The sequence below is a fragment of the Parapusillimonas sp. JC17 genome (genome assembly GCF_052180245.1).
GTDB lineage: Bacteria > Pseudomonadota > Gammaproteobacteria > Burkholderiales > Burkholderiaceae_B > Parapusillimonas.
In genome coordinates, this window is the sequence record NZ_CP197474.1 from 1015656 (window position 1) to 1070948 (window position 55293).

Below are 55293 nucleotides of genomic sequence, written 5' to 3' on the forward strand. Positions count from 1 at the left end.
CTGGAGGGGTCGGTCACGCGACCCCAGTCGCTCGCCGCCCTGGACGTGCGGCTCACTCTTGCGGGCGACACCATGGCGGATCTGCTTCCATTGCTGGGCATCGCCTTGCCGGAGACCCCTCCCTACGAGACCGAGGGGCGGCTGATCGCCAAGCTCGATGGCGATGCAGACGTCTGGCGCTACGAGGAATTCAAGGGCCTGATGGGTAAAAGCGACTTGCGCGGCACGCTCGAGTACCATCGGCGCAAGCCCCGGCCGCTTCTTACCGGCCAGGTCGAATCCCGCTTGCTGCGCCTGCGTGACTTGGGTCCGCTCATCGGGCTTGAAACCAGCGGCGTGGAAAAGAAAGAGAAGAAAGCGTCCGATTTCAAGCAGCCCGCGGATAAGGCGCTGCCCGCCAAGCCTTTGAATACCGAATCATGGAAGGTCATGGATGCCGATGTGCAGTTCGCAGGCGAGAAGATTCTTCGCGATGAAGACTTGCCGCTGGACAACATCAAGGCCCACGTGGTGCTGAGCGACAGCGTTCTGTCGTTGAAACCTCTCAATTTCGGCTTCGCGGGCGGGACGCTGGCGAATAATCTCGTGCTCGACGGCCGCGACAAGCGCATCAAGGCCGACCTGTCCATACAGGCCCGTCATCTCAAGCTGAAACAATTGTTTCCCGGTGCGGAGCGGATGGACGCCAGTTTCGGCGAGCTGTTCGGCGATGCCAAGCTAAAGGGGCAGGGTGTATCCCTTGCAGAATTGCTCGGCAACTCGAATGGAGAGCTGCAGGCGGTTGCCAGCCGCGGCACCATCAGCCGTTTTCTGCTGGAAGCGGCCGGCCTGAACGTCGCCAATATGGTGATGGTTCAGATCTTCGGTGACGAGCAAGTGGTCATGGACTGCCTGGCCAGCGATTTCGCCGTCGAGGACGGCGTGATGCGCACCAGGGTGTTCCGATTGGAGACCGATGACGCGGTGGTCGACGTAGAGGGCCGGATCAACCTTGCCGAGGAGCGTCTGGACTTGCAGATCCGTCCGCAGAACAAGACGGTGCGCATTTTTACGCTGCGGTCGCCGCTGTACGCGAGGGGCACGTTCAAGAATCCCGATGTCGGAGTGGAGAAAGGCCCGCTTGCCGCACGCGTGGGCGCAGCGGTCGCCTTGGGCGTCATCGCCACGCCGTTCGCCGCCATCCTGCCTTTATTGAACGTGGGTACGGACCAAAGCACAGGATGTTCTTCCTTCGCAAGCGCCAAAGGGGATACAGGCAAAGCGGCGCCCGCCAAGCAGGAGGCGGGCAAGGAAGAGCAACAGAGCAACAGAGAGCAGCAGATCGAACGCACCGACGATGCAGGAGAAAAGGACGAAGCGGGCTTCCCGAAGAACATCACGCCGTAATCGGCGAAGGGCTCAGGGTCAGACCCACGTGCGAGGGTCAGACCCCGTACGGGGTCTGACCCTGAGCCCTTAAGCACGCTTTTCGGGGTCGGATTCCGAATGGGATCCGGCCCTTTGACTTGACTGGGGGTCGGACCCCGTGCGGGGTCCGACCCCTTGATTCGACCCGGGGTCAGACCCCGAATGGGGTCTGGCCCCGGGCTGTTCCGGCGTTACGTGATTTTCCAGCCGGTGCACGATGGCAAGGATGAAAAGCGCGGCCAGTGTGCTGACTACGGCCGTGGTTTCCTTGCCCATGCCGGCGGCGATGCCGATGGCGGCGGCGACCCAGATGCTGGCGGCGGTGGTCAGGCCTTTGACCTGCTCGTCTTCGCCCAGCTTGATGATCGCCCCGGCACCCAGAAAGCCGATCCCCGCGATCACGCCTTGCAGCACGCGGCTTGCGTCCGCCAGCGGCATGCCGCTTTGCAACGGCACGAAGACGAAAATGGCGGCGCCAAGCGAGACCAGCATGTGGGTGCGCAGCCCGGCGGCCTTGCCGCGCAGTTCGCGCTCGAAACCTATGGCGGCACCCAGCAGGATGGCCATGGAGAGCCGCAACACCATGCGCGTTGCCTCGGCGGCATCGGGTATGTCGGAGAATTCCTGGACGATCGTTGCCCAGATGCTATCGGTGATTTCCACCATCGTAACGGTATCCTAGTGGAGTAACGGTTAGAATAGCAGCCCCGGTAAATGAATATCAACTGGTTCGAATCATGAGACTGCTCATTGCATTGCTGCTTCCCTGGCTGACGTTTTTCACGATAGGCCGGCCTGTTGCGGGCATTGTGTGCCTGATCCTGCAAATCACCCTTATCGGTTGGCTGCCGGCAACCATCTGGGCCGTGTATGCGCTGTCCCAGTACAAGACCGACAAAAAGATCGAGAAAGCCCTCCAGCAGCGCGGATAATTCGGCGGCGCCGGCAGCGCCGTCCATCGTGCTCATTACGTGTCAACGACCATGACCAGTCGCCTCGCGCTGAAACAAATCACCAAGCGATACCCGGCCGTCGTCGCCAACGATCAGGTCGACCTGACGGTGCTGCCGGGTGAAATCCATGCCTTGCTCGGCGAGAACGGGGCGGGCAAGTCCACGCTCATGAAGATCGTGTACGGCGTGACCAGACCGGACGCCGGTCAGATTTTCTGGAACGGCCAAGAAACCAATATCGCGAGTCCGGCAGTAGCCCGTAAGTTGGGCATCGGAATGGTGTTCCAGCACTTTTCGCTGTTCGACACCCTGACGGTCGCTGAAAACATCGCCCTGGGGCTGCCCAGCGGTACGCCGCTCGATGAGCTGGAGCAGCGCATTGCCGATACGGCGCGTCAATACGGACTTGATCTCGAGCCGCAGCGGCATGTTCATACGCTTTCCGTGGGAGAGTGCCAGCGGGTCGAGATCGTGCGCGCGCTGCTTGGCAATCCCAGGCTGCTGATTCTGGATGAACCCACTTCCGTGCTGACCCCGCAGGCGGTGGCGAAGCTGTTCGAGACGCTGCGCCAGCTGGCGGAAGAGGGATGCAGCATTCTGTACATCAGCCATAAGCTGGACGAGATACGCGCGCTGTGCCACGCCTGCACGGTCATGCGCGGCGGCCGGGTCACGGGGCAGTGCGATCCGCGGCGTGAAAGCCATGCCAGCCTTTCCCGCATGATGATAGGGTCCGAGCCGCCGGTCATGAAGCATGAACAGGCGAGGCCGGGCAGGGCGGTGCTGGCCGTGCGCGGCCTGTCGCTGCCGAAGGCGCATCCCTTCGCCACCGAACTGCGCGACATTCATTTCGACGTGCGCGAGGGCGAGATCCTTGGAATCGCCGGCATTTCGGGCAATGGCCAGCAAGAGCTCATGGGTGTGCTCTCCGGTGAAGACACGCGCGCCTCCGCCGGCGCGGTGTGCCTGGACGGCGCGCCGGTGGGCAAGCGGCCCGTTGCCTGGCGCCGCGCGCGCGGCATGGCTTTTGTGCCCGAAGAGCGCCTGGGCCGTGGCGCCGTGCCCGAGCTGAGCCTGGCGCAGAATATCCTTTTGTCGCATCAGGATGCCGGGGCATTGAGCCATGGCTTCATCAAGACGCGCGCCATACGCGAGCTGGCGGCCGGCATCATCGACCGGTTCCAGGTCAAGGCGGCAGGTCCTCAGGCGGCGGCGGCAAGCCTGTCGGGCGGCAATCTGCAAAAGTACATCATCGGCCGCGAAGTGGCGCGACGCCCCAGGCTGCTGCTGGTGGCTCAGCCGACGTGGGGCGTGGATGTCGGCGCCGCCGCCCAGATACGCGCCGAACTGCTCGCCCTGAGGGACGCCGGCTGTGCGGTGCTCGTGATTTCGGAAGAGCTCGATGAGCTCTTTGAAATCTCGGATCGGCTCATCGTCATGGCCAAAGGGAAGGTCTCCCCGTCCATCGGCGTGTCGGATGCAAGCGTCGATCTCATCGGGCAATGGATGAGCGGGCTCTGGGAAGATCATGCGGCCAGGACCGCCGAGGTGTCGCATGCTTAAGCTCGAGCCGCGTGCGCAGCCATCGGCGTGGATGTCCTGGCTCTCGCCCATATTGGCTGTGCTGCTGACCATGCTTTGCGGCATCGTGCTGTTCTTGGCCGTTGGAAAGGACCCCGTCGCCAGCCTGGCGGTCTTCTTCGTCGAACCCATCAAGGATTTGCGCGGCTGGTCGGAAGTGGGCGTGAAGCTTGCGCCGCTGCTCATGATTTCGGTCGGTCTGGCCATGTGCTTTCGGGCCAATGTATTCAATATCGGGGCGGAAGGGCAACTGGTGGCGGGCGCCATCACGGCGGGCGCGGCCATTCTGTATTTCGACGACGAAACCAATGGCGGCTTCTGGCTGATCACGCTTGCATTGATGGCGGGCGTCCTGGGCGGCATGGCCTGGGCTGCCATCACCGCATGGCTGCGCGACCGCTACAACGCGAACGAGATTCTCGTCTCGCTGATGCTGGTGTATGTCGCCCAGCTGCTGCTGAGCTATCTGGTACATGGTGTCATGATGGACCCCGATGGTTTTGGGTTTCCGCAGTCACGCCTGTTCTCGGACGGTTTCCTGTTGCCTGTCGTCCTGCCGGGTACGCGCCTGCATCTGGGCATGCTGCTGGCAGTTGCGGCGGCGCTGGCGGCATGGCTGTATCTATCGCGCAGCTTCTCGGGATTCAAGCTGCAGGTCGGGGGAATGGCGCCGCTGGCCGCGCGCTATGCCGGCTTTTCCTCGCGACGTTCGCTCTGGACCTGCATGCTGGTGTCGGGCGGCCTTGCCGGGTTGGCCGGCGCCAGCGAGATCATGGGGCCCATCGGGCAACTGACGCCTTCTGTTTCCCCGGGTTACGGATTTGCAGCCATCATCGTGGCGTTCGTCGGGCGGCTGCATCCCATCGGGGTGGTGTTTTCCAGTTTCATCATGGCCTTGCTGTATATCGGCGGCGAATTATCGCAAAGCCGCCTGGGCATGCCCAGCGCCATCACCGGCATCTTCCAGGGCATATTGCTGTTTGCGCTGCTTGCCTGCGACGTGCTGATTCACAACCGCTTGCGCTGGAGATAACCATGGACGCGCTTGCTCCGCTCATCGCTTCGGCCGTCAACGCCGGTACCCCGCTCATGCTGGCGGCGCTGGGCCTGCTCATCAATGAAAAAGCCGGCGTCATCAACCTGGGTTCCGAGGGCATGATGCTGGTCGCCGCGGTCATGGGTTTTGCGGTCACGGTCCACACGGACAGTGCGGTCCTTGGTTTTGGGGCGGGGGCGCTGGCCGGCATGGCAATGGCCGGTTTTTTCGCATGGCTGACGGTGTGGCTGGGCGCGAACCAGGTGGCCACGGGGCTCGCCCTGTCTCTTTTCGGCGTCGGCGCATCCGCGTACATCGGCATCGATTATGTCGGCAGCAGCCTGAACGCCATGAAATTCAGCATACCTTATCTGGAGCATATCCCGGTACTGGGTCCGGCCATCTTCCAGCAGCATCCCATGGTGTATCTGTCATTGTTGCTCTGCGCAGGCATCGTCTGGTTCCTGAACAGGACGCGGGCGGGCCTGATACTCAGGTCGGTGGGAGAATCGCCTTCTTCCGCGCATTCTCTGGGCTACGACGTACGGCGCATCCGCCTCGGTGCTTTGCTGTTCGGAGGCGCATGCTGCGGGCTGGCGGGGGCTTTCATGTCGCTGGTATACACGCCGATGTGGGTGGAAGGCATGGTCGCGGGCCGCGGCTGGATCGCCCTGGCGCTCACCACTTTCGCGACGTGGCGTCCGATCCGCGTCCTGATCGGCGCCTACCTGTTTGGCGGCATCACCATTCTTACCTATCATATGCAGGCGCTCGGCGTGCCCATCGCTTCCCAGCTGTTGTCGATGCTGCCCTATCTGGCAACGATACTGGTGCTGGTTCTGATTTCTCGTAATGCAAACTGGATCAGGCTGAACATGCCTGCGTCCCTTGGAAAAAATTTCAATCCAAATACCTGAGGATAATCATGTCTGCAAAATTTCTGCATAAAGCGTTGTGCGTCGTGGCACTGGCGCCGGCCCTGGCGCTCACATCCGCCGTCGCGGCGGAAGAGCCATTGAAGGTGGGCTTCGTATACGTCAGTCCCATTGGCGAAGCCGGCTGGACCTGGCAGCAGGATACGGGCCGCCGCGAGATGGAGCAAGCGCTGGGCGGCAAGATCAAGACGCAATACGTGGAAGACGTGCCCGAAGGCGCCGATGCCGAGCGTGTGATCCGCGATCTGGCGCAGCAGGGCAACAAGCTCATCTTCACGACCTCCTTCGGCTACATGAACCCCACGCTCAAAGTCGCCAAGCAGTTTCCCGACGTGAAGTTCGTGCACTCCACCGGCTACAAGACGGCGCCCAACGTATCCACCACGAACGCACGCTTCTACGAAGCGCGCTATCTGGCCGGCATCGTGGCGGGCAAGATGACGAAGTCCAATATCGCAGGCTATGTGGGTGCTTTCCCAATCCCCGAGGTCCTGCAGGGCATCAATGCGTTTACCCGCGGCATGCGCAGCGTCAATCCGAACGCGGAAGTGCGTGTGATCTGGGTTAACAGCTGGTTCGATCCGGGCAAAGAGCGCGATGCCGCGCTGGCGCTGATCGGCCAGGGCGCCGATATCGTCACGCATCACACCGACTCCACCGCAACGGTGCAGGCGGCCGAAGAAAAAGGCAAGTACGCCGTGGCCTACCACTCCGACATGAAGAAATTCGGACCCAATGCGCAGATCGCGGCGGTCACTCATCACTGGGGCGATTACTTCACCAAGAAGGCGCAGGAAGTATTGGACGGCGCCTGGAAATCGGACGGCACCTGGGGCGGCATCAAAGAAGGCATGGCCGTCATCGAAGGCTTCGGCCCCGCCGTGCCGGAAGACGTGAAGGCGCTGGTCACGGAAAAGCAGGCCGATATCGTGGCGGGCAAGCTTGCCCCGTTCGCAGGCCCCATCACAGACAACGAAGGCAAGGTCCGGCTGGAATCGGGCGTGTTGGACGATAACGGCCTGAACAAGATGAATTACTATGTTCAGGGCGTGGCTGGCAAGCTGCCAACCAAGTAAGTGCCAGAAACTGCAGATACAAAACCGGCATCGCGTCCGCGCGATGCCGGTTTTCGTTGGTGTATCCGTTTCCTGTCAGCGGCCGTAGAAGGGGTAGCTCGGATCGTTGTATCCATGCGAGGATGCATGGCCGGGGGGTACGAGCTGGTCGACCAGCGCTTCGTCCTCTTCGCTGATGGTTACGTCTAGCGCGGGATAATAATCTTCGAGCTGGGCCAGCGTGCGCGGGCCCGCGATCACCGCGCTGATATGGCGGTTGGCCAGCACCCAGGCTGTGGCGAAATGGTTGAGCTTGATCCCTTTTTCCTGGCAGTGCGCCTGCAGCTTCTGAGCGATCAGCAGCGACTCCTCGCGGAACTCGGTCTGCAAAATGCGCCGGTCGCCACGGCCCGCGCGCGTTTCGGGGGCCGGTGTTTGCCCGGGTTGATATTTTCCGGTCAGCACGCCGCGGGCGATGGGGCTGTAAGACACCACACCCAATCCATAGTGGGAGCAGGCGGGCAGTATCTCGACCTCGGGGCCGCGATTCAACAGGTTGTAATAGGGCTGGCAGGCGATCGGGCCCGGGATGTTGGCTCTTTCGCATAGGCGCGCCACTTCCGCGATGCGCCAGCCCCGGAAGTTGGACAGCGCGAACGCGCGTATCTTGCCGGCCCGTATCAGATCGCCCAGGGCGCGCACTGCCTCGTCCAGGTTCTCTTCGTGATAGTCCCTGTGAAGGTAAAGGATATCGATATGCCCGGTATTCAGGCGACTCAGGCTGTTGTCGACTTCGCGGGTGATCCAGTGCCGCGAGTAATGCGATTCGTTCGGCCGCGCGCTCATGGCGTTGCCCAGCTTGGTCGCCAGAACCCAGTCGTCACGCTGGCCTTGCAGCAGCTTGCCGACCATTTCCTCCGACTTGCCCTTGGTATAGATGTCGGCGGTGTCGATGAAGTTGATCCCATGTTCCCGGGCGGACGCCACGATGTTCTGCGCTTCGGAAAACTCGGTCTGATCGCCGAACATCATGGAGCCCAGGCATAGGGCGGATACTTTCAGGTTGCTGGCGCCAAGGCGTCGGTATTGCATGCGGGTCTCCTTAGAGGCGGCATCGGGCCGCCGGGTGTTTGACGGGAATTATGCCACTATTGAAGAAAGGGTCTGACCCCGTACGGGGTCAGACCCCATGGCGCAGCACCTCAGGCGGGGTCAGACCCCGCATGGGGTCTGACCCCATGCCCCACACCGTATCGCCGCGCATCGAACCGCTTGAGTCCCGCCGCTGCTTTCGAGGGCCAGCCCGGGTTTCCCGACTTGGCAAAGCTGAGCCAAGCGTGATGCATTTCCGTGGCCAGCTCTTGCCAAGACGGATGAGGCTGGCCAATCAAGCCTTTTGCACTATCGTTGTCGAGGTTGCGGAAGACAAAGGGCAGTTCCACGCCGTGCGCGGCTCCAAGCTCTCCGCCAAAGAGTGGAGACCTCCACGCGAAGCGGTATTCGTGAACCTGGACGCCTTTGGATGCCAACACGATCGCAAGCTCGCGTGCCGGAGCATGGTAAAAGTATTCGGATTGCAACGCGCACAGGATTTCCCCTGGCGTGCGATTGTCGACGTCGAGACGTCGTGCGCATTGATCCACGATGTCCGCATCCACGCCGGCATCGCTCGCGAATCGGTGCAGCTCTTCCTTCGTGGTGTTCAGGATTTCGCCATTGGGTACCATGTAGAAGCGGGCTTCTTCTTCATTGGAGCCAAGCAGGACGGACAAGGGCAGTCGCTCGCTTCGGGATGCGGCTCGGATTGGCTGCTCTGGCAGGTAAAGGCCGTCTACGACGGGCCTCATGGGGAAGCGTTGATGGGCGCCGAAGCCGAAAGCCTGTCGGAGCCGTTTGTCCGCTGACAGTCGGGCTAGGGCCATGGCGTGAGCTTCGGCGGTAGCATGCCGGAAGGCCTCTGGCTCGGCCGGATGTCCCGTCAGCTTTGCAATGGCGCTCAATGCAATGCTTGCCTCTCTTTCATCGTGCGTCGTGGTGCTGGGGCTTTGCAAAATCGCGCGATGAAAGAGGCCGCTTGCGGATGGCATGCCGAGCAGGCATGCAATCGCTCCTGCCCCCGCGGACTGCCCAAACACTGTGATCTGCTTAGGATCCCCGCCGAAGCTGGCGATGTTGCTGCGTATCCATTGCAAGGCGGATACGATGTCCAGCAAGCCTCTGTTTGCTGGCGCGTCCGGCAGGTGAAGAAAGCCGTCGATACCGACCCGATAATTGATGGAAACGAGGACGATGCTGCCATTGGCAAAATTGGCGCCGTCGTACAAAGCGTCATTGGCATTGCACCGTATGAAACCGCCGCCCGGAATCCACACCATTACGGGAAGAGGTATGGCGGAGGAAACGTCCGCAGGAGCCCAGACATTTAGATTCAGGCAATTGGGACCACCTAGCAAGGCAAGGCGGTCGCGCGCGGGCTGAAGAGGCAATTGGCCAAGCTCCTGTGCGCAGAACACTTCGTCATTGCTGTCCAGCGCCTGTGGGAGAGCGAAGCGTGACGCGTTCGTTATCGGCTTCGCGTACGGAATGCCCAGGAATATACGCAGCGCTCGGTTGAACCTTCCCTGTATGCGTTTGCCATTTTGCAATGTCACGACAGGGCCAGCAAGCGTCGGCATGCTCCGGTTCCTCAAGTCAGTTTTCAGTTGCCAATCCGAGCGTGTCGATCAGTGGACGCCAAACCTGTACATCGGCTTGCGCCCGGGCCTCGAGGTCCTCGCCGGCCGTCGCCAAGGGCTCTACGTTCATTGCCCGCAAACGCTGCACATAGTCTTTATCGTCCAAACACTGCTGCGTGGCTTCATTCAGGCGCTGTGTCGCGGTATCGGATACCCCTTTCTTGGCCACCACTCCTATCCAGGCTGGACGAGCCAGGTCCTGCGCATCGAGCAGTTCGGTGATGGCCGGCACATCGGGGAAGGCGGGTGAGCGCTTGTCGGCGAAAATGGCGATCGGTACGAGCTTGCTGGCCTTAACTTGCGGAAGCGCCGTGCCCGACACCAGTGTCATGACCTGAATCTGATTGCCGATCAGCGCAGTGACGCCCGCGCCTTCGCCGATAAACGGAATATGGGTGCCGGGCACGTTCATTTTACTGATGAGGGCCGACGTCAGAAGATGCGCTGGGCTCCCTTTGCCAGGCGAGCCGAAGTTGACGCCGCCAGGAACCGACTTGGCATGAGCGGCCAAGTCATCGAGGCTCTTTATGTTGGAATCCAAGCCCGCCACCAAGATCAGCGGGGTGGCGCCAAATACCGTGACGCCTGCGAAGTCCTTTGCAGGGTCGTATGGCATGTCTTTGTAAACATAGGGCGTGATCGTCATTTGCGACATGCCGATGGACATGACGGTATAGCCGTCATGTGGTTGGCCCTTCAATTGGTTGATGGCGAGTATGCCATTGGCCCCTGGCTTGTTTTGCACCACCAGCGGCTGCGCGACCTTCAGGGAAACGCAGTCGGCCCAGATTCGGGTCATTGCATCGGATCCGCTGCCGGGAGGTTGCTGGGCAATGACTGTAATGGGCCTGTCAGGATACGCATGCGCATCCGGCACGAGAAAAGCGATGCTGGAGAAGAGGGTGGCGGCCAGGGTCGCCAAGCGCAGCTGTTTCATGATTTGTCTCGTTTAAAAGGTGATTTTATGGAACTCGTCCTAACTGGGCCGGATAGCGCAGCGGGCCGTAATCAGTTCCGCCAGGCTCTTGAGCTGTTGTTTGGTGGCCATGCTGTCGGCTTCAAACAGCTCGAGCAAGCCCATGCCCCTGAGTGCGGAAAAAATTAGGCCAACAAAACCGTCAGTGTCCGGCGCATTCGCCAGTTCGGGAAAACACGCCAGGAATTGCGGCCTGAGCTTGTGCATCAGATCCGCGCGCTGCTTGGCAATATGCTCAAGCAGTTCGGGTTTGCCTCTGCAGCCGAGGTAGGTGCTCCATGCGGCGACGAAACGCGGCTCTCGATAGATCAGTTGCCATGCGTTGTTGATGAAGAGATGGGCGCGTTCATTCAGCGGTATATCGCAGGAGGGCCATAGCTTGCCAGCCTCATGCCCTTCATTGATGAGATGGTCGAGCACCTCCATCATGAGTTCAGCCTTGGACTTGAAGTGATGCTGTATCGCACCTGGCGTAACGCCCGCGCATTTCGCCACCTCGAAAAAAGTGGCCGCTTCGAAACCCTGCTTCTGAATGGTGTGTATCGTCGATTCGATGAGCAGCTGCCGTGTCAATTGACTACGCTCGGCGTGACTACGACGGGTATGCGAAGGAGAGTTGGCCATAGCAATACATTTTAGATTACAGGCATATTGTAAATAACCGCAGTGTATGTCGATATCAGGGTTTACACGCGAGCATGGGGAGGGTCAGACCCCGTACGGGGTCTGACCCCATGGCGCAGCACCTCAGGCGGGGTCAGACCCCGCATGGGGTCTGACCCCATGGCCTTCCGTGCGAGGCAGGGCCCAGGTGCTGATGGCTTGCGCAACCGGATCGCCGCCAGCCGCGGGAACGAGCAGGACTTCGCCCGCCGCGAGCCGGCCGGTCTTCAGGATGGTGGCCTGTGCCAGGATGCCGCCCGGCGGCGCCTTGCGCAGGAAGTTCATGCTAAGGCTTGCCGTGACGGCTTCGCTATTGCCGGTTGCTCCGACAATGGCCGCATACAGGGCGACGTCGGCCAGTCCCATCAGCATGGGCCCCGCCACGATGCCGCCCAGGCGCTGGTGCGAGCTTCGATCGGGCAGGCGCAGCAGCGCGCTGCCCAGCCCGATTTCCAGTGTCTCGATTTCCAGCACCGAAGCGAAGGGATGGTGGCTCGCAAGCAGCCGGTTGAACTCGGCGACGGTGATCTTGGCCTTTTGGGGGGTAAGCGTAGCGGATGGGTTCATGTCCTGGGCTGTCTCTTTCTATCGCGTGCACCCATAGTACACTTGTGCGGTCATGATCAGATACTGGTACGCATGGATGTCGAATGAGCGGCAAGTCGGCCTGAAGGCTTTGCTGCTGGTTTTCCTATTGCGCGCCCTGGTCCCCGCGGGCTACATGCCGGTGTTCCTGTTTGCGGACCATAGCCCGGCCCTGACCATAACGCTCTGCGTAAAAGGCCTGCCGGACCGGGTCATCGAAACGCTATCGCTCGATACCCATCACGGTCATGCCGAGCCACAGGATCTGGATTGCGCTTTCGGCTCGGCGATAAGCCACACATACACGCCACCCCCGGCGGGCTTCCCGCCCTTGCCGCCGGCATCCGCGTCCGCGCTGTTTGCCCTGGACCTTACAGCCAGCGCCGAACCGCGGCGCATGCCTGGTCCGCCGCTGGGTTCGCGGGCACCTCCGTTCACGGCCTGAGCCTTCCCACTGCTTGCGCTGCTCATTGACGCCGGACAAAGAGGTCGGGGCGTCCATCGCGTAGCCTGTCAAAAACAAACTCGAACGGAATACATCATGAATAAATCAATCCTGAATGGACTGCTGGCCACGGCCGGCCTGGCGCTGGCCCTGTCTGCCGCTGCGGGCACCACCCATACGATGCAGCCCTTGCTGCTCGCCCATGCGGGCCATGCACACGCGGGGCATGGGCAAGCCGCGAAACACGATGCGGCGGCTTTTGCCAACGCGAAGGTGTCGGAGACGCTCTCGGTAAGCCAATGCTGGATACGCGCCATCCCGCTACCTGCGCCGTCCGCGGGATATTTCCTCGTCAAGAACGGTGGCGGCAAAGAGGCCAAGCTCGTCGCCGCGGCGTCCTCGACATACGGCATGATCATGCTGCACCAGACGACGCACGAAGGCGGCATGAGCCGCATGTCCGAAACCCACGATATCGCGGTCCCCGCCGGAGGCGAGCTGCTATTCAAGCCGGGCGGCTATCACGCCATGCTGGAAAAGCCGTCGGAAGCGCCGGCGGTCGGCAGCAAGGTCGGTATCGATTTCCTGTTCGACAACGGCGAAAAAGCGCATGCCGAGTGCGACGTCAAGCCGGCGAACACCAAAGGGCACTAAGCTGCCGTGATGGCGCCCTCAAATGGGGGCGCCGTACTCCAGCGTGTGCAGGAATCCGGCGACGGCTTTGTTGAAGGCTTTCGGATTGGCCAGATTCATGCCATGCGCCGCAAGCGGTATCGTCACGCGTTCGGCTCTGGGCAAGATGCCCTGCAGGCCGTCCAGCCGGCTGACGTAGCGCTCGGGACTGTCCGCGCCACCGATCAGCAGCACTGGTTTGTCCAATGCGGGTAAATCGCTGCGGCGAACCGTGCGATCGCTTTCCTGCAGTTGCGCAAGCAGGGTGTAGGCGTTGTCGTGCACCATGGTCTTGAACCAGCTCACCATGCGCCGCCAGGTATCGGGACCATTCACCGCATCGACAAAACTGGCCAGCGCCGACTCCGTATCCCCTTTGCGCAGAAGCTCGGCGACATCGGAACGGAACGACTGGACCGGCGGCTCGCCGTCGAACGGGAAGCCCGGGTCGGCGAGTATCAGCCCGTTGATCGACTGCGGCGCCCGCAGCGCCATTTCGAGCGCGACCTGGGCGCCGCGGGAGTGGCCCAGGACATGCACTGGCCGGCCGTTCCTGACGCGTTCCATGAAACGCAACATGTCTTCGACATGCTGCTGGATGCCGAAGCCGGGATCTTCCCGCTGAAGCGCCCGCGGCCAATATCCTCGCAGGCTCGGTGCGATCACGGCATGTGATTGGCTGAACGCGGGAATCTGCCAACGCCAGTAGCGATAATCGCAAAGAGATCCATGGATCAGCAGCAGCACGCTGCCCTGGCCGGCCTCGGTGAAATGGATATCCGTATCAGGCAGGGAAATCGTTTGTTCGATAAGCCCAAGAGTATGCGGCATGGTATCAGCTCAAAGTTGAATGAGATCGTCGACAAAAACAGTGGCATGTCCCCCGCGGACGACTTGTATGCGGGCTTGCACCTTGAACGCATGGGCCAGGTGCTCGGGAGTGATGACGGTCTTGGGCGGCCCCGCCGCCAGCAGCCCGCCCTGATGCAGAAGAAGGGCGGTGTCGGCGTAGCGCAAGGCCATGTCCAGATCGTGCACTACGATGATGATCAACATGTTTCTTTCGCGCGCGAGCCGGCCGAGCAGGCCCATGACATGATGCTGGTAGTTCAAGTCCAGCGATGCCAGCGGCTCATCGAGCAGCAAGACATCGGGCTGGTCGACCAGCGTCTGGGCAAGCCCCACCAGCTGCTTCTGGCCGCCCGACAGTGCATCCAGGTATTTGGGCGCCAGTGCGGCAATGCCCAGGCTTTCCAATACCGCTATGCTGCGCTCCATGGCTTGCGCCTTGCCCGGACGGCGGCGAACGTTCAGCGCCACGAGCAACGATTCGGTGACCGTAAGATGCAGGGCTTCGGGCAGCGACTGGGGAAGGTAGCGCAGAATGTCGGCGCGGGCGCGCTCCGGCTGGGCGAGCATGTCCCGATGACCGACGGAAAGCGCATGGAATCGGGCAGGCACCAGTCCCGCGAGCGATTTGAGCAGCGTCGACTTGCCGCTGCCGTTGGGGCCCAGCAGAGCCACGACTTGTCCTGGCGGAAGAGGAGGCAGATCGAGATCGTCCAGGACCTGTAGGGAGCCGAAACGGCAGGATACACCCTTGGCGATAAGCGTTTGCGCGCTGGCAAGAGCATCCATATTCAATAAACCCGGCGACGCGTCAGGACGATGATGAAGAACGGGATTCCCACCAGCGTGGTGACGATGCCCACGGGGACGACGACCTGGTCGCTGATGAGCTTCGAAGCGATGGACGCGCCAAGCAGTATCAGGCTGCCCGTGGCGGCGCTGGCAGGCAGGTACCAGCGATGATCCTCGCCCCACAGCCGGCGCGCGATATGAGGGGCGATGAGGCCGATGAAGCCGATCACGCCCACCAGCGCCACGGCGACCGATGCCAGCATGCTGACACGCAGCAGCGACCAGCGCCTGGTCCGTACGGGATCGACGCCGAAGCCCGCCGCCCGGGCATCGCCGAAACGCAAGGCGGTCAAGCGCCAGGCATTGCGCAATGCGAAGGGAAACACGACGGCCAGTGCGCCGGCCATGATGGCCAGCTTGCCCCAGTCGCTGCGGGCCAGGCTGCCCATCATCCAGAAAATCAGGTCCTGCAGTGCCGCCGCATTGGCCAGCAACTGGATCAGCGACAGCAAGGCGTTGAAGGCGAACACCAGCGCGATGCCGAACAGCACGATGCCGGTCGAGCCGATGCGGGCCCGTTTGGCGATGGCATCGAGCGCCAGCGCACACAGCAGGGCCAGCAAAAATGCGCTGAGAATGAGGGTGTGGTCCGCAGACAGCAACGGCAGCCGCCATTGGAAGACGAGTGTCAGCGCGGCGCCCAGCGCAGCCGCCGAGGACACGCCGAGTGTAAAGGGACTGGCGAGCGGATTATCGAGCACGGTCTGCATTTCGGCGCCTGAAAGCCCCAGCGCCGCACCTACCAGTACCGCCATCAGCGCCTGAGGAAGGCGGATGTGCCAGAAAATGACATGCGGCGCGCCGGCGTCCGGGTCGGCAATGCTGCGCCAGAGGCCGGCAACGCCGATGCCGGAAGGGCCGAGCAGGACGTCGAGCACCACCAGGGCCAGTATGGCCGCCATCATTGCGGCCAGCATTCGTGCGCGCTGGCGCCATGCCGCCTGGTAAGCGGCAAGCGCCGGACTCGCCATTGCCATTACTGCAGCAGCTTCAGACGGCTCTTGGCGGTTTCAGCGGCAGAAGTTTGCGGATAATCCTTGACGATGCGCTGAAGGCTTGCTTTCGCGCCTTTCAAATCGTTCAGTTCGATCTGGCTGGCGGCAATGACGAGCAGCGCGTCGGGTGCGCGCGGATCTTGAGGGGCGGCCTGTATCATTTGCTGCAGGCCACTGATCGAAGCTTTGAAGTCCTTGCTGGCATACCGGCTGCTGCCCTGGTAGAAGCGGGCCTCGGGTACGAGCTGGCTTTCCGGATAGGCTTCCAGGAAGGTCTGGAATGCCGCGGCGGCTTCTTTGTACTTCCCGCTGCGGAAGAGACCCATGGGGCCTTCATAAGCGGCTTGTTCCTGGGGATCGGCCACTTTGTCCGCATGGCCGCCGCTCTGGTCTTCGCTGGAGCGCTTCTGCAGGTCAGCCTGCCAGTTCAGCTGCTCGATCTGCCCCCGCATGCCGGCCAGTTCATGCTGCAGGCGTTCCAGCTGATCAGCCAGTTGCAAGCGAGCCTGCCGGTTCTGTTCCGTGACCTGCTTGAGCTGTTCGCGTAATTCCAGGATGGCGCGGCGCGCTTCGTCGTCGGAAAAAGCATGGGCCGGCGCCGACATCAGGCCGGACAGCGCCGCAGCCAGTGCAAGAGTGCCCAGGGACTTGGAATAAAGGCTCATAGTTGTTCCGTTATTGAAAATAGCAAAAAAAACGCCGCAGCGGTCCACCGCCACGGCGTCACATTGCGGCGAATCGCGCAATTATCGCTGATAGACGATATCTGCGCGACGGTTCTCGGCGTAATCCGCTTCGGTGTTGCCCAGGGCGCGTGGGCGCTCTTTACCGAAGCTTACCGCTTCGATCTGGTTGCTGTTGACGCCCAGCAGCGTCATCATGCGGGAAACCGCGTCGGAACGGCGTTGACCCAAAGCCAGATTGTATTCCGAACCTCCGCGTGCATCAGCATTGCCTTCGATGCGGATCTTCTGCTGACCGTGGCTGGTCAAGTACGAAGAATGCATTTCGACCAGGCTGCGGTATTGCTCGGGCACGGTGTAGCTGTCGAAATCAAAGTAGACCGAACGCTGTTGGGCGAGAGGACTTTGAGGATTGAACGGGTCCATGATCTGACCCGTGCTGGTCGAGTCCGTTCCACTGCCGGCACTGGTACCGGACTGGTCGAGAGGTACCGAGCTGCATGCTGCCAGCGTGGCGGCAAATGCGGCTATTGAGAGGCTTCTTGCAATGCGCGAGCTCATTTAAGTTCCTTTGAAAAAGAGTCACACTAAAATCAATTTGTAAATGGTCCCCACGTCGGTTCTCGTACTTTGCCGTTGAGAGTCGAGAGTGTCTGGCGGACACGGCCATCGACTGAAATAACGGCCAAAACACTACGGCCACCTTGTACGGAACTGTAGAGAATCTGCATTCCGTTTGGCGCAAAACTGGGTGACTCGTCATCAGGCCCGGCTGTCAACAATTGTTCAGATCCGGTACTCATGCTTTGCATTGCGATACGGAAAGCACCATTTCTACGTGTAACGTACACCAGGTTATTGCCATCGGGCGACATGGCCGGTGAGATATTGTAACTGCCATTGAAGGTAATGCGTTGCGCATCGCCGCCACTGACAGGCACTCTGTAGATATGGGGGTTGCCGCCGCGGTCGCTTGTGAAAACGAGCGAAGATCCGTCGGGCGTGTATTGCGGTTCGGTATCGATGAGCGGCGAACGCATGACGCGGCGCAGGCCGGATCCATCGGCATTGATGGTATAGATTTGAGAGATGCTGTCCCGGGAAAGCACGACAGCCAGTTGCTCTCCGCTGGGTGACCAGGCGGGGGCGCTGTTGTTGCCTTTGAAATTCGCCAATGGCACCCGCTGGCCGGTAGCTAGGGTCTGCACGTACACCACAGGTTTGCCAAGTTCAAAGCTCACGTAGGCCAGGCGCTTGCCATCGGGAGACCATGCGGGCGATATGATGGACTGCTTGGACCGCAGCATGACCTGAGGGTTCTGGCCGTCGGCGTCTGCAATTTGTAACTCATAGCCGTTGCCTGTTTGCAACACGTAGGCCAGCCGTGTGGAAAACACGCCGCGAACACCAGTGATTTTTTCGTAGATGCGGTCGGCGATCTGGTGGGAAATGCGGCGCAATTCCTTTTCGGTGCCGCTGAACGCCACGCCGTCGAGCTGGGTGCGCCGCACCGAATCGACCAGGCGGTAGCTGATGTTGTACTGCCCGCCCGACTGGCTGATGGAGCCATAGGCCAGATAGTCCGCACCCCGATTGCGCCAGTCATCGTAAGCGATGGAGCTTTCGGCATCGAGGCTGGTGCCCGCGGAATTGATCAACTGAAACTGACCCGAACGGGTAAGGTCCGCCCGGATGACCTCGGCGACGGCCTGGCCTTCGGCGCTGCCATTGAAATCGGCGATGGCGATCGGGTACTGGGTGGCGCCCACGCCTGAAATGTCGACGCGCAATTGAGCATCTGCCGACCTTGCGGCCAGCAGGCTACCCGCCACAAGGGCCATTCCCATGACCCACGCGCGCCATCGGGAGGATGGGGCGCTTGTTGCTGGAGTGAGGGCTGTCATATCTACTATCTCCTGTTAGTCGTACATTCGGTAGTCGCCCTCGATCGCGGAGGGATACTTTCCGGAAGGCGGTTTGGGGAAGGGCGAGCATGCCTGTATGCCTTTCCTGACTGCTTCGTCGAAGCGGGGGTTACCCGATGAGCGTCGGATCACTACATTCTCGACCGTGCCATTTGGCTTGAGACTTGCCAGATATTGTACTGTGGGGTTGGCGGGGCCTTGACGCGGCGGCACGCTGTAGACCACGCGTGGCCGAACGCAGGCGCGCACCTTGGCGGCATAGCCATCGTCGTTGCCACCGCCGCCGCTTTGATTGCGGTCTGCCGTGCCGCCAGGTATGCCCGCGGCGCCCAGGGCGTCGCCACGCATCGCCGCCCGCAGCGCCTCCCGCTTGGCGGCTTCTTCCTTGGCTTTCTTCTCGGCGGCAGCCTTCTCGGCCGCGGCCTTTTCAGCTGCCGCTTTCTTGGCGGCTTCTTCCTTCGCTTTCTTTTCGGCAGCGGCTTTCTCGGCTGCGGCCTTTTCAGCCGCTGCTTTCTTGGCGGCTTCTTCCTTGGCTTTCTTTTCGGCAGCAGCCTTCTCAGCAGCAGCCTTCTCAGCAGCAGCCTTCTCAGCAGCAGCCTTCTCAGCAGCAGCCTTCACAGCAGCAGCCTTCACAGCAGCAGCCTTCTCAGCAGCAGCCTTCTCAGCAGCAGCCTTCTCAGCAGCAGCTTTCTCAGCAGCAGCTTTCTCAGCAGCAGCTTTCTCAGCAGCAGCTTTCTCAGCAGCAGCTTTCTCGGCAGCGGCTTTCTCAGCAGCAGCTTTCTCGGCAGCGGCTTTCTCAGCAGCGGCTTTCTCGGCAGCGGCTTTCTCGGCAGCGGCTTTCTCGGCAGCAGCCTTGGCTGCGGCGAGCCGATTTTCCTCTTCCTCTTTTTCCCTTTTTTTGCGCGCCTCTTCCAGTGCGATGTCGGGATCGACTTCGGGTTCGGGTTGCGGCACCGGAGGAGGCGTGGCAGCCGGAGGCGCCGGCGGTGGGGCGGGTTGCGGTGGCGGCTCCGGAGCGGGAGGAGGCGTCGGCTCGGGAGCAGGTTCCGGCTCCTGCTCCGGCTCCGGCTCGGCCTGCGCTTCGGGTTCGGCTTCGTCCGGCTCGGCTTCCGGCTCGGCGGGCTCCGGCTCGGCTGCGGTGGGCGTAGTGCCATCCGCCCATAATTCCACCTGTACGGGGTTGGGATTGCTGGGCGAGGCAATGAAACCGAAGAGCATGAACAGCAGCAGGGCCGTATGTATGGCGACGGCATAAGCCAGCGCCCGACGTTCATCCTGTTGTTCGGGAGTGCGGTACACCGGCTTGCGAGAGTCTTTCTTCGTCTGCTTCATTGCGTAGCGTGTTGGGCGCGGACGGCAGCCTGCCGCGCCGGCCCGCCTGGTTCGTTCACCGTTCGGGAGTGGACTTCTGGTCTACCAGCAGGCCCAGCTTGGAAATGCCATTGCTGCGCAGCTGGTCCATGATTTTCATGACCGTCTCATAAGGCACGCGCCCGTCGGCGGCGATCACCACGGGCGTGTCGGCCGTAAGGCGCGTACGTACCTCGGTAACCAGGTTCTGGCTGTTGATCTGCTCGAACTCCTGGCCGGAATCGCGCACGCGCAGGGAAAGCGTTCCGTCTTCGCTGACCTGCACCTCCAGGGGTTTTGCCCGCACTTCGGACGCCTGTCCCACCGACGGCAGCTCAATCAGACCGGGAGTGATCATGGGCGCCGTCACCATGAAGATGACCAGCAGCACCAGCATGACGTCGATGTAGGGAACGACATTGATCTCGTTCTTGAGTCGGCGAGAGCGGCCTGTGCCGCCACGGACGGATGGCATTAGCGAACCTGACGTTGCAAGATATTGAGGAACTCGTCGATAAAACTATCGAAGCGAATGGATAGGCGGTCGATTTCATTGGTGTAGCGGTTATAGGCTACCACCGCGGGGATTGCCGCGAACAGGCCGATGGCCGTGGCGATCAGCGCTTCCGCGATGCCGGGTGCCACAGCGGCCAGTGTTGCCTGTTGCATGGACGACAACCCCAGGAAGGCGTGCATGATGCCCCAGACAGTGCCCAGCAGCCCGATATAGGGGCTGACCGACCCGGCGGAAGCAAGGAAGTTCAAGTGGGACTCCAGGTTGTCCATTTCGCGCTGATAAGTGGCGCGCATGGCCCGGCGCGGGCCGTCGAGCATTGCATCGCCGCCGCCGTTGCTGCGTCGCGCCTTGATGAATTCGGTCATGCCGGCGTCGAAGATGCGGGCCAGCGCGCCGTGCTCGGATCGACGGGTTGCGATGGCCTGCTGCAATACCGACAGGTCGCCGCCGGCCCAGAAGTCGTCTTCGAACCGGCGCGTCTGGTCATTGGCGCGCTTCAGCGCAGACCTTTTGCTGAAGATATAGGTCCAGGAAAGTATGGAGATGCCCAGCAGTATGAGCATGACGAGCTGTACGGGGATGCTGGCATCGATCAGCAATGTAAGCAACGAAAGGTCGCTAGAAGCTTGCATGGTTATTTCTTGGCCTTTTCCAGTAGGGTTCTGAGTTCATCGGTGAGCGGGGCAGGGCGGAAGCTCGTGGTATCGACGCAGCATATTTGGATATCGCTTTCGCACAACAGTTCCCCGGCGCGGACAGCCGCCTGCCTGAAATGGATGGATGCCCGGCCCAAGCGGGTGATGTCGCTGCGTATCGTGAGCAAATCATCTAGCCGTGCCGGTTTGCGGTATTGTATTTCAACGTTTTTTACGACGAATATGCGCTTTGCTGTTTCCGCGAGCTCTGTCTGGTTCACGCCCAGGCGGCGCAGCCATTCTGTGCGGCCGCGCTCGAAAAACTTGAGATAGTTGGCGTAGAACACCACGCCGCCCGCGTCGGTGTCCTCGTAATATACGCGAATATCCAGCTCTGGATTCTGTAGGGTTGTGTCTGGTGACATGTCTTTGGTTAAGCGGTGTGACAGGACGATTTCGCCGGAGATCACAATGCAAGCGGGCCGGTATGACCGGCCCGGGCCTGTTACAGCGATTTTAACTGCTGAAGGGTGAATTCGAGTGCCTGCTCCAGTGGAATCTTGTCCGCCGTTTCGTTTCTGCGGGCCTGGATCTCTACGATGCCCTCCTTCAGGCCGCGGTCGCCAATGGTGATGCGCAGCGGCGCGCCGATGAGCTCCCAATCGGCGAACATGATGCCGGGCCGCGTGTCGCGGTCATCAAGAATGACATCGACGCCGCTTGCCTGCAAGTCCTGGTAGAGTTTTTCGGCCGTGTTGCGGACTGTTTCACTTTTATGCAGGCTCATAGGGCAGATCACAACTTCAAAAGGCGCAATGGCGCGCGGCCAGATGATACCTTTATCGTCGTGGTTCTGCTCGATGGCCGCAGCCGCGATGCGGCTGATGCCGATCCCGTAGCATCCCATTTGCAATATGGCGGGTTTGCCGTCGGTTTCCAGGAAGCTTGCATTCAGGGCCCTGGAATACTTGTCGCCAAGGAAGAACACGTGGCCGACTTCGATGCCGCGCTGTATGGCGAGCACGCCGCCTTGCGGATCCGGGTCGCCCGCAACGACGTTGCGCAGATCGGCCGTGACGGGCTCGGGCAGGTCGCGGCCCCAATTCACACCGGTGTAGTGGTAGCCTTCTTCGTTGGCCCCGCAGACGAAATCGCTCATGTGGGCGACGGTCAGGTCGGCTATCACATTCACGGGCTTGACTGTATTGACGGGGCCCAGGTAGCCGGGCACGCAACCGAAGGACTCGAGGATTTCCGCTTCCGTCGCGAATCGATATCCGTCTTCGAAGCCGGCGAGCTTGCCCGCCTTCACTTCGTTGAGCTCGTGGTCTCCGCGCAGCAGGAGCAGCCAGATGCGGGCGGGCTTTTCGCCGGCCGGGTCGTCGGTGGCAAGGACAATGGATTTCACGGTTTCAGCCAGCGGCTTGCCCAGCTGCTGGGCAACGAGTTCGCACTTGGGGGCGTCGGGCGTCGCGGTCTTCGTCAGTGCTTCCTTCGCCGGAGCGCGCTCGGCTATCAGGCAGGGAGCCTCCGCCAGTTCGATGTTGGCGGCATACTGGCTGGCGGGGTTGTAGACGATCAGGTCCTCGCCCGTGTCCGCAATGACCTGAAACTCGTGGCTGCGGGAACCGCCGATCGAGCCCGTGTCTGCGGCCACCGCCCGGAACTCCAGCCCCAGCCGTTCGAAGATGCGCATATAGGCTTCGAACATCTTGTCGTAGCTTGCCTGCGCCGACGCCTCGTCGCGATCGAAGGAATAGGCGTCCTTCATGGTGAACTCGCGCCCGCGCATCAGGCCGAAGCGCGGCCTGCGCTCATCGCGGAACTTGGTCTGTATGTGGTAGAAGTTGAGCGGCAGCTGCCGCCAGCTGTGAATCTCGTTGCGGGCGATATCGGTAATGACTTCTTCCGACGTCGGTTGAAGGATGAAGTCGCGCTGGTGCCTGTCCTTGATCCTCAGCAGTTCGGCGCCGTACTGCTCCCAGCGGCCGGACTCCACCCAGAGCTCCGCGGGCTGCACCACGGGCATCAATAGCTCGATGGCGCCCGCCCGGTTCATTTCCTCGCGCACAATGGCTTCGATCTTGCGCAATACCTTCAGGCCCAGGGGCATGTATGTGTAGATCCCGCCCGCCGCTTTCCGGATCATCCCGGCACGCGTCATCAACTGATGGCTTTTTACTTCCGCTTCCGCAGGTGCTTCTTTCAGAGTGTTTATGTGATACTTGCTTGCATGCATGGTGAGGATCTCGACAGATACGTATAATCAACAGTAATTGTATTGAATTCGCTTTGGGGTGGCCCATGTTAGACCGTGAAGGCTACCGTCCTAATGTCGGCATTATCCTCGTAAATCAGAAAAACGAGGTTTTCTGGGGCAAACGTATTCGGGAGCACGCATGGCAGTTTCCGCAAGGCGGCATCAAGTACGGGGAAAGCCCCGTTCAGGCCATGTATCGCGAGCTGCACGAAGAAGTCGGCCTGCGACCCGAACATGTACGCATATTAGGGCGGACGCGCGACTGGCTGCGTTATAACGTTCCGAGTAATTTCGTCCGGCGCGAATCGCGAGGGCACTATAAGGGGCAAAAACAGATCTGGTTTTTGCTGCGCATGGTGGGCCGCGATTCCGATGTCTGCCTGCGCGCCACGCACAGCCCCGAGTTCGACGCATGGCGCTGGAGCCAGTACTGGGTGCCGCTGGATGCCGTCATCGAGTTCAAGCGCGAAGTCTATACGCTTGCCTTGAACGAGCTCGCCATCATACTCTTCAAGCGCGGCCAGGAAACCCGCTACCTGCGGCATCGCGGGCAGCATGCACGCGCCTTGGCCGCAGCGGATACCAAGGGCCATGCGCGTACTGCTGGTTGAAGACGAACGCGAGATGGCCGCGTGGCTCGAACGGGCGCTTGCCCAAAGCGGCTTCGTTCCCGACCACGCGCATGATGCGCAGACGGCCGAACATCTGCTGAGCGTGTCCGAATACGACGCGGTCATCATGGACTTGCGGCTGCCCGACAAGCACGGCCTGGTGCTCCTGCGCGAAATGCGCAATCGGGGCGACATCACGCCGGTGCTCATCCTCACTGCCCAGGGCGCGCTTCAGGATCGCGTGCGCGGATTGAACCTGGGCGCCGACGATTTTCTTTCCAAGCCCTTCGCGCTCGAAGAGCTGGAGGCCCGGCTGGCCGCGCTGGTGCGCCGCAGCCGAGGCAGGCTGGTGCCGCAAATGCACTGCGGCTCGCTGGTCTACGACATCGAAAGCCGCGCTTTCTCCCTGGATGGCGCCATCCTGCACCTTACGCCGCGCGAACATGCGGCGCTGGCCGCCCTCATCACGCGCAGCGGCACGCCGATGGACAAGGCGCAATTGTTCAGCAAGGTGTTCGACCACGACAGCGATACCAGCCCTGACGCCATCGAGGTGGTGCTGCACAGGCTGCGCAAGAAGCTGGCGGGAAGCGACGTCCGCATCGTGACGGTGCGAGGCCTGGGCTATATGCTGGAAAGCCCGAGCGGCGATACGTGATGATGCGCTGGTTCTCGCAGACGTCCCGCGGCAGCATGCGGTTCTGGCTGCTGGTCCTGCTCATACCCGGCACCATCGGCCTGTTGCTGTTCGACAGCGTGAAGGACTACCAGGCGCTCAATGCCGTGACCGAAGAGGTCTATGACAGCGCCTTGCTTGAGCCGGCCAAGGTGCTGGAAACCAGCATCGAGTTCAATCCCGATGGCTCCTTGCGCATCGATCCCCCTTTTTATGCGCAGGTGATGCTCGAGTCGCGCGCTGGAAATCGCAAGTATTTCCGCGTCGAGGAAATTTCTCCTATTGCGCTGAATCTGGCGGGCGAATCCACCAAGAATCTCGAAGGCCGCACCATGCTGGGCATGCAGGGCTTGCCTAGGCCGGAGTTCCTGGCCGAGAACGAGGGCATGCCTGTCTTCTACAATGCCATGTACCGCAACGACCACTTGCGCTTGTTGGCGCTGTGGCGCGACCTGCATCTGGACGGCGTACGGCGGCAAGTGCTTGTCATCGTCGGCGAAAGCCTGGACATGCGCTTGCGGACGCAGCAGGAGGCATGGCGGCATGGGCTGTTCCGCGACGGCCGCATGCTGATCCTGGCCGTCCTGCTGGTGTGGATCAGCGTTCAATGGGCGCTGCGGCCCCTGATCGAACTGCGGCGCGAGATCAAATCGCGCGATGTAGACAACTTGAGCCCCCTCGATGCGGAGCAGGTTCCGCGAGAGGTCGTTCCCCTGGTCGAAGCGGTGAACCATCATATCGATCTGTATCGCCGCGTGCTGGCCCGGCAAGCGCAATTTCTGGCGGATGCCTCCCATCAATTGCGCACTCCGCTTGCCATCATGCGAACCCAGGCGCAGTATGCCAAGCGCGAACCCGATATTCAGCGCATGCGCGACACCTTGGATGCCATCATCCGGCAGTTGGGCCAGACTTCCCGCCTGACCGAACAGTTGCTGTCGCTCGCGCACGCCAGCCGCAACGATGCCGCGCCGCAGGCGCTCGTCGATCTGAGCGCGCTCGCTCGCGAAGTCGTCCTTCAGTATCTGCCGCTGGCCCGGGAGCGCAACCAGGATCTGGGCTGGGTGGATTGCGTCGCGGAATGGTCGAGCCGGGACGAAGCCATGGGCGTTCCTCGGACCTGGGTGCTGGGCAGCGACGCCGAGCTGCACGAGTCGATTGCGAATCTGGTCCACAATGCCATCAACCATGCAGGCGACGGCTGCACCATCACGGTATCGGCCGGTGCCGATGAACAAGACGCTTGGGTCAGTGTGCGCGACAACGGGGTGGGGCTGGATCCCTCGTTGCGCGACAGCGTCTTCATGCGCTTTGATCGGGGCGGCAGCGCCGGCCGCAGGGGCGCGCCGGGCAGCGGTTCGGGATTGGGGCTGGCGATTGCGCTGGCCTATGCGCAGCGCAATCGGGGCACTATCGTATTGATGGATGGAGACCCATCGCTGAACGATGGCGTAGGCTTGTGCGCGACCCTGAAAGTGCCGCGCTACAAGGCCTGAGCCGATTGCTTTATTTGCCGGTGCGCAGCCGCTTGATCAGGCTGGACGTGTCCCAGCGGTTTCCGCCCATCTGCTGGACGTCGGCGTAGAACTGATCCACCAGGGCGGTGACGGGCACGCGCGCGCCATTGCGCTTCGATTCGTCGAGCACCAGGCCGAGGTCCTTGCGCATCCAATCGACGGCAAAGCCGAAGTCGAACTTGTCGTCGATCATGGTGCTGCCGCGATTTTCCATTTGCCAGCTTTGGGCCGCCCCTTTGCTGATGACTTGCAGCACCTTGGACATATCCAGCCCCGCCGCCTGGCCGAACGCGATGCCTTCGGAAAGGCCCTGGACCAGCCCGGCGATGCAGATCTGATTGACCATTTTGCACAGCTGGCCGGCGCCCGGGTCACCGAGCAGCGTGACTGCCTGCGCGAAATTCAATGCAAGCGGCCGTATGGTGTCGAACTGCGCTTGTTCACCACCGCACATGACGGTAAGCATGCCGTTGACGGCGCCCGCCTGGCCGCCCGATACCGGCGCGTCGACAAATCCTATGCCTTTTTCCTTGGCCAGCGTATGCAGCTCGCGCGCCACTTCGGCAGACGCGGTGGTGTGGTCCACGAAGATAGCGCCTTGGCGCATGCCGGCCAGCGCGCCGTCCTCGCCCAGCACGACGCTGCGCAAGTCGTTGTCGTTGCCGACGCAGCAAAACACGATGCCGGCGTCTTGCACGGCCTCTCGGGGAGTGCGCGCCGCGCGGCCTCCGAACTCCTGCACCCAGCTTTCGGCTTTGGCATGGGTCCGGTTGTACACCGTGACGGAATGGCCCGCTTTAGCAAGATGCCCCGCCATGGGAAAGCCCATGACGCCCAGACCCAGAAAGGCGACCTTGGCTGAAGGCTGGGTTTCGTAGGTCCTGGTATTGATGGAAGGCATATCGTTGTTCTCCAAAGGTTGAGTATTGGTATTTTTGTTGCGCCTATAAGGTTACCTCATTGCCGACGCAAAAAACCCACCGCGCGGGTGGGTTTTTTGCGGGGCTCATCGAGCCGAAGCGCGGGAGGGCGTCAGCCTTCTTCGACGAATGTCTCTTGGCGTTTCTTCTTGATGGAAGGCAATGCCACCAGTACCACCAGGAAGGCCGCCGCGATCAGCAATGACATCGAGAGGGGGCGTGTGACGAAAGTCGTGTAGTCGCCACGTGCCAGCAGCAGGGCTCGGCGGAAGTTTTCTTCCATCATGGGGCCCAGAACCAGGCCCAGCAGCAGAGGCGCGCCTTCGCACTTGAGCTTGGCCCAGACGTAGCCGACAAAGCCGAACGCCGCTGTCATCCAGATATCGAACACGTTGTAGTTCAGCGAATATACGCCGATCGTGCAGAACACCAGAATGGCGGGGAACAGGATGCGATAGGGTACGCGCAGCAGTTTGATCCACAGGCCCACCAGCGGCAGGTTGAGGATGATCAGCATCAGGTTGCCGATCCACATGGACACGATCAGGCCCCAGAACAGCTCGGGGTGGCTGGTCATCACCTGAGGGCCAGGCTGGATGTTGTGGATGGTCATGGCGCCGATCATCAGGGCGGTCACGGCGTTGCCGGGAATACCCAGGGTGAGCAGTGGAATGAACGACGTCTGTGCCGCGGCGTTGTTGGCCGATTCCGGACCAGCCAGGCCGGCGGGGTGGCCCTTGCCGAAACGCTCGGGATTCTTGGAGATCTTCTTTTCCAGCGTGTAGGACGCGAAAGAGGACAGCACCGCGCCGCCGCCGGGCAGGATGCCCAGTGCGGAACCCAGGGCCGTGCCGCGCACGCATGCCGGCCAGGCTTCCTTGAATTCCTGCTTGTTGGGATACAGGGTGCCCACTTTGCCCGTGATGTCGACGCGCTGGTCTTTCAGTTCCAGGTTGGTCATGATCTCGGAGAAACCGAACACGCCCATTGCGACCACGGCGAAGTCGATGCCGTCTTGCAGCTCGGGGATGCCGAAGTCGTAGCGTGCCACGCCGGAGTTCACGTCGGTGCCGATCATGCCCAGCAGCAGGCCGAGCAGAATCATGCAGATGGCCTTGGGCAGCGAGCCCGAAGCCAGCACCACGGCGCCGATCAGGCCGAGCACCATCAGGGAGAAGTACTCTGCGGGGCCGAACTTGAAGGCGACTTCGGCCAGCGGAGGCGCGAAGCCGGCCAGCAGGATCGTGGCGACGCAGCCGGCGAAGAAGGAGCCCAGGGCCGCAATGGCCAGGGCCGCGCCGGCACGGCCGTTGCGGGCCATCTGGTGGCCGTCCAGCACTGTCACCACAGCGGCGGTTTCACCAGGCAGGGCGACGAGAATGGCAGTGGTGGAACCACCGTACTGCGCACCGTAATAAATACCGGCAAGCATGATCAGACCGGCCACAGGCGGCAATACGTAAGTGATGGGCAGCAGCATCGCGATGGTCGGTACGGGGCCGATGCCGGGAAGTACGCCGATGAGGGTGCCAAGCAGACAGCCCAGCAGGCAGTACACAACGTTTTCCAGGCTCAGGGCGACCGAGAAGCCCAACGCCAGATGTTCAAACAATTCCATGTTTCAAGGCTCCTTAACTGCCGATGAAGCTGGGCCACAGCGGGAAAATCAGGCCTAGCCCCTTGACGAAGGCGAGCCACACAAAAAGTACGAGAAATAATCCGGTGAGTCCGGCCACTTTCCAGCTGAACTGGTGGCTGGCCATGCTGCTGAGGAAAACCAACAGGAACACCGAAAGGTATACGCCCAGGAAATCAAAGACGACGCCGCACAGTGCGACTGAGCCGATGATGATGATGGCGATCTTCCAGTCGAAGCGTTCGACTTCGGTATCTTGAGCCTTGGGCGACATGGCGCCCAGCGAGACAATCGCCCCGAGTAAAGCGAGAAGCACGCCCAACCAGAAAGGAAAGTATCCCGGACCCATGCGGGCAGCGGTCCCCATGGAATAGTTGGTGGCGCCCAGTGCGAATCCGACGCCTAAGGCGACGAACATTATGCCGGACCAGAAGTCCTGTTTGTTTTTAAGCTGCATGTTGATGAAATCTCCCCGACAGCAAGATGAAACTGAAAGCCGGGTTTCTGTTCGCTGCCCACGGTTTCCGTGCGGCAGGGTTCGGAACCCCGCATATCAAAGGTGAGGCATGGTAATTGACGAAAAGAGGGCTGAAAACCCAGATTTCCCCTCAGTTGTCTAGGGTTAACCCCTAAAATCCACATTTTTTACATATTCCAGGGGTAAATGACGCGTCATACTCCTGCAATTGAAAGAATTTTGAAAGGTAACGGAAAGAGGGGTGAAAGGTTATGATTGGTGGCTATTTTTCCCTACCCAGATCGCCGCTGGATGGTTTACGATAACGCCCATGTTGCAAGATCTCGATTTTCTCGCCGCCCGTGTCGGGCAACTGGTGCAGCTTGCGCGGCAGCTTCAGTCCGAGCGCGCTGCGCAGCAGGCGCGCCTGACTGCTCTCGAGCAAGAGCGCAACGCCTTGCGCGACGAACTGCAGCGTCGCGACGCCGAATATTCTTCCGCGTCCGAGCGCATGGCCGACCACGAAGCGCAGTTGCAGTCCGTACGCGATGAGGCGCAAGCGGCCGTGGCCGCAGCCAGGTCCGAATCCGACGCGATGCAGGCCGGCCTGCAGGCCGAGCTGTCACGCTACAAGGCCGAATCAGAGGCTCTCAAGGGGCAGTTGTCCGTCAGCCAGGCCGACTCCTCGCGCTTGCGTGTCGTGGCCGCCAAGGCGCGCGAACAGATTGATTCAATATTAATGCGCCTGCCCGGCGCGCCTCAGGAGTAGCAGTTATGGAACGCATCGACGTATCCATCTTGGGACGCGATTATTCCCTGGCTTGCCTGCCCTCTGAAAAAGAGGCGCTGCTTGCCGCGGTACGCCATGTCGACCAGCGCATGCTTGCCGTGAAGGGTTCCGGAAAGGTTTCCAGCAATGAACGCATCGCCGTCATGGCTGCCATACAGATCGCCGGCGAACTTCTCACCATGCGCGCGCCTGATGGTCCACTCAGCAATGTTGCGCTCGGCGATTTCAAGCGTAAAATTGAAGACATGCACGAAATGCTCGACCAGGTCGACGGCCTGAAAACATCGAGCCAGACTTAGGTATACACTATAGGTTCACACAGATTTCACGGATACGCTCAGGCGTGTTCAACAGTTAGTCCCTGCCGTGTTCGTGACTCGGCCAATATTCCTTGAACCAATGCTATGGCATTAGGTTGCTGGATTGACAAGTGGGAGTGATCTCCTTAATTGGAGAACCCGAAGCTTGGCTGAAGGCGACCACCTTGAACCTCAGGTTCCGGGATGCCGGCCTTGACGGCACAGGCGGGGCAATAATCCAAAGCTCGTCCTACGGACGAGCTTTTCCTTTTATGGGTAGCCGCATGCATCTTTCCGTACAGAAACGTAAACGTTTGTTGGCAGTAATCATGGGCGCTGCAGCACTTGCCGCTTCATATTCCGCCGCGGCGCAAGTTCCGCCGGGCACGGACAGCCATAAGCGTTTCGCCCATCACGAGATCTGGCCGCAGGCCAGCCTGCAAGCCGAAGCGGCGGCGGAACTTGCGCATGACACGGTAAGAATCACTTTGGCGTCCGAAGTCAGCGAGTCGTCGCAGGCCGCCGTGGCTGCTGCACTCGCCAAGGTCATGGACAAGGTCATGGCGCAGGCGAAGGGGCACCAGGGCATCAAGGTCAGCACGGGCAACTACAACATCTGGCCCATGAACGACAAGGACGGTCAGATATCGAACTGGCGGGGGCGCGGCGAAATCCTGCTGCAGTCCGGCGATTTCACCGCTGCATCCGAGCTCGCCGCCAAATTTGCCGACCAGATGCCCATTGCCAATCTGTCATTCTCGGTTTCTCCGGAAGCGCGCGCTAAACAAGAAGAGGCACTGCTGGAAAGCGCCGCACAGGCGTTCCGCGACCGGGCGCAGGCGCTTGCATCGGCCTTTGGCTATACGGGCTACGAGATCAAGGAAATCAACCTTGGCGGGGCCGGAACCCGCTTCGAGGCCGCGCCCCGGGCGATGATGATGGCCAAGGCTGCGGATGCGTCGGCGGTGCCTCTCGAAGGGGGCACCGAGCGCATCACGGTTACGGTGCGTGGGTCGATTTTCTTGCGCTCAGAGCAAAAATGATCAGACCCGCCACGATCATGGGCACAGAAAGCAATTGACCCATTGACAATCCGCCCGCCAGCAGCCCCAGGTAATAATCGGGCTCGCGGGTGTATTCCACCATGAAGCGGAATACGCCGTAGCCCATCAGGAAGAGGGCGCTTATTTGCCCCGTGGGGCGCGGCTTGCGGGCGAACCACCATAAAAGCGCGAACAGCACGAAACCTTCCAGCGCCATCTCGTACAGTTGCGAAGGGTGTCTGGCAAGGCTGTCGCCGGCCTGCGGGAAGACCATGCCCCATGGCACCTGTGTCGGCCTGCCCCAGAGTTCTCCGTTGATGAAGTTCCCGAGGCGGCCGGCGGCCAGGCCAAGCGGGATCAGTGGCGCGATGAAATCGCCGATCTCCAGCAAGCTGCGTCCGCGCTGCCGCGCGAAGAGAAGCAATACCACGATGACGCCGATCAGCCCGCCATGGAAAGACATGCCGCCCTGCCATAAATACAGAACCTGGATGGGATCGGACAAGTATTCGGATGGCTTGTAGAACAGGACATATCCCAATCTGCCGCCGGCGACGACACCGAGCACGCTGTAGAAAATCAGGTCCTCCAGGTCGCGCAACGTAAGGTCGGACAGCCCCTGCTTGATGCGCCAACGTCCGAATACCCAGACCAGGCTGAAGCCAATGAGGTACATCAGCCCATACCAATGCACGGCGATGGGTCCGATTTGAAATGCCACAGGATCGATTTGAGGGTAGTGAAGCATGTGAAGTGTCGTCTCTACGGAACATCGTCGATAATACCCGATACGCCCCAGTGTGCTGTTTGCTTCGAACTGACCAAACAGTACACTAGCACCTTGACAGCGGGCACGGGGAAGCGCTGAAAGGCTCACCGGATTATCCAGGGTTTCTTCCCGGCGATGCCGGCGTTATGTTGATCAACGGGTTGATTTATGCATTCGGTTTTTCGTATCGTTTTGTTTGGCGTCGCCGGTTTTCTCTGTGCCGGCGCCGCGCAGGGGCAATCCACCACCGGCCTGGCGCTGGCCCAGACCAGCAATTGCATGGCCTGTCATCAGGTGGACAAGAAGCGGGTCGGCCCGTCTTTTGTCGTCATCGCCGAAAGATTCGCGGGCCAGGAAGGCGCGGTACCGTATCTGGCCAATACCATCATCCGGGGAGGCCGGGGTCGTTGGGGCGCGGTTCCGATGCCGGCTCAGCCGCAAGTCAGCCCGGCCAATGCGCAACTGCTTGCGGCATGGATACTTTCGCTGGCTGAAACGCCGGCCGCAAAAATCGAATAGGAAGGCATCATGACGGAAATAGCGATACTGGGCGGTGGGTGTTTTTGGTGTATCGAGCCTATTTTCAAGGCTCTGCAGGGCGTCGAGGACGTCACGCCGGGGTACGCCGGTGGGCATGTCGACAACCCAAGCTACGAGCAAGTCTGCACCAAGACCACGGGGCATATCGAAGTCGTCCGCGTGGAGTTCGATCCGCAGGTCATCGATTACGCAACGGTGCTGCGCGTTTTTTTTGCCAGCCACGATCCCACGACCCTGGATCGCCAGGGCGCCGACGTGGGCCCGCAATATGCGTCCGCCATTTTTTGCCAATCGCCGGCGCAGCGGGAAGTCGCCGAGTCGCTGATCAAGGAATTGCAGGCCGAAACCGGCCAGGCCATCGTCACGCGGCTGCTGGGTGCCGAAACCTTCTGGCCCGCCGAAGACTATCACCATGATTATTTTGCGCGTAACCCCTACCAAGGCTACTGCCAGGCGGTGATCTCCCCCAAGCTCGCGAAATTCCGCAAGCAGTACGCGCATTTGCTGCGGGGCCACACCCCGGGTGGTGTTTGATTCGATTCATGCGGAGGGTCAGACCCTGTTCGGGGTCAGACCCTGCATAGGGTCTGCCCCCCTGAAAAAGTGCTCAAGGGGTCAGACCCCATACGGGGTCTGACCCCAAAACGTGCGGGGGCTCAGATCCCGGCCGGGACGGTCCGCCAGCCACCCCGGTTCGTCAGCCGGGCAAGTGTCGCCACGATGATCAGCGTGAGTACGACACGGCCGACCAGGACGATCCATATGTCGGCGCCCAACGCCAGCAACAGCAGCGTATCTTCAATCAAAGAGTGCGACAGCGAAAGCCAGGACAATGCCAGGAAGCGCGTGCGTGCCGGGAAGTTCTGTTTTTCGGCTTCTTCAATGATGAGGGCGCCGCCGTAGGTAAGGCCAAGCAGGACGCCCACCGTCGTGACGGGAGCCACATCCGCATTGAGCCCGGATACGCGCAGCACCGGCGTCATCAGTCGGGTAAAGCGGCGGATGATGCCGAGGCGTTCGAGCAGATCCAGCGCGACCACCAGTGCGAAGATGATGCACAAGGTCAGGCCCAGAGAGAACGCAGTGGCCTGTATCCAGCCGATGAAGGGCGAACCGGCATCGGCAGCGATGACTTCGGAGCCGCGCAGCCAGTCGAAGGACAGCGGTTCGGACAGGGCGCCCGTCAAGTGGCAGGCCCATGAGACCAGGGCGCCATAGAAAATGGCGGTGCCGATGCGCAAGGCGGCGGTGATCCCGAACCCGGCGCCTGCGCGGCGGACGATGGCCTGTTCTACCGGAATGGAATGGGCGAACAGCATCATGGCGCATAGCGCGCTGACCTGAGCGATGCTCATGTCGGGCGGTGAGGGCAAGCTGCTGAGAGTGGCGATGCCGCCGTAGATGCCTGTAAGAAGCGTGGTGGCCCAGATGATGCCGGCTTCCGGCGGCAAGTGCAGCAAGGCCATGGCCGGCGCGATCAACCGCCCCGCCAATTCAACCAGGCCGAAAACGTCGGCGATTTTCACGATGACCATCACGGGTAGCATGACTTTGGTTACCGTGACGAACAACCGCCAACTGCGCTTGGCGAGCGCTAACAGATACGCAAGCATCCCACTTTCCTTACTATGACGCTTGGAATTCTAGCTGTTTGCAGGGAAGCCTGCCTCTCCGGCCGGCACTGCGGCCGGAGAATCGGCTTCCTGTTGCGTTTAGTCGACAGACTTCAGTACGCCGCGGCGCATCTGATCCAGTTCGATGGACTCGAACAGCGCCTTGAAGTTGCCTTCGCCGAAGCCGTCATTGCCCTTGCGCTGGATGATCTCGAAGAAGATGGGGCCGATCTGGTTTTCGGTGAAGATCTGCAGCAGCAGTCCGCCCTCGGCCGCGCCGTCCAGCAATATCTTGTTCTTCCGCAGGCGCTCGACGTCTTCTCCATGATTGGGCAGGCGGCGGTCCAGCAACTCATAATAGGTATCCGGCGTATCCAGGAACTGAAGGCCTGAAGTCCTGAGCCGTTCCACCGTTTCATAGATATTGTCCGTCGCCAGCGCAATATGCTGGATGCCTTCGCCTCGATAGAGGTCCAGGTACTCTTGAATCTGGCCTTTTTCCTCAGTGCCTTCTTCATTGATCGGAATCCGGATCGTGCCGCAAGGCGAAGTCATGGCTTTGGACTTCACGCCCGTGACCTTCCCTTCTATATCAAAGTAGCGAATCTCACGGAAATTGAACAAGCGTTCATAGAACTCGGCCCACTCGCCCATGCGGCCTTTGTGTACATTATGTGTAAGGTGATCGACCAGCGTCAGCCCCGCTCCCTTGTGCGTGACATCTTCGTTGGCGGTGGAGGGATCGATGGGCTTGAAGTCGACGTCGTAGATGCTGATGTCGCCGATTCCTCCGTGTCCTTCTTTGGCATTCCAGCGATCGACTAGATAGATCAGTGAGTCTCCTATGCCTTTGATGGCAGGAATGTTCAGCTCCATCGGGCCGCTGCCCGAGTCAAATCCCCAGGCGCCCAATTCCAGTGCGCGCTTGTAAGCTTTGGCGGCATCCTGAACGCGAAAGGCAATGGCACAGATCGACGGCCCATGCAGGCGGGCGAAACGCTGCGCGAACGAGTCGGGCTCGGCGTTGATCAGGAAGTTGATTCCACCTTGCCGATACAGGGTCACGTTCTTGTTGCGATGGCGGGCGATCGCCTTGAAGCCCAGCGTTTCGAATACCTTGCCCAGTGCCACCGGATCGGGCGCGGTGTACTCGATGAACTCGAAACCCGCCGTGCCCATGGGGTTGTCCCATTCCTGAAAATTGTGTGCCATTGTCCATGCTCCTTGAATATATAGGGGTCAGACCCCGTACGGGGTCTGACCCCTGCTAATTACAACCGGGGTGGCCAACCTCGAGAGTAAAAAGAAATTCTAAGAAAAAACGCAGGCAGCGGATTGCCAAGGTGCCCCGCAAAAGCCCTTATTGAGCAATAATCTGCTTAAGAAAAAATATCTCGTGGTGGTTTATGTCTCAAAATGACCTGGATAAAATAGACCGGCGTATTCTGATGGAATTGCAACGCAATGGCCGCATCAGTAATCAGGATCTCGCCGACCGCGTATCGCTGTCTCCCAGTCCTTGCCTGAGGAGAGTACGGCGCCTGGAGGAGGAAGGCTATATAGAAAGCTATGTAGCACTGGTGAATCCCGATAAAGTAGGCCTCAAGCTACTGGCCTACGTCACCATCCGCCTGAACAAGGTCTTCCGCTCCACGCACGCGCCGGTATCGGACTTTGCCAGGGATGTGCAGACCTGGCCGGAAGTCGTCGAATGCTATGCGATGTCCGGCGACATGGACTACCTGCTAAGAGTGCAAGTAAGAGACCTGGCCGAATTCTCGCGCTTTGCCATGGACAAGCTCATGCAGCACCCTGCGGTCGTGGACATGCGCTCGAGTTTCACGCTGCAGCGGATCAAGGAAACGACCGAACTCCTGATTTAGTGAAGGGGTCAGACCCCCTCCAGGGTCAGACCCCAACCAAGCGCCGCCCCGAGGTTCATCCCGGGGTCAGACCCCGCAGGGGGTCTGACCCCTTACCAATCAAGGGTTTACCCGATAGTCCGGATCTTTACCTGCTTTTGATGACAACCTGACTTGCACGGTGTGAAGAATTGATGCTATAGTTCGTTTCCTCGCTGACGGGCATCTAGGGTTTTCCCTAGTCGGCAGTGGGCAGCAAGACCGCGAGGTCGTGCGGCGGCAAGGCCGGTGCCTTGTGTTGCGGATGGGTTGCAGCGCAAGGGGGTTGAAGGAAATAAAGTCAGCCCCGATTTGACACCGACAAAAAACTGCTTCATAATCTCGTTTCTCTGCTTCAAACACAGCGCGGCACGCAGGTGCAGCCGGTAGGCGAAGTAGGGGCAGAATTGCCGATGGGCAGGCGCTGGGCAAAAAAAAGCTAGGCGCCGGGTCATCACCCTTGTTCTTTAACAATCAAACAGCCGATAAGTGTGGGCGCTTGGAATGCGGCGCGAGCGAGGTTCTTTTCACGAAGGACTTTTGCCAACGTTATTATCAAGTGCTCACATAGAATGAAGAAGTAAGGTTTTAAGAAATTAGAACACTTGTCTTTTTCGTTTGAGTGAAGCGACGTATGTCCCGAGCGTCTATTTTAGATGCTTGAGGAATTTACGATTACAGGAATTGAACTGAAGAGTTTGATCCTGGCTCAGATTGAACGCTAGCGGGATGCTTTACACATGCAAGTCGAACGGCAGCACGGACTTCGGTCTGGTGGCGAGTGGCGAACGGGTGAGTAATATATCGGAACGTGCCCAGTAGCGGGGGATAACTACGCGAAAGCGTGGCTAATACCGCATACGCCCTACGGGGGAAAGGGGGGGATCTTCGGACCTCTCACTATTGGAGCGGCCGATATCGGATTAGCTAGTTGGTGGGGTAAAGGCCTACCAAGGCGACGATCCGTAGCTGGTTTGAGAGGACGACCAGCCACACTGGGACTGAGACACGGCCCAGACTCCTACGGGAGGCAGCAGTGGGGAATTTTGGACAATGGGGGCAACCCTGATCCAGCCATCCCGCGTGTGCGATGAAGGCCTTCGGGTTGTAAAGCACTTTTGGCAGGGAAGAAAAGGCGCCGGATAATACCTGGCGCCGCTGACGGTACCTGCAGAATAAGCACCGGCTAACTACGTGCCAGCAGCCGCGGTAATACGTAGGGTGCAAGCGTTAATCGGAATTACTGGGCGTAAAGCGTGCGCAGGCGGTTCGGAAAGAAAGATGTGAAATCCCAGGGCTTAACCTTGGAACTGCATTTTTAACTGCCGGGCTAGAGTATGTCAGAGGGGGGTAGAATTCCACGTGTAGCAGTGAAATGCGTAGAGATGTGGAGGAATACCGATGGCGAAGGCAGCCCCCTGGGATAATACTGACGCTCATGCACGAAAGCGTGGGGAGCAAACAGGATTAGATACCCTGGTAGTCCACGCCCTAAACGATGTCAACTAGCTGTTGGGGCCTTCGGGCCTTAGTAGCGCAGCTAACGCGTGAAGTTGACCGCCTGGGGAGTACGGTCGCAAGATTAAAACTCAAAGGAATTGACGGGGACCCGCACAAGCGGTGGATGATGTGGATTAATTCGATGCAACGCGAAAAACCTTACCTACCCTTGACATGTCTGGAATCCTTTAGAGATAGAGGAGTGCTCGCAAGAGAACCGGAACACAGGTGCTGCATGGCTGTCGTCAGCTCGTGTCGTGAGATGTTGGGTTAAGTCCCGCAACGAGCGCAACCCTTGTCATTAGTTGCTACGAAAGGGCACTCTAATGAGACTGCCGGTGACAAACCGGAGGAAGGTGGGGATGACGTCAAGTCCTCATGGCCCTTATGGGTAGGGCTTCACACGTCATACAATGGTCGGGACAGAGGGTCGCCAACCCGCGAGGGGGAGCCAATCCCAGAAACCCGATCGTAGTCCGGATTGCAGGCTGCAACTCGCCTGCATGAAGTCGGAATCGCTAGTAATCGCGGATCAGCATGTCGCGGTGAATACGTTCCCGGGTCTTGTACACACCGCCCGTCACACCATGGGAGTGGGTTTTACCAGAAGTAGTTAGCCTAACCGCAAGGAGGGCGATTACCACGGTAGGATTCATGACTGGGGTGAAGTCGTAACAAGGTAGCCGTATCGGAAGGTGCGGCTGGATCACCTCCTTTCAGAGCAAAATGCTCGGATGCCAAAGCGAAAGCGTCCACACTTATTGGCTGTTGATGGTAGAAAGAGTAAGGCCCGAGATGGGTTGGCAACAGAAAGCTGGGTCAGTAGCTCAGTCGGTTAGAGCACCGTCTTGATAAGGCGGGGGTCGTTGGTTCGATTCCAACTTGACCCACCAGCAGGATTGATCGGTGCGAAGGGGGATTAGCTCAGCTGGGAGAGCACCTGCTTTGCAAGCAGGGGGTCGTCGGTTCGATCCCGTCATCCTCCACCAAGCGCGCCGCGGGTTGGTTCATCGGCTGGTTGATTAGGGGTTAACGAAGAGTCTGGGCAGCGATGCCTGGGTTGCTCGTTAAGTCTTAGGCAGTAGCTAGGCTTATAAATGGTTTTACTCGTTCTTTAACAATCTGGAAGAAGCACAACGAAGTAATTGCGGCGCATCGTCTTAAGTGACGGTGAGTTCGTAAGTACGGGTTGTGATTGCATTAAACAATTTTGTTCAAATAGTTCTCAAAAATACATGTTTAAAGACATGGCCTTTGAAAATGATGAACGGCACAAACACGCATAACTCAAAGTTTTTATAACTTGTTAGGTTTTTAACCTGCAACGTTATAGGATCAAGCGACTAAGTGCACATGGTGGATGCCTTGGCGATTACAGGCGATGAAGGACGTGGTAGCCTGCGAAATGCTGCGGGGAGCTGGCAAACAAGCTTTGATCCGCAGATGTCCGAATGGGGAAACCCAGGGTAGCGATACCCTATCCTTGACTGAATACATAGGTCATGGAGGCGAACCGGGTGAACTGAAACATCTCAGTAGCTCGAGGAACAGAAATCAACCGAGATTCCGAAAGTAGCGGCGAGCGAAATCGGAGCAGCCTTGACGATTTAGGCAATTGGATAGTCGAACGCGATGGAAAGCGCGGCCGTAGCAGGTGATAGCCCTGTAGACGAAATTCAGTTGTTGGAACTAGGCGTCAGACAAGTAGGGCGGGACACGTGAAATCCTGTCTGAAGATGGGGGGACCATCCTCCAAGGCTAAATACTCGTAATCGACCGATAGTGAACCAGTACCGTGAGGGAAAGGCGAAAAGAACCCCGGAAGGGGAGTGAAATAGATCCTGAAACCGTGTGCATACAAACAGTAGGAGCGGGCTTGTCCCGTGACTGCGTACCTTTTGTATAATGGGTCAGCGACTTACATTCAGTGGCAAGCTTAACCGAATAGGGAAGGCGTAGCGAAAGCGAGTCCGAATAGGGCGATTTAGTCGCTGGGTGTAGACCCGAAACCAGGCGATCTATCCATGGTCAGGTTGAAGGCACGGTAACACGTGCTGGAGGACCGAACCCACTAATGTTGAAAAATTAGGGGATGAACTGTGGATAGGGGTGAAAGGCTAAACAAGCCTGGAAATAGCTGGTTCTCTCCGAAAACTATTTAGGTAGTGCCTCACGTATTGCTGCCGGGGGTAGAGCACTGTTATAGCTAGGGGGTCATGGCGACTTACCAACCTATGGCAAACTCCGAATACCGGCAAGTATGAGCGTGGGAGACAGAGCACCGGGTGCTAACGTCCGGACTCAAGAGGGAAACAACCCAGACCGCCAGCTAAGGTCCCAAACTATGGCTAAGTGGGAAACGAAGTGGGAAGGCATAGACAGTCAGGAGGTTGGCTTAGAAGCAGCCACCCTTTAAAGAAAGCGTAATAGCTCACTGATCGAGTCGTCCTGCGCGGAAGATGTAACGGGGCTAAGCCATAGACCGAAGCTGCGGGTGTATATCTTTGATATACGCGGTAGGAGAGCGTTCTGTAAGCCTGCGAAGGCAGATTGAGAAGTCTGCTGGAGGTATCAGAAGTGCGAATGCTGACATGAGTAGCGATAAAGGGGGTGAAAAGCCCCCTCGCCGTAAGTCCAAGGTTTCCTGCGCAACGTTCATCGGCGCAGGGTGAGTCGGCCCCTAAGGCGAGGCAGAGATGCGTAGCTGATGGGAAGCTGGTTAATATTCCAGCACCGTCGTAGGATGCGATGGGGGGACGGATTGCGAAACGTCATCGGGGTGTTGGATGTCCCCGTTGCTGCATCGAAGAAGGCGCTTTAGGCAAATCCGGGCGCGTAATTCAAGGGTGTGGCTGAATAGAGCTTAGGCTCTAGACTGATCGGCAGCAGTTCCAAGAAAAGCCTCTAAGCTTCAGTCCTACGAGACCGTACCGCAAACCGACACAGGTGGACGGGATGAATATTCCAAGGCGCTTGAGAGAACTCAGGAGAAGGAACTCGGCAAATTAATACCGTAACTTCGGGAGAAGGTATACCCTGCGTAGTGTGATGGGCCCGCGCCCAGAGCATGAAGGGGTCGCAGAGAATCGGTGGCTGCGACTGTTTATTAAAAACACAGCACTCTGCCAAGACGAAAGTCGACGTATAGGGTGTGACGCCTGCCCGGTGCCGGAAGGTTAAGTGATGGGGTGCAAGCTCTTGATCGAAGCCCCGGTAAACGGCGGCCGTAACTATAACGGTCCTAAGGTAGCGAAATTCCTTGTCGGGTAAGTTCCGACCTGCACGAATGGCGTAACGATGGCCACACTGTCTCCTCCTGAGACTCAGCGAAGTTGAAGTGTTTGTGATGATGCAATCTACCCGCGGCTAGACGGAAAGACCCCATGAACCTTTACTGTAGCTTTGCATTGGACTGTGAACCGGCCTGTGTAGGATAGGTGGGAGGCGTTGAACTTGGGTCGCCAGATCTAAGGGAGCCATCCTTGAAATACCACCCTGGTTTGTTTGCGGTTCTAACCTTGGCCCGTTATCCGGGTTGGGGACAGTGCATGGTGGGCAGTTTGACTGGGGCGGTCTCCTCCTAAAGTGTAACGGAGGAGTTCGAAGGTACGCTAGAGACGGTCGGAAATCGTCTTGATAGTGCAATGGCATAAGCGTGCTTGACTGTGAGACTGACAAGTCGAACAGGTGCGAAAGCAGGACATAGTGATCCGGTGGTTCTGAATGGAAGGGCCATCGCTCAACGGATAAAAGGTACTCTGGGGATAACAGGCTGATACCGCCCAAGAGTTCATATCGACGGCGGTGTTTGGCACCTCGATGTCGGCTCATCTCATCCTGGGGCTGTAGCCGGTCCCAAGGGTATGGCTGTTCGCCATTTAAAGAGGTACGTGAGCTGGGTTTAAAACGTCGTGAGACAGTTTGGTCCCTATCTGCCGTGGGCGTTGGATACTTGACGGAGCCTGCTCCTAGTACGAGAGGACCGGAGTGGACGTACCGCTGGTGTATCGGTTGTCATGCCAATGGCATTGCCGAGTAGCTACGTACGGAAGAGATAACCGCTGAAGGCATCTAAGCGGGAAACTCGTCTGAAGATTAGGTATCCCGGGGGCTAGACCCCCCTGAAGGGTCGTTCGAGACCAGGACGTTGATAGGCTGGGTGTATAAGCGCAGTAATGCGTGTAGCTAACCAGTACTAATTGCCCGTGCGGCTTGATCCTATAACCTTGCAGGTTGTGGGTGTTCAAGTGCCGTTCAAACAAAGTGAAAGTCGCTGCCCCAAAAAACAGGGCAGCGCACAGGCTGAGCTAAGAAGCTCGGTACCCATCGCAACCCGCGAACCAAAAGAACACACCCCAATTACTTGTTGCTGTCTTGCCCCAGGCAAGACAGGGCTTCTACCAGATTGGCTCATGGCCCGCCCTTCAAGAACGGGCCCGAGCACCCAGTTACGCTTGACGACCATAGCAAGGTGGTCCCACGCCTTCCCATCCCGAACAGGACCGTGAAACGCCTTTGCGCCGATGATAGTGGACGTACGTCTGTGAAAGTAGGTCATCGTCAGGCTCTTATTGCCAAAACCCCCTAGCGCCCAGCGCTCGGGGGTTTTTCTTTTAGGGGTCAGACCCCGGATGGGGTCTGACCCCAAGCCCGCCACGCAGGAGCAGCTCAAGCCGGGGCGTCTGCTTCAGGGGGTCAGACCCCGTGCGGGGTCTGACCCCTGCACCGGGTCGGCGCCATGGACATGACCAAAACAGGAAGTCGAGTAAAATAGGCCCTCGGCGTTCGCCGGTTGCTTATTTTTCTTGTTTCTCCGGAGGTTTTGTATGACCCAGGCGTATCCGCCAGAGGACGGCACTGGCTTGTCCATGCGTAATCTTACGCATCTTATCTACGGGCTTTTTGCGTTGGGCCTATTGAGCGCCGGCTTCTTTGGCGTAGCCACCATCGCCGCAGTCGTGTTGGCGTATCTGAAGCGGGGCGACGCGGCCGGAACCTTGTATGCGGCCCATTTCGATTGGGTGATCAAGACTTTCTGGTGGGGCCTGCTCTGGATCGTCATCAGCGCGATATTCACGTTTATCTTTATTGGCTGGGTCACCGGCCTCATCGCCATCGTCTGGATCGTCTATCGGATCATCAAAGGGTGGCTGGCCTTGTTCTCGGCGCAATCGCCCTTGGCCGACTGATACTTACAACACGGTCGTACAAAAAAACGCTGCCCGGGTTCAGGACCTCGGCAGCGTTTTTTCAGCTCTTACCGGAGCGACGCGCTGGGCGTTTATTTCAGGTGCCCGCTGACCAGCTTGGTCAATTCGAACATGGAAACCTGGTCTTTGCCGAACAGCGGACGCAATTTGTCGTCGGCATTGATATTGCGGCGGTTCTTGGGATCTTGAAGATCATGCTTCTTGATGTAGTCCCAGATTTTCTTGGTAACTTCGGTGCGGGGCACTGCCTCGGGCCCGATGATGGCGGCCAGCGTTGCGCTGGGAGTGAGCGGCTTCATGAACGCAGCATTGGGTTTGCGCGCGGATTTCTCGGTTGTTGCCATAGAAAAGGGCTCCTGTCTGATAGTTGATAAAAACGTTCCCCCGCAGCATAACGTGAGAACCCTCGAAAGACAAAACAAAAAGTGCACAAGAGTATGTCTGGCGTAGGGCTATGGGTGGCTGCGCAGTACGTGTTTCCTTATGGTAATGTTTTATTTTAACCAGTGCCGGAACGAGCGCTGCCTGCCCAGGAGACATAATCCGATGTACGCCAAGAGTGTGTTCGAGTCCATCAGCCGCTTCCATGACGAGCTGACCGCCATCCGACAGGACATCCATGCCCACCCCGAACTTGGCTTCCAGGAGCAGCGCACGTCGGCGATCGTTGCCAATGCGCTGACGGCCTTGGGTTATCAGGTGCATCGGAATGTCGGCAAGACCGGAGTGGTGGGTGTCCTGGAGGGCCTGCGCAATACCAGCGGCCGCAGCTTAGGCCTGCGGGCCGACATGGACGCCCTGCCCATCGTCGAACAGGGGGATGCCGCACACGCGTCGCGCCATCACGGCGTCATGCACGCCTGTGGCCACGATGGCCACACAACAGTGTTGCTCGGGGCGGCGCGCTATCTCGCCGAAACACGCAACTTCGATGGCAAGGTCGTCCTGATCTTCCAGCCTGCCGAAGAAGGCCTGGGCGGGGCGCAGGCCATGCTCGACGAGGGCTTGTTCGACCGCTTCCCTTGCGATGCGATTTACGGCTTGCACAACTGGCCCGGCTTGCCTCCGGGCGTGATCGGTGTGAACCCGGGGCCCATGATGGCCGCCGCCGACCATTTCGACATCCACATCGAGGGGCGTGGCGGCCATGGCGCGCACGCCTATCAAACCAACGATCCGATCGTGATCGCCGCGCAGCTCATTACCGCGCTGCAGACCATCGTGTCTCGCAACGTGCCGGCGCCCGACTCGGCGGTGGTGACGGTGGCTGCGGTGCATGCTGGCAATCTGCAGGCCATGAACGTGATTCCCCGCGATGCGCGGATGGTGGGAACGGTCAGGACCTTCAATCCGGTCATCCAGGAGCAGGTGATCCAGCGCATGCAGGAGATCATCGACGGCATGGCGGCCGTCTTCAAGGCAAAGATCACCTTCAACTATCACAAGCTCTTTCCGGCCACGATCAACACACCGGAGCACGCGCGTTTCGTGGCAGAAGTGGCCACGGAGCTCTTTGGTGAAGACAAGGTCATCCCGAACCTGACGCCTTCGATGGGCTCGGAGGACTTTTCCTTCATGCTCCAGCACCGCCCGGGCGCGTATTTCCGCCTGGGGCAAGGTGGAGCCGAGGCTGGACGCGTACTGCATAGCGCCACTTTCGATTTCAACGACGCCGTCATTCCGGTGGGCAGCGCCATGTTCGTGCGCCTGGTCGAACGCAGCATGCCTCTCGCATCCGGGTCATAATGCGGGTTTACTTTCTCCGGTCAGTGAATTTTTCCTATGATTGATGCCAATCAGACATTAACCATCGTCCGTCCGGACGATTGGCACCTGCATTTGCGCGACGGCGCGGTGCTGGGGTCCGTCATCGCCGACACCGCGCGGCAGTTTTCACGCGCGATCATCATGCCCAATCTGAAGCCGCCCGTGACGACGCCGGAGCTGGCTGCGGCGTATCGTGACCGCATTTACGCGGCGCTCAGGGCGGCAGGCATGAGCGATGACGATTTCACGCCGCTCATGACGCTGTATCTCACGGACAACACCCGTGTCGAAGACGTGCAGCGCGCGCGGGAATCGGGCTTCGTGCATGGGATCAAGCTGTATCCCGCCGGAGCCACCACCAACTCCGATGCGGGAGTCACCGATCTGCTGGGGCGTTGCGGCGCCGCGCTCGAAGCCATGCAGCGCTGTGGGATGCCTTTGCTGGTGCATGGCGAGGTCACGGATCCCGACGTCGATCTTTTCGACCGCGAGGCGGTTTTCATCGATCGCGTCATGATCCCTCTGCGCAAGGCCTTCCCCGAACTGAAGGTGGTGTTCGAGCACCTGACGAGCCGCCAGGGCGTCGATTACGTGCGCGAAGCCGCCGGCCCCATTGCGGCGACGATCACTGCCCATCATCTGCTCTACAACCGCAATGCCATCTTTCAGGGCGGCATAAGGCCCCACTGGTATTGTCTTCCCGTACTCAAAAGAGAGCAGCATCGGCAGGCATTGCTCGATGCCGCGACCAGCGGTTCGGGCCGCTTCTTCCTGGGCACCGACAGCGCGCCGCACCCAAGAGGACTCAAAGAGCATGCATGCGGCTGTGCCGGTTGCTATACCGCCTTGCACGCGATGGAGCTATACGCCACCGCATTCGATTCGGTCGGTAAGCTGGATCGGCTCGAAGCCTTCGCCAGCAGGAACGGGCCGGCATTCTACGGCTTGCCGATCAATAGCGGTACTCTTGCGCTGCAGCGCGGCAACTATCCGATCCCGCTCGAACTGCCGATGGCGGACTCGACCGTCGTGCCGCTGGCGGCGGGCGAAACGCTGGCCTGGAAGGTGGTGGGGTCAGACCCAGTAGGGGCGGTGTTGGGGTCAGACCCCATACGGGGTCTGACCCCTTAACTTGCAGGGTCAGACCCCGCATGGGGTCTGACCCTTGCGCAGCAATGGGGGTCTGACCCTATTCAAGCACCGTCGCTGCGCTTTTCTTCCAGCGCTTCCCAGCGGGCGAACAGCGCTTCCAGCTGTTCGTCGATCTCGTGCAGCTGCTTGTTGATGTCATCGACTTCTTCGGGCGCGTCACGGTACAGGCTGCCGTCGGAAAGACGGGCTGTCAGTTCGGCCTGGTCGCGTTCAAGCACGGCGATCCGGTCGGGCAGTTCGTCAAGTTCCCGCAGTTCCCATGATGTGATGCGACCCGCCTTGGCGGGTTTTGGGCGGGCCTGTGCAGTCGGCTCTTTCTTGCGCGGTTTGTCGGATTCGGCCGCCTGCGCTGCGGGCCTTTGCGCCAGCCATTCATCGTAGCCCCCCACGTATTCGCCCCAGTTGCCATTGCCTTCGGAGGCAATGGTCTGGGTGACGACGTTGTTTAGGAATTCCCGATCGTGGCTGACGAGCAGCACGGTGCCGGGGTAGTCCTGGAGCAGTTCTTCCAGCAGCTCCAGGGTTTCGATATCCAGGTCGTTGGTCGGCTCGTCGAGCACCAGAACGTTGGTTGGCCGGGCGAACATGCGGGCCAGCACCAATCTTGCGCGCTCGCCGCCGGAAAGGCTATGAACGGGAGACTGCGCCCTGGCGGGCGGGAACAGGAAATCCTCGAGATAGCTCATGACATGCTTGCGCTGGTCCCCGATCTCGACCCATTCGCTGCCCGGGTTGATGGTATCGGCCAGCGTGGCGTTCTCGTCGAGCTGGGAGCGCATCTGATCGAAGTAGCCCACGGTCAGATTGGTGCCCAGGCGCACGGTGCCCGAGGTGGGCTGCAATTTGCCAAGGATGATTTTCAGCAAGGTGGTCTTGCCCGACCCGTTGGGCCCGATGAAACCGATCCGGTCCTTGCGCATGATGACCGTGGAAAAGTCCCGGACGATCACGCGTTCGCCATACTGATGCGAGACATTCTGGAGTTCTGCCACCAGCTTGCCCGAGCGTTGTCCTTCCGCGATGGCGAGGCTGACATTGCCTTGTCGTTCGCGGCGCGCGGTCCGCTCGCGACGTAATTGCTCCAGCCGGCGTACCCGGCCTTCGTTGCGGGTGCGTCGCGCCTCGACGCCTTTGCGGATCCAGACCTCTTCCTGTGCAAGGAACTTGTCGAACTTGGCGTTCTGCTGCTTCTCGGCTTCCAGCGTTTCGGCTTTACGCTGCTGCCACTGAGAGAAATTTCCGGGAAAGCTGTACAGGGTGCCACGGTCGAGTTCGACGACGCGCGTCGCCACGGCGTCCAGGAAGCGTCGATCGTGCGTAATGATGACGACGCTGCAGCGGGCGCTCTGCAGCAGGCCCTCCAGCCACGCTATACCGTCGAAATCCAGATGGTTGGTGGGCTCGTCCAGCAGCAGAAGGTCTGGCTCATCGGCCAGCGCGCGCGCGAGTGCCACGCGCTTGCGCATTCCCCCCGACAGGCCCTCGATGGGCAGGTCGGGAGCAAGGCCCAACTGCTCGATCAGCGCGCCAGCTCTGGCGGGACGCTGCCAGTCTTCGGTTTCCGCGTAATTGCCGCAGAGCGCCTCCAGCACCGTGGAGTGGCCGTCCAGTTCCGGCTCTTGCTCCACCGTTGCGATCCTGAGGCCGCTGCTGCGCATGATTTCACCGTCGTCCGGCGCCGTGCGGCCGTCGAGTACCTTGAGCAGGGATGATTTTCCCGCGCCATTGCGGCCGATGAGACCGATGCGCTCTCCGGGCTGGATGGTGAAGTCGGCGTGGTCGAGCAGCGGATGATGCCCATAGGCGAGCTGTACGCCGCTGAGCGTGATGAGAGTAGGGGCAGCCATGCAAAAACCGATATTAGTCAATTCAATGGAAGCCCCTATTGTCGCAGGTTACAATGCAGCTGTGAGGCAGGCTGGGCAATCGCGGCGCCGCAAGGCGTCGAGGAAGGTCCGGACTCCATAGAGCGGGATAGCGGCTAACGGCCGTCCGGCGAGGCGCGCGCAATTCGTTGCGGCGCCGGGCCGAGGAATAGGGCCACAGAGACGAGTCTGCGGCGAGGGCGCGCAATTGCGCGCACCGGCATGGCCATCTCCATGCCGCGCGGCCGGGAGACCGGTCGCGGCGCAGCAGGGTGAAACGCGGCAACCTCTATCCGGAGCAACATCAAATAGGCATGCGACTGGCCTGCGGGCCAACAGGGCGGCTCGCCCGAGCATGCGGGTAGATGGCTAGAGCCCGGCAGCAATGCCGGGCCCAGAGGAATGATTGCCCGCCAGGCTCGCCTGGTGTACAGAATCCGGCCTACAGGCCTGTCTCACTCTTTGCCAGGCTTCGGCCAATGGTTAGTAAATGCAAAGTCCGGCGCCGCCGCCCAGGCGGCGTTATCACAAAGGACTTTCACATCCCCATCCAATTTCTTGATTTTTCTGGACATTTTTTTTTGCGCTCTCTTGAAAGGCAGCGCTAAGTGCTTGTTGTAATTGAAAAAATTGCAACTTTGCGCTTGACCGCTTGCAATCGTTCCCGTAGAGTGGGGAAAAGTAGGATTTTGTGCAAAAAAGTGGGGAAGAAATCTTGTTCCAGGGAAGCAGCGCTCTCACGTTGGATGCCAAAGGTCGGATCTCGATTCCGACCCGGCACCGTGACGCGCTCGTGTCTCAGGTCGAAGGTCGCCTTACCCTTACCCGCCATCCCGATGGCTGCCTCCTGGTGTACCCGCGCAATGTGTGGGAAAAGAAGCGCGAGCAGATCGCGAATTTCCCGATGGGCGCGCGCCCGCTGCAGCGCTTGCTGCTCGGTAATGCACAGGATGTGGAAATGGATGGCTCCGGCCGCATTCTGATTGCGCCGGAACTTCGGACGGCGGCCGGGCTGGTTCGTGAAGCCATGCTGCTCGGCATGGGTAGCCATTTTGAGTTGTGGGATTGTGCGGAATGGGCCCGCCGCGAGGCGGAAGACCTAGCCAAAGGCATGGCCGAGGTCATGGATCAGTTTTCGTTCTAAATCAATATGGCGTTTTCACATCGATCCGTGCTGCTGCAGCCTACGGTCCAAGCCCTCGTTGATCCCGATTTCGGTGTCCGGGGCAAAGGCGGAAAGGCTGTCGATGCCGAACATGCGCCCGCAAAGGGCATTTATGTGGACGGCACGTTCGGGCGGGGCGGACACAGCAGGTATTTGTTGTCGCAGCTCGATCCGCAATCGACGCTGGTGGTGTTCGACAAGGATCCGGAAGCCATTGAGGCAGCCCGGGCATTGCAGCAAGAGGACGATAGGGTCGTGGTCGTGCACGGTGGTTTTGGCAGCATGCCGGACGCGCTGGCCGACCTCGGAATAGGGCAAGTGCAGGGCGTCATGCTGGACCTGGGTATTTCTTCACCGCAGATCGATGACGCACGCAGGGGATTTTCGTTCATGCGCGAGGGCCCCCTGGATATGCGAATGGATACGAGCCGCGGTCCGACCGCAGCGGAATGGCTGGCGGAAGTCAGCGTCGAGGAATTAAAGGAGGTCATAGCTAAATATGGCGAAGAACGGTTTGCTTTCCAGATTGCAAAGGCGGTTGTTGCTCGCCGCGAATCCCGCCCGCTGCGCACAACGCTCGACCTCGCCGAGCTCATCGCCGGTGTCGTCCGTACGCGCGAAAAGGGTCAACACCCGGCCACTCGCAGCTTTCAAGCTATACGGATTCACATCAATCAAGAGCTCGAAGAACTCGCGCTCGCCCTCGCGGCAGTTCTGAAAGTATTGGCTCCAGGAGGACGCTTGGCGGTGATCAGCTTCCATTCTCTAGAAGACCGCATGGTCAAGCAATGCATCGCCGCAGCCGCCAGGCCCGCTGCGGCGCATGCTCGCTTGCCCATCCTGGAGAAGGACATGCCGCAACCCATACTCAGCTCGCTGGGCCGCATCCTGCCCACCGACGACGAGGCGCAGGATAACGTCCGCGCGCGTTCCGCCGTGCTGCGCGTGGCGGAACGCACCAGCACTCCCTTGCCCGACGACCAAGGCGCGTCCTTCATCAACGCCATGGGCCTGGTCGGCAGGACGGCCACGCGCGGCAAGAAGAGGCACCGGTAATGGGACGCCTCAGCCTCTTCTTCGCAATGGTCCTCATGCTTTCCGCGCTGTCGCTCGTGACAGCGCGTTTTCAGTCCCGGCAGCTGTTCATCGAGGTCGACCGCCTGGTGGACCGCGCTCGTGAACTCGATACCGATTGGCGCCGCCTGCAGCTCGAAAGGGCTGAACTCGCGCGCAATGCGCGCATCGACGGCATGGCGAGGGAAGAGCTTCATATGAACACCACGTCGCCGGACCGGACCATCTATGTCACGGGCGGCGCATCCAACGGGACGGCCAGGGAGGAAAGGCGATGAAACGCGTTCGTTTCTTCGATAGTCCGGTCCTCAATGTGCAAATGCCGTTGTGGCGTTCGCGCCTGGTGCTGGTCCTGCTGATCCTGGGGTTTGTCGCGCTTGCGGGCAAGGCCCTGCATCTTCAGGGATTGTCCACGGAGTTCCTGCAGCAGCAAGGGGAAAGGCGGTACGAGCGCACACTGGTCCTGCCCGCGACGCGCGGCAAGATATTCGACCGCAGCGGTTCGGTCGTCATGGCGTCCAGCGTGCCCGTGCGAGCCATCTGGGCCATACCCGAGGACACGCGGAACGCAACGGACGCGCAGTTGGGCAAGCTTGGCGACTTGTTGGGCATGTCCGTCAAGGACATCAGGAGCCGTCTGGTGGACGAGGAGAAATCCTTTGTGTACATCAAGCGCCAGGTCTCCATCGATATTGCCGATCAGATCCGCGACATGAAGGTGCCCGGTTTCCACCAGCAATCGGAAATGCGGCGCTTTTATCCGGAAGGCGAGATCGCCGCCCATGTCATCGGCTTCACCAATATCGAGGACAAGGGCATCGAAGGCGTGGAGCTCGCGTTCAACGAGGAGCTTTCCGGCAAGCCCGGCTCGCGCCGCGTCATCAAGGACAGGCTGGGACGCGTGGTAGAAGACGTGCAGGCCATCGTTCCTCCCGTGAACGGACAGGATTTGAAGCTTTCGATCGACAGCGGGCTGCAGTTCGACACCTATACGGCGTTGAAGAAGGGCTTGACTGAACACAAGGCCAAGGCCGGCGCGGGAATAGTGATAGACGTGCAGACGGGCGAGGTGCTGGCGCTCGTGAACCTGCCCACTTATGACCCCAATGACCGCGACGATCGCAAGGGCCAGGCGCTGCGCAACCGGGCGATTACCGACACTTTCGAGCCGGGCTCCATCATGAAGCCCTTCACGGTGGCGCTGGCGCTCGATATCCAGCGCATCACCACGTCGACGCTGTTCGACACCGGCAATGGCCAGTACCGGTACCAGGGCTCGACCATATCCGACGTCAGCCGCAACGGCACGCTGAACGCCGCGGGTATACTGCGTCGGTCGAGTAATATCGGCATGACCATGATTTCCGAGAAACTGACGTCTCAGGAAATGTGGAACAAATTCACGGAACTGGGTTTCGGTCGCGCCCCACAGGCCAATTTCCCTGGCGTGGCGTCCGGACGGCTGCGCCCTTGGGAGCGCTGGCGTCCGATCGAGCGGGCGACCATGGCCTATGGCTATGGTTTGTCGGTATCGCTGCTGCAGATCGCCCATGCCTTCACCACTTTCGCCAGGGACGGGGACATGGTCTCCCTGACTTTGCTGAAACGGGAAGGCAGGCCGACGAGCGTGCAGGTGTATTCGCCCAAGGTGTCGCACCAGATCCGCGAGATGCTCGAAGCAGCTGCAGGTCCTGACGGCGCCAAGCTCGCGCAGGTGCAGGGCTACCGGGTGGCCGGCAAGAGCGGCACGGCACGCAAGATCGTCAACGGAAAGTACAGCACGTCGCTGTATCGCAGCTCCTTCGTGGGCTTTGCGCCGGTTTCCAATCCGCGTATCGTCGTTGCGATCAGCATCGACGAGCCGCATTCCAATGGTTATTACGGCGGCCGGGTGGCCGCTCCCGTATTTGCTGATGTGGTCGCCAGCAGCTTGCGTCGTATGGGTGTACAGCCAGATGCCCCTATTGAATCGCTGGTTGCATTGGGCGCCGAGAGAGAGGTGGCGCAATGAACGCCCGAGATATTCTTACCTGGCTGAGTCGGCACGTCGCCCCCGGGGCGAATCTGTGCCTGGACACCCGGCAATTGACTGCCGGTGACGTGTTTTTCGCCTGCCCCGGCCTTGCCAGCGACGGGCGCGCATATATTGAACAGGCTGTGCGGCAAGGCGCCGCGGCCATCGTCGCGCATGCGCCGCAAGACTCCCCCGGCGGCGCCGTTCACGCATCGGTTCCGGTGCTGGAGGTCGAAGACTTGCCGGAACTGCTGGGACAGCTCGCGCACCGCTGGTATGGCGAACCGTCCAGTGCGATGTCCGTGGTGGCCCTGACCGGCACCAACGGCAAGACCAGCTGCGTCCAGTGGCTGGCCAGCGCCTTGAATACAGACGGCGTTCCTTGCGGCACCATCGGCACGCTGGGCGTAACTCTAGCGGACGGCACCAATCTTGGCGGCGCCTTGACCACGCCGGATGTCCTGACCATGCATCGCAGCCTGGCCGCCATGCGCAAGGCGGGCGTCCAAGTGGTGGCCATCGAGGCGTCGTCCATCGGGCTGACGCAGGGCCGGCTGGACCATGTGCAGATCCAGATCGCCGGCTTCACCAACCTCACGCACGATCACCTCGACTACCACCACAGCATGGAGGAGTACAAGGCCGCCAAGTTCCGGCTCTTCGATTGGCCGGGGCTGCGCTGCTCGGTGATCAATCTGGACGATGCCGCCGGCGAAGAGCTGGCGGGACTCCTGCCTGCTTCCTCGGTAGCGGGCTATTCCGTACGGAACCATCCCCAGGCCGCGTTGCGTGCCCAGGATATCCAGGCTGGGCCGTATGGGCTGGTTTTCAATCTCGTGACACCCGAAGGCACAGCGCAGATGCTGACGCGCCTGGTGGGCGAGCACAACGTATCCAATCTGCTTCAGGTCGCCGGCGTCCTGCGCGACATGGGCTGGGACTTGCAGCGCATCGCCAGGGTCCTGGGCGGCTTGACCTCGGTCGAAGGGCGCCTGCAGGTCGTTGAAGCGCCGGAGTCCATCAAGACCGGTGTCGGCTGCCCCATGGTGGTGGTCGACTACGCCCACACCCCGGACGCACTGGAGCGCGCGCTGCGGGCCTTGCGCGACATCGCCTCCGCGCGCGGCGGCAAGCTGGTCTGCGTATTCGGCTGCGGCGGCAGCCGGGACAGCAGCAAGCGTCCGGTCATGGGCCGCATTGCGGCGGAACACGCTGACGCCGTGATCCTCACCAGCGATAATCCGCGCAGTGAAGACCCTGCCGGGATTGCCGCGCAGATCATCGCGGGCATGCCGCAAGCGCCCCAGGTGGACCTGGACCGCGCCAGCGCGATTCTTTCCGTCATATGGGGCGCGTCTTCCGACGATGTGGTGCTGATTGCGGGCAAGGGCCACGAGACCTACCAGGAAACACAGGGTGTCCGGGTGCCGTTCGACGATCGGGAATGGGCGCGGTTCGCCTTGTCCTGGAAGCAGGGGCTGGTCATTTCCACCGACACGCGCAGCCTGGCGCCGGGACAGCTGTTCGTGGCGATCAGGGGCGACACTTTCGACGGGCACGATTATCTCGAAGCGGCCCGCGCCGCGGGCGCATGTGCGGCGGTGGTGGAACGCAAGCAGCCTGAAATCGGCATGCAGCAGTTCGAACTGGGCGACACCCGGCAGGCGCTGATACGCATCAGCACGGTCTGGCGCCGCCAGTTCGGCATCCCGGCCATCGCGGTGGCGGGCAGCAACGGCAAGACGACCACCAAAGAAATGATTGCTTCCATCCTGCGGCACTGGCTCGGTGAAGAGTGCAGCCTGGCGACGCGGGGCAATCTGAACAACGACATCGGCGTGCCGCTCACCGTGCTGCGTCTGACAGCCCGGCACGAAGCGGCGGTTATCGAACTCGGAATGAATCATCCGGGCGAAATCGCGGTCGTGGCAGCGGTCGCTCAGCCGACCGTCGCGCTGGTGAACAACGCCCAACGCGAGCACCAGGAATTCCTGCATACCGTCGAAGCCGTCGCCCGCGAGAACGGCTCGGTGTTCGATGCGCTGCCCAAGGATGGCACGGCGGTGTTTCCAGGAGACGATACCTATACGGCGTTCTGGACGAAGCAGGCGGCCGGGCGGAAAACCCTGCGTTTTGGCTTCGAACGCGGATTCGACGTGTATGCGGACCAGATTCATGTCGAGTCCGACCGGACCTCGTTCCAGATTCATACGCCCGCCGGAGCCGCGGGCATCACATTGGCGGCCCCCGGGGTGCACAATCTTCGCAATGCGCTTGCCGCAGCTGCGTGCACGCTTGCCGCCGGCGCGCCGCTGCAAGCGGTGGCGCAAGGTCTGGAAGCCTTCCATCCGGTCAGGGGACGCATGCAGCCCCGGCCGATGGCCGGCGGTTTCCAGCTCATCGACGACACCTATAACGCCAATCCCGATTCGGTCCGCGCCGCCATCGACGTGCTGGCGCAGCTCAAAGGAAAAAAAGTGCTGGTGCTCGGCGACATGGGCGAGCTGGGCGCCGACAGCCATGCGCTGCATGCCGAAGTGGGCGGCTATGCCAAAGACCGGGGTATCGACGCCTTGCTGGTCCATGGCGTCGCCTGCGTTCACGCTGCCCGCGCATTCGGGGCACAGGCCTTTGTCTTCGAGTCGCTGGACGAGTTGCTGCGCGGTATTGCACCATGGATGCCGGCCCATGTGCTCGTGAAAGGTTCGCGCAGTGCGCGCATGGAACGGGTCGTAGCCGCCCTGGCGGAACAGGCGCCCAGGAGCGCGGAAGGGGGGCACCATGCTGCTTGAGCTTGCGCGTTGGCTGTCAGATTCCCATATCCGCGCGTTCGGCGTCTTCGAGTACATCACGTTCCGTGCCGTGCTGGCTTGCGGCACGGCGCTGCTCATCGGCCTGTTCGCGGGTCCAGCCGTCATCCGCAAGCTGACCGAACTGAAGATCGGCCAGGCGGTGCGCAGCTATGGCCCGCAGTCGCATCTTCAGAAGAACGGCACGCCGACCATGGGCGGCGCGCTGATTCTCATCGCGATCGGCGTCAGCACCCTGATGTGGGCGGACTGGACCAATCGTTTTGTCTGGGTGGTACTGCTCGTCACCTTCGGATTCGGCTGGATAGGCTGGGCCGACGATTACAAGAAAGTCGTGCACCGGGATCCGGAGGGCATGTCGTCGCGCCGCAAGTTCTTCTGGCAGGCCTTGATCGGCATCGTGGCATCGCTCTATCTGACATTCGCGGTGTCGGCGCCCGCCAATGCCGACCTATGGCCCTTGTTCCGCGACTGGGTGTTGAGCGGCTTCACCATGCCCTTGCCCACCAGGGCCGATCTCATCGTGCCTTTTTTCAAGAGCGTCAGCTATCCGCTGGGCGTATTCGGCTTCGTCGCGCTGACATGGCTGGTCATCGTCGGATCGAGCAATGCGGTGAACCTGACGGACGGCCTGGACGGCCTGGCCATCATGCCGACCGTCATGGTGGGAAGTGCGCTGGGCATCTTCGCCTATGTGGTCGGGCGTGTCGACTATTCCAAATACCTGCTCTTTCCCTACATACCGGGCGCCGCCGAACTGATGGTCCTGTGCGCGGCCATTGCGGGAGCGGGGCTGGCGTTCTTGTGGTTCAACGCGTATCCGGCACAGGTTTTCATGGGCGACGTCGGCGCGCT

General features: G+C 60.3%; 51 protein-coding genes, 2 tRNA genes, 3 rRNA genes and 2 other RNA genes (2 of these 58 running past the window's edge). 33 read left to right on the forward strand and 25 right to left on the reverse strand.

What is annotated here, in order from left to right; genetic code table 11:
• Positions 1–1386 carry the 3' portion of an AsmA family protein gene (locus tag ACSBPU_RS04910; protein WP_442596112.1) on the forward strand. The gene continues 732 nt to the left of window position 1, outside the view, so 1386 of the gene's 2118 nt are visible here — the last part of the coding sequence; its start codon lies off the left edge, out of view; the stop codon is at positions 1384–1386.
• Positions 1387–1455: 69 nt separating this feature from the next.
• Here ACSBPU_RS04910 and ACSBPU_RS04915 read toward each other — a convergent pair whose 3' ends face one another.
• Positions 1456–2073, reverse strand: a complete 618-nt coding sequence (locus tag ACSBPU_RS04915; protein WP_442596114.1) for an MgtC/SapB family protein — start codon at positions 2071–2073, stop codon at positions 1456–1458.
• 71 nt (positions 2074–2144) lie between these two features.
• Between ACSBPU_RS04915 and ACSBPU_RS04920 the strand changes: the two genes are divergently transcribed.
• Genes ACSBPU_RS04920 through ACSBPU_RS04940 form a run of 5 tightly spaced genes read left to right on the forward strand, consistent with a single transcriptional unit; the run spans position 2145 to position 6988 of the window.
• A complete protein-coding gene (locus tag ACSBPU_RS04920; RefSeq protein ID WP_180065418.1) occupies positions 2145–2339 on the forward strand; it encodes a YqaE/Pmp3 family membrane protein in 195 nt (64 codons plus the stop codon).
• Between the two features lie 51 nt (positions 2340–2390).
• The gene (locus ACSBPU_RS04925) at positions 2391–3923 is read left to right on the forward strand and encodes an ABC transporter ATP-binding protein (protein ID WP_442596117.1); all 1533 of its coding nucleotides are present in this window, start codon (positions 2391–2393) and stop codon (positions 3921–3923) included.
• A complete protein-coding gene (locus ACSBPU_RS04930) occupies positions 3916–4974 on the forward strand; it encodes an ABC transporter permease (protein ID WP_442596119.1) in 1059 nt (352 codons plus the stop codon). Before ACSBPU_RS04925 ends, ACSBPU_RS04930 begins: the two co-directional genes overlap by 8 nt.
• A 2-nt stretch (positions 4975–4976) precedes the next feature.
• Positions 4977–5894: an ABC transporter permease gene (locus ACSBPU_RS04935; RefSeq protein ID WP_180065413.1), complete on the forward strand. Its 918-nt coding sequence runs from the start codon at positions 4977–4979 to the stop codon at positions 5892–5894.
• An 8-nt stretch (positions 5895–5902) separates the two neighbouring features.
• Complete coding sequence (locus tag ACSBPU_RS04940; protein ID WP_442596121.1) at positions 5903–6988, forward strand: BMP family ABC transporter substrate-binding protein; 1086 nt, start codon at positions 5903–5905, stop codon at positions 6986–6988.
• A 75-nt stretch (positions 6989–7063) separates the two neighbouring features.
• Here the strand turns inward: ACSBPU_RS04940 and ACSBPU_RS04945 are convergent, their stop codons facing one another.
• The 5 genes from ACSBPU_RS04945 to ACSBPU_RS04965 all read right to left on the reverse strand — a co-directional run bounded on the left by ACSBPU_RS04945 (position 7064) and on the right by ACSBPU_RS04965 (position 11908).
• Complete coding sequence (locus ACSBPU_RS04945) at positions 7064–8059, reverse strand: aldo/keto reductase (RefSeq protein WP_442596123.1); 996 nt, start codon at positions 8057–8059, stop codon at positions 7064–7066.
• A 110-nt stretch (positions 8060–8169) separates the two neighbouring features.
• Positions 8170–9642: a carboxylesterase/lipase family protein gene (locus ACSBPU_RS04950; RefSeq protein WP_442596125.1), complete on the reverse strand. Its 1473-nt coding sequence runs from the start codon at positions 9640–9642 to the stop codon at positions 8170–8172.
• 16 nt (positions 9643–9658) lie between these two features.
• Positions 9659–10639, reverse strand: coding sequence for a Bug family tripartite tricarboxylate transporter substrate binding protein (locus ACSBPU_RS04955; protein ID WP_442596127.1), 981 nt, complete (start codon positions 10637–10639; stop codon positions 9659–9661).
• Positions 10640–10678: 39 nt separating this feature from the next.
• Positions 10679–11302 carry a TetR/AcrR family transcriptional regulator gene (locus ACSBPU_RS04960; RefSeq protein WP_442596129.1) on the reverse strand — a complete coding sequence of 208 codons (624 nt, stop codon included), beginning with the start codon at positions 11300–11302 and terminating at the stop codon, positions 10679–10681.
• Positions 11303–11425: 123 nt separating this feature from the next.
• The gene (locus ACSBPU_RS04965; RefSeq protein WP_442596131.1) at positions 11426–11908 is read right to left on the reverse strand and encodes a PaaI family thioesterase; all 483 of its coding nucleotides are present in this window, start codon (positions 11906–11908) and stop codon (positions 11426–11428) included.
• 52 nt (positions 11909–11960) lie between these two features.
• Here ACSBPU_RS04965 and ACSBPU_RS04970 point away from each other — a divergent pair, with 52 nt between their 5' ends.
• Together ACSBPU_RS04970 and ACSBPU_RS04975 are read left to right on the forward strand one after the other, a co-directional pair.
• Complete coding sequence (locus tag ACSBPU_RS04970) at positions 11961–12371, forward strand: hypothetical protein (RefSeq protein WP_442596133.1); 411 nt, start codon at positions 11961–11963, stop codon at positions 12369–12371.
• A gap of 96 nt (positions 12372–12467) precedes the next feature.
• Positions 12468–13025 carry a copper chaperone PCu(A)C gene (locus tag ACSBPU_RS04975; protein ID WP_180065403.1) on the forward strand — a complete coding sequence of 186 codons (558 nt, stop codon included), beginning with the start codon at positions 12468–12470 and terminating at the stop codon, positions 13023–13025.
• An 18-nt stretch (positions 13026–13043) separates the two neighbouring features.
• Here the strand turns inward: ACSBPU_RS04975 and ACSBPU_RS04980 are convergent, their stop codons facing one another.
• From ACSBPU_RS04980 to ACSBPU_RS05030, 11 genes are all read right to left on the reverse strand, one after another.
• Positions 13044–13874, reverse strand: coding sequence for an alpha/beta fold hydrolase (locus tag ACSBPU_RS04980; protein WP_442596135.1), 831 nt, complete (start codon positions 13872–13874; stop codon positions 13044–13046).
• A 9-nt stretch (positions 13875–13883) separates the two neighbouring features.
• Positions 13884–14681: an ABC transporter ATP-binding protein gene (locus tag ACSBPU_RS04985; RefSeq protein ID WP_442596137.1), complete on the reverse strand. Its 798-nt coding sequence runs from the start codon at positions 14679–14681 to the stop codon at positions 13884–13886.
• Positions 14682–14683: 2 nt separating this feature from the next.
• Positions 14684–15721: an iron chelate uptake ABC transporter family permease subunit gene (locus ACSBPU_RS04990; protein ID WP_180065397.1), complete on the reverse strand. Its 1038-nt coding sequence runs from the start codon at positions 15719–15721 to the stop codon at positions 14684–14686.
• The gene (gene ybgF / locus ACSBPU_RS04995) at positions 15721–16404 is read right to left on the reverse strand and encodes a tol-pal system protein YbgF (protein WP_180065395.1); all 684 of its coding nucleotides are present in this window, start codon (positions 16402–16404) and stop codon (positions 15721–15723) included. The genes ACSBPU_RS04990 and ybgF overlap by 1 nt, the downstream gene beginning before the upstream one ends.
• An 81-nt stretch (positions 16405–16485) precedes the next feature.
• Positions 16486–16983: a peptidoglycan-associated lipoprotein Pal gene (gene pal / locus ACSBPU_RS05000; protein ID WP_180065393.1), complete on the reverse strand. Its 498-nt coding sequence runs from the start codon at positions 16981–16983 to the stop codon at positions 16486–16488.
• A 32-nt stretch (positions 16984–17015) separates the two neighbouring features.
• Positions 17016–18269 carry a Tol-Pal system beta propeller repeat protein TolB gene (tolB, locus tag ACSBPU_RS05005; RefSeq protein WP_442596140.1) on the reverse strand — a complete coding sequence of 418 codons (1254 nt, stop codon included), beginning with the start codon at positions 18267–18269 and terminating at the stop codon, positions 17016–17018.
• A gap of 72 nt (positions 18270–18341) precedes the next feature.
• Complete coding sequence (gene tolA / locus ACSBPU_RS05010) at positions 18342–19679, reverse strand: cell envelope integrity protein TolA (RefSeq protein WP_442596142.1); 1338 nt, start codon at positions 19677–19679, stop codon at positions 18342–18344.
• Between the two features lie 55 nt (positions 19680–19734).
• A complete protein-coding gene (tolR, locus tag ACSBPU_RS05015; protein WP_180065387.1) occupies positions 19735–20172 on the reverse strand; it encodes a protein TolR in 438 nt (145 codons plus the stop codon).
• A complete protein-coding gene (tolQ, locus tag ACSBPU_RS05020) occupies positions 20172–20846 on the reverse strand; it encodes a protein TolQ (RefSeq protein WP_180065385.1) in 675 nt (224 codons plus the stop codon). The genes tolR and tolQ overlap by 1 nt, the downstream gene beginning before the upstream one ends.
• 2 nt (positions 20847–20848) lie before the next feature.
• On the reverse strand, positions 20849–21274 hold the full coding sequence (gene ybgC / locus ACSBPU_RS05025) for a tol-pal system-associated acyl-CoA thioesterase (RefSeq protein WP_180065383.1): 426 nt from the start codon (positions 21272–21274) through the stop codon (positions 20849–20851).
• Positions 21275–21354: 80 nt separating this feature from the next.
• Complete coding sequence (locus ACSBPU_RS05030; protein WP_442596145.1) at positions 21355–23088, reverse strand: proline--tRNA ligase; 1734 nt, start codon at positions 23086–23088, stop codon at positions 21355–21357.
• A gap of 65 nt (positions 23089–23153) precedes the next feature.
• Here ACSBPU_RS05030 and ACSBPU_RS05035 point away from each other — a divergent pair, with 65 nt between their 5' ends.
• The 3 genes from ACSBPU_RS05035 to ACSBPU_RS05045 are packed head-to-tail and all read left to right on the forward strand — an operon-like array spanning position 23154 to position 25892.
• Entirely contained in the window at positions 23154–23720 is a 567-nt protein-coding gene (locus ACSBPU_RS05035) for an RNA pyrophosphohydrolase (protein ID WP_180065379.1), read from the forward strand.
• Positions 23701–24378: a response regulator gene (locus tag ACSBPU_RS05040; RefSeq protein WP_442596147.1), complete on the forward strand. Its 678-nt coding sequence runs from the start codon at positions 23701–23703 to the stop codon at positions 24376–24378. The genes ACSBPU_RS05035 and ACSBPU_RS05040 overlap by 20 nt, the downstream gene beginning before the upstream one ends.
• Positions 24378–25892, forward strand: a complete 1515-nt coding sequence (locus ACSBPU_RS05045) for a sensor histidine kinase N-terminal domain-containing protein (protein WP_180065375.1) — start codon at positions 24378–24380, stop codon at positions 25890–25892. Before ACSBPU_RS05040 ends, ACSBPU_RS05045 begins: the two co-directional genes overlap by 1 nt.
• Before the next feature lie 10 nt (positions 25893–25902).
• On the opposite strand, the gene ACSBPU_RS05050 is transcribed toward ACSBPU_RS05045, so the two are convergent.
• The 3 genes from ACSBPU_RS05050 to ACSBPU_RS05060 form a co-directional block, all read right to left on the reverse strand.
• Positions 25903–26814, reverse strand: coding sequence for an NAD(P)-dependent oxidoreductase (locus ACSBPU_RS05050; protein ID WP_442596150.1), 912 nt, complete (start codon positions 26812–26814; stop codon positions 25903–25905).
• A 131-nt stretch (positions 26815–26945) separates the two neighbouring features.
• On the reverse strand, positions 26946–28451 hold the full coding sequence (locus ACSBPU_RS05055) for a tripartite tricarboxylate transporter permease (protein ID WP_180065371.1): 1506 nt from the start codon (positions 28449–28451) through the stop codon (positions 26946–26948).
• Between the two features lie 13 nt (positions 28452–28464).
• Complete coding sequence (locus ACSBPU_RS05060; protein WP_442596152.1) at positions 28465–28926, reverse strand: tripartite tricarboxylate transporter TctB family protein; 462 nt, start codon at positions 28924–28926, stop codon at positions 28465–28467.
• A 331-nt stretch (positions 28927–29257) separates the two neighbouring features.
• On the opposite strand from ACSBPU_RS05060, the gene ACSBPU_RS05065 reads away from it, so the two are divergent.
• The 4 genes from ACSBPU_RS05065 to ACSBPU_RS05080 all read left to right on the forward strand — a co-directional run bounded on the left by ACSBPU_RS05065 (position 29258) and on the right by ACSBPU_RS05080 (position 31058).
• Positions 29258–29695 (forward strand): hypothetical protein, encoded by a 438-nt coding sequence (locus ACSBPU_RS05065; RefSeq protein WP_442596154.1) that lies wholly within the window; start codon positions 29258–29260, stop codon positions 29693–29695.
• A gap of 5 nt (positions 29696–29700) precedes the next feature.
• Entirely contained in the window at positions 29701–30015 is a 315-nt protein-coding gene (locus ACSBPU_RS05070; protein ID WP_180065365.1) for a cell division protein ZapA, read from the forward strand.
• Between the two features lie 56 nt (positions 30016–30071).
• Positions 30072–30251: non-coding RNA, 6S RNA (gene ssrS / locus ACSBPU_RS05075), on the forward strand.
• A gap of 93 nt (positions 30252–30344) precedes the next feature.
• Positions 30345–31058 carry an SIMPL domain-containing protein gene (locus ACSBPU_RS05080; protein ID WP_180066199.1) on the forward strand — a complete coding sequence of 238 codons (714 nt, stop codon included), beginning with the start codon at positions 30345–30347 and terminating at the stop codon, positions 31056–31058.
• On the opposite strand, the gene lgt is transcribed toward ACSBPU_RS05080, so the two are convergent.
• Positions 31015–31806, reverse strand: a complete 792-nt coding sequence (lgt, locus tag ACSBPU_RS05085) for a prolipoprotein diacylglyceryl transferase (RefSeq protein ID WP_180065363.1) — start codon at positions 31804–31806, stop codon at positions 31015–31017. The two genes, ACSBPU_RS05080 and lgt, sit on opposite strands and share 44 nt — an antisense overlap.
• Positions 31807–31995: 189 nt before the next feature.
• On the opposite strand from lgt, the gene ACSBPU_RS05090 reads away from it, so the two are divergent.
• Together ACSBPU_RS05090 and msrA are read left to right on the forward strand one after the other, a co-directional pair.
• Positions 31996–32346, forward strand: a complete 351-nt coding sequence (locus ACSBPU_RS05090; RefSeq protein WP_442596157.1) for a c-type cytochrome — start codon at positions 31996–31998, stop codon at positions 32344–32346.
• A 9-nt stretch (positions 32347–32355) separates the two neighbouring features.
• A complete protein-coding gene (msrA, locus tag ACSBPU_RS05095) occupies positions 32356–32901 on the forward strand; it encodes a peptide-methionine (S)-S-oxide reductase MsrA (RefSeq protein WP_442596159.1) in 546 nt (181 codons plus the stop codon).
• Positions 32902–33023: 122 nt separating this feature from the next.
• On the opposite strand, the gene ACSBPU_RS05100 is transcribed toward msrA, so the two are convergent.
• Together ACSBPU_RS05100 and hppD are read right to left on the reverse strand one after the other, a co-directional pair.
• The gene (locus ACSBPU_RS05100) at positions 33024–33980 is read right to left on the reverse strand and encodes a nucleoside recognition domain-containing protein (protein WP_442596161.1); all 957 of its coding nucleotides are present in this window, start codon (positions 33978–33980) and stop codon (positions 33024–33026) included.
• A gap of 99 nt (positions 33981–34079) precedes the next feature.
• The gene (gene hppD / locus ACSBPU_RS05105) at positions 34080–35192 is read right to left on the reverse strand and encodes a 4-hydroxyphenylpyruvate dioxygenase (protein WP_442596163.1); all 1113 of its coding nucleotides are present in this window, start codon (positions 35190–35192) and stop codon (positions 34080–34082) included.
• Between the two features lie 194 nt (positions 35193–35386).
• On the opposite strand from hppD, the gene ACSBPU_RS05110 reads away from it, so the two are divergent.
• From ACSBPU_RS05110 to ACSBPU_RS05140, 7 genes are all read left to right on the forward strand, one after another.
• The gene (locus tag ACSBPU_RS05110) at positions 35387–35863 is read left to right on the forward strand and encodes a winged helix-turn-helix transcriptional regulator (protein WP_180065353.1); all 477 of its coding nucleotides are present in this window, start codon (positions 35387–35389) and stop codon (positions 35861–35863) included.
• A gap of 704 nt (positions 35864–36567) precedes the next feature.
• Positions 36568–38098 (forward strand): 16S ribosomal RNA (locus tag ACSBPU_RS05115).
• Positions 38099–38197: 99 nt separating this feature from the next.
• Positions 38198–38274, forward strand: a tRNA-Ile gene (locus ACSBPU_RS05120).
• Between the two features lie 20 nt (positions 38275–38294).
• Positions 38295–38370 (forward strand) — tRNA-Ala (locus ACSBPU_RS05125).
• A 344-nt stretch (positions 38371–38714) separates the two neighbouring features.
• Positions 38715–41601: ribosomal RNA gene (locus ACSBPU_RS05130) — 23S ribosomal RNA — on the forward strand.
• A 233-nt stretch (positions 41602–41834) separates the two neighbouring features.
• A 5S ribosomal RNA gene (gene rrf / locus ACSBPU_RS05135) occupies positions 41835–41947 on the forward strand.
• The 16S, 23S and 5S rRNA genes sit together here with 2 tRNA genes alongside, the layout of an rRNA operon.
• 260 nt (positions 41948–42207) lie before the next feature.
• Positions 42208–42570 (forward strand): DUF4870 family protein, encoded by a 363-nt coding sequence (locus ACSBPU_RS05140; protein WP_442596165.1) that lies wholly within the window; start codon positions 42208–42210, stop codon positions 42568–42570.
• A gap of 92 nt (positions 42571–42662) precedes the next feature.
• Here the strand turns inward: ACSBPU_RS05140 and ACSBPU_RS05145 are convergent, their stop codons facing one another.
• Positions 42663–42935 (reverse strand): SWIB/MDM2 domain-containing protein, encoded by a 273-nt coding sequence (locus ACSBPU_RS05145; RefSeq protein WP_180067598.1) that lies wholly within the window; start codon positions 42933–42935, stop codon positions 42663–42665.
• Between the two features lie 202 nt (positions 42936–43137).
• Here ACSBPU_RS05145 and ACSBPU_RS05150 point away from each other — a divergent pair, with 202 nt between their 5' ends.
• Together ACSBPU_RS05150 and pyrC are read left to right on the forward strand one after the other, a co-directional pair.
• Complete coding sequence (locus ACSBPU_RS05150) at positions 43138–44337, forward strand: M20 aminoacylase family protein (protein WP_442596167.1); 1200 nt, start codon at positions 43138–43140, stop codon at positions 44335–44337.
• 36 nt (positions 44338–44373) lie between these two features.
• Positions 44374–45489 carry a dihydroorotase gene (gene pyrC / locus ACSBPU_RS05155; protein WP_442596169.1) on the forward strand — a complete coding sequence of 372 codons (1116 nt, stop codon included), beginning with the start codon at positions 44374–44376 and terminating at the stop codon, positions 45487–45489.
• 62 nt (positions 45490–45551) lie between these two features.
• On the opposite strand, the gene ACSBPU_RS05160 is transcribed toward pyrC, so the two are convergent.
• Positions 45552–47357, reverse strand: a complete 1806-nt coding sequence (locus tag ACSBPU_RS05160; RefSeq protein ID WP_442596171.1) for an ATP-binding cassette domain-containing protein — start codon at positions 47355–47357, stop codon at positions 45552–45554.
• A 63-nt stretch (positions 47358–47420) separates the two neighbouring features.
• On the opposite strand from ACSBPU_RS05160, the gene rnpB reads away from it, so the two are divergent.
• From rnpB to mraY, 7 genes are all read left to right on the forward strand, one after another.
• Positions 47421–47836, forward strand: an RNA gene (gene rnpB, locus ACSBPU_RS05165) — RNase P RNA component class A.
• A gap of 254 nt (positions 47837–48090) precedes the next feature.
• Positions 48091–48519 (forward strand): division/cell wall cluster transcriptional repressor MraZ, encoded by a 429-nt coding sequence (mraZ, locus tag ACSBPU_RS05170; protein ID WP_180067602.1) that lies wholly within the window; start codon positions 48091–48093, stop codon positions 48517–48519.
• A 6-nt stretch (positions 48520–48525) separates the two neighbouring features.
• Positions 48526–49596 carry a 16S rRNA (cytosine(1402)-N(4))-methyltransferase RsmH gene (gene rsmH / locus ACSBPU_RS05175; protein ID WP_442596173.1) on the forward strand — a complete coding sequence of 357 codons (1071 nt, stop codon included), beginning with the start codon at positions 48526–48528 and terminating at the stop codon, positions 49594–49596.
• Complete coding sequence (ftsL, locus tag ACSBPU_RS05180) at positions 49596–49892, forward strand: cell division protein FtsL (RefSeq protein WP_442596175.1); 297 nt, start codon at positions 49596–49598, stop codon at positions 49890–49892. The genes rsmH and ftsL overlap by 1 nt, the downstream gene beginning before the upstream one ends.
• The gene (locus ACSBPU_RS05185; protein ID WP_442596177.1) at positions 49889–51625 is read left to right on the forward strand and encodes a peptidoglycan D,D-transpeptidase FtsI family protein; all 1737 of its coding nucleotides are present in this window, start codon (positions 49889–49891) and stop codon (positions 51623–51625) included. Before ftsL ends, ACSBPU_RS05185 begins: the two co-directional genes overlap by 4 nt.
• Positions 51622–54420 (forward strand): bifunctional UDP-N-acetylmuramoyl-L-alanyl-D-glutamate--2,6-diaminopimelate ligase MurE/UDP-N-acetylmuramoyl-tripeptide--D-alanyl-D-alanine ligase MurF, encoded by a 2799-nt coding sequence (murF, locus tag ACSBPU_RS05190; protein WP_442596179.1) that lies wholly within the window; start codon positions 51622–51624, stop codon positions 54418–54420. Before ACSBPU_RS05185 ends, murF begins: the two co-directional genes overlap by 4 nt.
• Positions 54410–55293: the 5' portion of a phospho-N-acetylmuramoyl-pentapeptide-transferase gene (gene mraY, locus ACSBPU_RS05195; RefSeq protein ID WP_180067607.1), read on the forward strand. Its footprint extends 289 nt past the window's final position; 884 of the gene's 1173 nt are visible here — the first part of the coding sequence; the start codon lies at positions 54410–54412; its stop codon lies off the right edge, out of view. Before murF ends, mraY begins: the two co-directional genes overlap by 11 nt.

Bases quoted from the DNA above. Each gene is read 5' to 3' on its own strand.
- ACSBPU_RS05160 (WP_442596171.1), bottom strand. From the start codon at position 47,357: ATGGCTGCCCCTACTCTCATCACGCTCAGCGGCGTACAGCTCGCCTAT.
- pal (WP_180065393.1), bottom strand. From the start codon at position 16,983: ATGAGCTCGCGCATTGCAAGAAGCCTCTCAATAGCCGCATTTGCCGCC.
- ACSBPU_RS05050 (WP_442596150.1), bottom strand. From the start codon at position 26,814: ATGCCTTCCATCAATACCAGGACCTACGAAACCCAGCCTTCAGCCAAG.
- lgt (WP_180065363.1), bottom strand. From the start codon at position 31,806: ATGCTTCACTACCCTCAAATCGATCCTGTGGCATTTCAAATCGGACCC.
- rsmH (WP_442596173.1), top strand. From the start codon at position 48,526: ATGGCGTTTTCACATCGATCCGTGCTGCTGCAGCCTACGGTCCAAGCC.
- ACSBPU_RS05070 (WP_180065365.1), top strand. From the start codon at position 29,701: ATGGAACGCATCGACGTATCCATCTTGGGACGCGATTATTCCCTGGCT.
- pyrC (WP_442596169.1), top strand. From the start codon at position 44,374: ATGATTGATGCCAATCAGACATTAACCATCGTCCGTCCGGACGATTGG.
- ACSBPU_RS04965 (WP_442596131.1), bottom strand. From the start codon at position 11,908: ATGAACCCATCCGCTACGCTTACCCCCCAAAAGGCCAAGATCACCGTC.
- ACSBPU_RS05035 (WP_180065379.1), top strand. From the start codon at position 23,154: ATGTTAGACCGTGAAGGCTACCGTCCTAATGTCGGCATTATCCTCGTA.
- ACSBPU_RS05030 (WP_442596145.1), bottom strand. From the start codon at position 23,088: ATGCATGCAAGCAAGTATCACATAAACACTCTGAAAGAAGCACCTGCG.
- ybgF (WP_180065395.1), bottom strand. From the start codon at position 16,404: ATGAGCCTTTATTCCAAGTCCCTGGGCACTCTTGCACTGGCTGCGGCG.
- ACSBPU_RS05100 (WP_442596161.1), bottom strand. From the start codon at position 33,980: ATGCTTGCGTATCTGTTAGCGCTCGCCAAGCGCAGTTGGCGGTTGTTC.
- tolA (WP_442596142.1), bottom strand. From the start codon at position 19,679: ATGAAGCAGACGAAGAAAGACTCTCGCAAGCCGGTGTACCGCACTCCC.
- ACSBPU_RS05040 (WP_442596147.1), top strand. From the start codon at position 23,701: ATGCGCGTACTGCTGGTTGAAGACGAACGCGAGATGGCCGCGTGGCTC.
- ACSBPU_RS04970 (WP_442596133.1), top strand. From the start codon at position 11,961: ATGATCAGATACTGGTACGCATGGATGTCGAATGAGCGGCAAGTCGGC.
- ybgC (WP_180065383.1), bottom strand. From the start codon at position 21,274: ATGTCACCAGACACAACCCTACAGAATCCAGAGCTGGATATTCGCGTA.
- ACSBPU_RS05090 (WP_442596157.1), top strand. From the start codon at position 31,996: ATGCATTCGGTTTTTCGTATCGTTTTGTTTGGCGTCGCCGGTTTTCTC.
- ACSBPU_RS05140 (WP_442596165.1), top strand. From the start codon at position 42,208: ATGACCCAGGCGTATCCGCCAGAGGACGGCACTGGCTTGTCCATGCGT.
- ACSBPU_RS04940 (WP_442596121.1), top strand. From the start codon at position 5,903: ATGTCTGCAAAATTTCTGCATAAAGCGTTGTGCGTCGTGGCACTGGCG.
- ftsL (WP_442596175.1), top strand. From the start codon at position 49,596: ATGGGACGCCTCAGCCTCTTCTTCGCAATGGTCCTCATGCTTTCCGCG.
- ACSBPU_RS04915 (WP_442596114.1), bottom strand. From the start codon at position 2,073: ATGGTGGAAATCACCGATAGCATCTGGGCAACGATCGTCCAGGAATTC.
- msrA (WP_442596159.1), top strand. From the start codon at position 32,356: ATGACGGAAATAGCGATACTGGGCGGTGGGTGTTTTTGGTGTATCGAG.
- ACSBPU_RS04980 (WP_442596135.1), bottom strand. From the start codon at position 13,874: ATGCCGCATACTCTTGGGCTTATCGAACAAACGATTTCCCTGCCTGAT.
- ACSBPU_RS04985 (WP_442596137.1), bottom strand. From the start codon at position 14,681: ATGGATGCTCTTGCCAGCGCGCAAACGCTTATCGCCAAGGGTGTATCC.
- ACSBPU_RS04960 (WP_442596129.1), bottom strand. From the start codon at position 11,302: ATGGCCAACTCTCCTTCGCATACCCGTCGTAGTCACGCCGAGCGTAGT.
- ACSBPU_RS04950 (WP_442596125.1), bottom strand. From the start codon at position 9,642: ATGCCGACGCTTGCTGGCCCTGTCGTGACATTGCAAAATGGCAAACGC.
- ACSBPU_RS04955 (WP_442596127.1), bottom strand. From the start codon at position 10,639: ATGAAACAGCTGCGCTTGGCGACCCTGGCCGCCACCCTCTTCTCCAGC.
- ACSBPU_RS04945 (WP_442596123.1), bottom strand. From the start codon at position 8,059: ATGCAATACCGACGCCTTGGCGCCAGCAACCTGAAAGTATCCGCCCTA.
- ACSBPU_RS04975 (WP_180065403.1), top strand. From the start codon at position 12,468: ATGAATAAATCAATCCTGAATGGACTGCTGGCCACGGCCGGCCTGGCG.
- tolB (WP_442596140.1), bottom strand. From the start codon at position 18,269: ATGGGAATGGCCCTTGTGGCGGGTAGCCTGCTGGCCGCAAGGTCGGCA.
- ACSBPU_RS05060 (WP_442596152.1), bottom strand. From the start codon at position 28,926: ATGCAGCTTAAAAACAAACAGGACTTCTGGTCCGGCATAATGTTCGTC.
- ACSBPU_RS05150 (WP_442596167.1), top strand. From the start codon at position 43,138: ATGTACGCCAAGAGTGTGTTCGAGTCCATCAGCCGCTTCCATGACGAG.
- tolQ (WP_180065385.1), bottom strand. From the start codon at position 20,846: ATGCAAGCTTCTAGCGACCTTTCGTTGCTTACATTGCTGATCGATGCC.
- ACSBPU_RS05065 (WP_442596154.1), top strand. From the start codon at position 29,258: ATGTTGCAAGATCTCGATTTTCTCGCCGCCCGTGTCGGGCAACTGGTG.
- ACSBPU_RS05145 (WP_180067598.1), bottom strand. From the start codon at position 42,935: ATGGCAACAACCGAGAAATCCGCGCGCAAACCCAATGCTGCGTTCATG.
- ACSBPU_RS05110 (WP_180065353.1), top strand. From the start codon at position 35,387: ATGTCTCAAAATGACCTGGATAAAATAGACCGGCGTATTCTGATGGAA.
- ACSBPU_RS05045 (WP_180065375.1), top strand. From the start codon at position 24,378: ATGATGCGCTGGTTCTCGCAGACGTCCCGCGGCAGCATGCGGTTCTGG.
- murF (WP_442596179.1), top strand. From the start codon at position 51,622: ATGAACGCCCGAGATATTCTTACCTGGCTGAGTCGGCACGTCGCCCCC.
- ACSBPU_RS04935 (WP_180065413.1), top strand. From the start codon at position 4,977: ATGGACGCGCTTGCTCCGCTCATCGCTTCGGCCGTCAACGCCGGTACC.
- ACSBPU_RS05055 (WP_180065371.1), bottom strand. From the start codon at position 28,451: ATGGAATTGTTTGAACATCTGGCGTTGGGCTTCTCGGTCGCCCTGAGC.
- ACSBPU_RS04990 (WP_180065397.1), bottom strand. From the start codon at position 15,721: ATGGCAATGGCGAGTCCGGCGCTTGCCGCTTACCAGGCGGCATGGCGC.
- ACSBPU_RS04925 (WP_442596117.1), top strand. From the start codon at position 2,391: ATGACCAGTCGCCTCGCGCTGAAACAAATCACCAAGCGATACCCGGCC.
- ACSBPU_RS05080 (WP_180066199.1), top strand. From the start codon at position 30,345: ATGGGCGCTGCAGCACTTGCCGCTTCATATTCCGCCGCGGCGCAAGTT.
- ACSBPU_RS04930 (WP_442596119.1), top strand. From the start codon at position 3,916: ATGCTTAAGCTCGAGCCGCGTGCGCAGCCATCGGCGTGGATGTCCTGG.
- ACSBPU_RS05185 (WP_442596177.1), top strand. From the start codon at position 49,889: ATGAAACGCGTTCGTTTCTTCGATAGTCCGGTCCTCAATGTGCAAATG.
- ACSBPU_RS04920 (WP_180065418.1), top strand. From the start codon at position 2,145: ATGAGACTGCTCATTGCATTGCTGCTTCCCTGGCTGACGTTTTTCACG.
- hppD (WP_442596163.1), bottom strand. From the start codon at position 35,192: ATGGCACACAATTTTCAGGAATGGGACAACCCCATGGGCACGGCGGGT.
- tolR (WP_180065387.1), bottom strand. From the start codon at position 20,172: ATGCCATCCGTCCGTGGCGGCACAGGCCGCTCTCGCCGACTCAAGAAC.